The sequence below is a fragment of the Paraburkholderia sp. SECH4 genome, assembly GCF_030511745.1.
GTDB classification, from domain to species: domain Bacteria; phylum Pseudomonadota; class Gammaproteobacteria; order Burkholderiales; family Burkholderiaceae; genus Paraburkholderia; species Paraburkholderia madseniana.
In genome coordinates this window covers 457,836-513,944 of the sequence record NZ_JALOCP010000002.1, presented here as the reverse complement: position 1 = coordinate 513,944, position 56,109 = coordinate 457,836, and the positions used below count along the sequence as shown (strand labels likewise).

Genomic DNA, 56,109 nt, shown 5'->3' with positions numbered 1-56,109 from the left:
ATCGAGACATTCCCTAAGCCTTCCCGGAGTACAGCAATGGCTTTGCAACGTCGTACCACTCTCACGAAGTACCTGATCGAGCAGCAGCGCGAGACCAACAACCTGCCGGCCGACCTGCGCCTCTTGATCGAAGTCGTCGCGCGCGCGTGCAAGGCGATCAGCTACCACGTCAGCAAGGGCGCGCTGGGCGATGCGCTCGGCACCGCGGGCAGCGAGAACGTTCAGGGCGAAGTGCAGAAGAAGCTCGACATCCTGTCGAACGAAATCCTGCTCGAAGCGAATGAATGGGGCGGCAACCTGGCGGGCATGGCGTCCGAGGAAATGGAGCAGTTCTTCCCGATCCCCGCCAACTACCCGAAGGGCGAATACCTGCTGGTGTTCGATCCGCTCGACGGCTCGTCGAACATCGACGTCAACGTGTCGATCGGCACAATCTTCTCGGTGCTGCGCTGCCCGGACGGCCAGCAGCCCACCGAACAGTCGTTCCTGCAACCCGGAACGCAGCAGGTCGCGGCAGGTTATGCGGTGTACGGCCCGCAAACCGTGCTGGTGCTGACCACCGGCAACGGCGTGAACTGCTTCACACTCGACCGCGAACTGGGTTCGTGGGTACTCACGCAAAGCGATATGCGCATTCCGGTTGAAACGCGTGAATATGCGATCAACGCGTCGAACGAGCGTCACTGGTATCCGCCGGTCGAGAAATACATCGGCGAGTTGAAAGACGGCAAGGACGGTTCGCGCCAGAGCGACTTCAACATGCGCTGGATCGCATCGATGGTGGCTGACGTGCACCGTATCCTGAACCGCGGCGGCATCTTCATGTACCCGGCCGACAAGCGCACGCCGGACAAGCCGGGCAAGCTCCGCCTGATGTACGAAGCAAACCCGATGGCGTTCATCGTCGAGCAGGCCGGGGGCGCCGCGACCAACGGCGAGAAGCGGATTCTGGACATCCAGCCGAAAAGTCTGCACGAACGTGTGGCGGTGTTCCTCGGCTCGAAGAACGAAGTCGACCGCGTCACGCGCTACCATCTCGAAACAAAAAAGTGACCGCGAGGGCTTGCCAAGTTCCTGAAGAAGTCCCTATAATCTCGTTTCTCCTGATGCCGGAATAGCTCAGACGGTAGAGCAGCGCATTCGTAATGCGAAGGTCGGGGGTTCGATTCCTCTTTCCGGCACCACAAGATTCAAGCAAAAAGCCCAGTCCTCGTGACTGGGCTTTTTGCTTTCTGGTGCCGGTTTTCAACGCGGCTCCCGCTTCAACCGACCGTCACAACGATCAACGGTAGCGCCCCTTAAGCCGCCAAAATCCAATCGATCGCTTCGCGCGGTCACGCCGAGATTGCGAACGACGACCGCATCTTCAACAATCACGTTCTCAGCCGGCTTCGTGCCATATGCCAACACGGCTTCCTGCGGCGCCGACGAAAACCACAAGGTCCGGCCAGCGCACTCGATACCGACCTGACGTCCTTTCCAGTAGACAGCGTTTTCCATGGCGAACTCTCTGAAGGGCGAAGACAGCCATCTTCCGCGCCGGTGCCGGCGCTTCCGTTATCCACCGCACCCTGTGCCGCAGATAGCCGCTTCAATGATAGTCGGCGGCACGATCGAGGCGAACGACAAACCAACGGCAGTTGCAGACACCACCCGGGGAGAGCCGCACGGCATCCTGTCCGACGCAACGATTCACAGCCTGAAGCTGCAGCAACACGCGAGGTCTATCGGACTTCGCGCTTCTCCCGGAGGAAATCGATCAGCGCGCGCAGCTTGAACGGCATTTGCGCGCGGCTCGCCGTGTACAGATAAAAGCCCGGAAAGCTCGGACACCACCCGTCCAGCACGCGGACCAGGCGGCCGTCTTCGAGTTGCTCGTTCACGTAGTCGTCGATCACGTGGAGGAGGCCCACTCCCTGCTCCGCCGCCCGCACCATCGTGTACAGATCGTTGGTGACGAGACTCCCGCGTGTCTCGACTTCGAACACACGCGACGGATCGTCAGGCTGCGCGAACTCCCATCGATAGATGCCGCCGCTGGTCGAGAAGCGGTAGCGCAGGCAATCGTGAGCGGCGAGATCGGATGGCGTCGCCGGCGCCGGATAGCGCTCGAAATAGGCCGGTGAGCCGGCTACGACAATGCGGATCTCGCCGCCCAAGGGTACCGCCACCATGTCCTGCGCGATCCGTTCGCCGAGCCGGATTCCCGCGTCGAAACCTTCGCCGACCAAGTCAGCGAAACCATCGTCGAGTGTCAGATCAAGACGGATCTGCGGATAGCGACGCGTGAACTCGGCCAGATGCGGCAACACCAGCAGCTCGCTCGCGACTCTCGGCAAATTGATGCGTAGCGTGCCGGCGGGCTGCTCGCGAGTTTCATCGAGCGCCTCGAAGGCCGCCTCCAGTTCACCCAGCGCAGGCAGCACGCGCGCGAGAAACTGCGCGCCAGCTTCCGTCAGGGCAACACGCCGGGTGGTCCGGTTGAACAGGCGCACATTCAGTTGAGTCTCAAGCGAACGAATGCTTTGCGACAACGCCGATGCCGTCACGCCGGTTTCCGCAGCCGCGTGCGTGAAACTGCCGTGGCGCGCCACGCTCGCGAATGCCATCAACGCCGGCAACTGGGCTGGGTCCATCGCGATCTCCATTATTAAGCCAGACTTCACAATCCTTGCAGACGGACGGCATTTTTCCAAGCAAAGAATCGGCGCACGATAACGCCATCGATTCAACGCTTCCCGCCTCACCGCTCAAGGAGACTGATATGACGATGGACCGCTACACCCTGCTCGGCCGCTCGGGCCTTCGCGTGAGCCCGATCGCACTCGGCACGATGACCTTCGGCACCGAATGGGGCTGGGGCGCCGACGAACAAGCGGCGCAACGCCTGTTCGATCTGTACGTGGATGCCGGCGGCAACTTCGTCGACACCGCGGACCTGTACACCGAAGGCACCAGTGAGAAATGGCTCGGCAAATTCGTCGCGGCGCGCGGTCTGCGCGACCGGCTCGTGATCGCCACCAAGTACGGCTACAACGCCGAGACCGGCAATCCGAACGCGGGCGGCAACCATCGCAAGAATCTGCTGCGCGCGCTCGACGGCTCGCTCAAGCGTCTGGGCACCGACTACATCGACCTGTATTACCTGCACACATGGGATCGCGTCACGCCGGTGGACGAAGTAATGCGCGCGATGGACGACGCCGTGCGCGCAGGCAAGATCCGTTACGTCGGCCTGTCGGATACGCCCGCGTGGTTCGCCGGGCGGGCGCAGACGCTTGCCGACTGGCGCGGCTTCGAACCGGTCGCGGCGATGCAACTCGAATACTCGATGATCGAGCGCAACGCCGAAAACGAGTTCGCCGATCTCGCCGCCAATCTGGGCATGGGGCTCGTGCCGTGGAGTCCGCTGGGTATGGGCGTGTTGTCGGGCAAATACCGTCCTTCGCAAGGCGGAGCGGCGAGCGCTGTTTCCGGCGACGGGCGCCTTGCGAGCATGGCCAGCGCGCCGCCGCCGGGATTCGACAAGCTGACCGAGCGCAACTTCCGCATCGTCGCGGAACTGGAGGCCGTCGCGAATCTGGCGGAGCGGCCGATGGCGCAAGTTGCGCTGAACTGGCTGCATCACAAGCGCGGCGTGTCGAGCATCATTGTCGGCGCAACCCGGCCCGAGCAGCTGCAGGAGTCGCTCGGCTCGCTCGATTTCACGCTCGCGCCGGAATTGATCGCGCGTCTCGACGCCGTCTCGGAACCGGCCCGTCCATTCCCGTACTACATGTTTGCCGACGGTCATCAGGCGCGGATTCATGGCCAGGTCGAAGTCGCCGATAAACCTGCGGCCTACTCCGCGCCCGTGACAATTCCGGCGCCGAACGCGTAAAAATCGTCCACAGCGAGCGCCGCGCTTCGTCTGGAGCGCGGCGCTTTTTATTTGCAAAAAATATTCAGGAAAGTATTCCTGTTCGTCAACGAAGTCGCGCAATCGTTCGTTTACAAACAATTAGGGGGCTGAATGAGCGCGCTGAACCAATCGGTAATAAACGAACGTTCGGACTAACGCGGAGAAAATCCTTCCGATGCGGCAGCGCACAAAAATCGCCGCGATTTGTTCATATCAACGGGTACGAACAGGCTGTGCTGTGACGCAACAGAGATAATGCGCGGAAGGCGCATGAGGCAAGGCTGGGAAGGGAATGGCGAAGATATCGGACTGTTTTTGATTGGCTGCTGCAAATTCAGTTCTGCGCAGTCAACCGATAAATTCTATTCAAACATTCCGTTCCAATGTAAGGCTGTACCGTTAAAGCAACACACAACATGTGAGCCGCATCGGACACTGGTGCAAAACGGGGACCGAGGCAGATAATCGGTTTGTAAAGGAGAGAGATCATGGATGCCAAACCACCGAAGATTCCGACCCCGGATAAAGTTTTTAGCCCGGATCCGGAACCCGCTGGCGTCGAGTTTCTGGGTGCCGAACTGCCTGAGCACGTTCGCGCATTTTTCGACGAACAACGTAAGTCGTGCGACTCGAAGTAAGTGTGCGGTGGCGCGATGCAGCATCAGCGTCCGCGCGTCCGGCGCGCGGCGAAAGTTGCTACGTGCCCCTACGATTGTCGTTTGCCGCTTTCGCGACGCGGGTTACGCCTGCTTGATTGTGACGCCCGGCTGATTTCGCCCGGCGCACTGAGAGCGCTCGTCTCTGTCTCTGTCTCTGTCTCTGTCTCTGTCTCTGTCTCTGTCTCTGTCTCTGATAGGCGCCTAGGGCGCCTTTAAATATCCCGGCAGCTTGTTTTCAGTCGTTCAGCGCGCCCGCTTGATCCGCGCATCGTCTATTCTTCTGTTTTTTCTTCCGCGGCCACCGGCCACTCCCGCCTTCCATGAATCGCTCGTATCGCTTTGGAGCGTCATGCGCGCTCGCGTTGTTCACGGCGCTTGCGCTCGCGCCCGCCCCTGCCGTCGCGGATGGCGACGACACCGCTCTCACCAACCTGATTGCACTGGCTTCGCAGCGCCTCGCGCTCGCGGAACCCGTTGCGCGCTGGAAGTGGGCGAACCACCAGGCGATTACGGATACACCGCGCGAGAATGCGTTGCTCGCCGACGTCGAAAAGCGCGCCGTCGCAGCGAACATCGATCCAGCGTTTGCGCGCTCCTTCTTCCAGGATCAGATCGACGCCAGTAAGGAAGTGCAAAACGCGCTGTTTGACACCTGGCGCAGCACGCGGCCGCCCGAAGGCCCTGCGCCCGACCTTGCCACCAGCACGAGGCCGGAGTTGGACCGGCTGACGCAGTCGCTCGTGGCCGGACTCGCACGGGTGCAACCGCTGCGCACAGCGCAGGATTGTCCGTCGCGCGTGGCGCAATCGCTTGCTAACTGGAAATCACTGACGCGCTATGACTCGGCCCATTCGAGCGCGTTGACGCGCGCTCTCGGTCATGTGTGCGAAGCGGGTGGAGTCGGTGCGACGGGATGATCGGTTGGTGCGGTCGAACGGAGTCTGAGACTCCGATCGGTCCAACGCTCTCAGGTGCGGATTGAACCCGCCCTGATGAGCGGGTTGTCGCACGAAACTCGCGTTAAGCCAGACTCGGCACAGGCGTGCCGCTCGAGACGCTCAAGGGCATCACGCGCAAGCCGCGCGCCAGATGGCTTTGCAGAAGACGATAGGTCGACAGTTCGAACGGTCCACCCTCGCTCGAAGCATGCAGCGCGGCCGCCTGGGCGAGCGAAGGCGCATGCCCAAGGTAACGCCACCGGTCGACGACATGAAAGGCACGCGCGTGCGACGCTTCTTCACGCTCCTCAAACACGATCGGACCTTCGAACGGCCACGGCGCATCCACGGGATCGCTCTTCAAGACGCGCGGCACCCGGTTATGGCCGGGACGCAGCGTCGCGATCCATTGCGCCTCCGCGAGCATGGCGCCCAGCTCGCCACCGGTCGCGAGCCACTCGACACGCCGTACTTGTTGCGCGAGCCTCACGTCCTTCGACGACCGCCGCTCCCCCGTCAAGTGAGAACGCAGCCGCTGACGCACACGCACGCTTCGCCCAACATAGAGCGGCAGGTCGCCTTCTCCATAGAACGCGTAGACACCGCATCCGGCTGGCGCCGTGTCGAGCAGATCTTCGGTGATGTCGCCTGCAAGCCGGTAGCGCCGCGTAGTTCGCTCGATCTGCGCCTGCAAAACGTCCGGTGGCACGAGACCGCCATGCAGACGTTGCCAGAACTGCCAGATCAGATCGGCGTCCGCAAGTGCGCGGTGACGATCGGACGGGACGAGACCATGACGCTCCACCAATGCATCGAGCCCATGGCGCTTTTCCGCCGGAAACAACGCGCGTGACAGGCGCACGGTACACAACACATCCGGATCGAACGCTAGTCCGGCCCGGCGAAACTCCCCACGCAGAAAACCGCGATCGAAACTGGCGTTGTGCGCGACGAACAGTTTGCCGTTCAGGCGCTCGAACAATGCCGGCGCAATGACGTCGAAAGTAGGCGCGCCTCGCACCATCGCATTCGTGATGCCGGTGAGCTGCTGAATGAAGGAAGGAATCGGTTGCTGAGGGTCGACCAGGCTGCTCCAACGCGACACGCCGGCCGGTCCTATTTCAACCACGCCGACTTCGGTAATGCGATGCTCACTGGTCGAGCCGCCGGTGGTTTCAAGGTCGACGAAGACGATTGGCACATCTAGGGCCGGTTGCGGCAGAAACTGTTCAGACATGGAAAGGGATACTTTGGACGCGTGGCTTTGCGGCAAGTATGCACCAGTTAGCCGCCGCGCACCCAGCCAGTATTGCTTTGCCCTTGTCGCCGTGCGGCACAAAGACTGGATTCCGGCACGACCTGCGATTCGCTCATAAAGCTGTTAATTATTATATTTCTATGATGTCGATTTTAGATTCCAGGGCTCAATTTTACGCCCCCGATCTTCTCCAGATTAATTCGAACCAGGTAGTTAATCGTTTATGCCGCGATGATAATAACGAATGCCCATAAAAAAGCCTTCGCGTCGTGCGAAGGCTTTCCGGCGATCAGGCTGCCCGGCGACATACGCGGAGCAGCGCGGTGCGGCTTACAGCGGTTGAATGTTCGCCGCTTGCTTGCCCTTCGGGCCGGCCTTGACCTCGAAGGAGACGCGCTGGCTTTCCTTCAACGACTTGAAGCCTTCGGTGCGGATCTCCGAAAAGTGCGCGAACAGGTCTTCGCCACCCGAATCCGATGTAATGAAGCCAAAGCCCTTAGCATCGTTGAACCATTTGACGATACCAGTTTCCATATTCCAGTTTCCCTCGAGGATTTATCAAAATCGGGGCATTGCCCTCAAACTGCATTTCATGGCCATTTCATCTGCGATCGGGCATTTCTGAAGCCTTCGGCACTTTCATATCTGGCAATTGAAATTCAGCTTTGCTGTTATACGGGGAACGAAGAAACAACGTCAAGCGAATTTTTCATATTCACTTAGCATGCGGCGCGATAAGTCAATGCCAAATGAATCGACGAATTCCGACCGCATATTCAGCGAAAACAGAATCGCTTTTCACGTCAATATTACTCACTCGATATCGGGCACAACCGATATCGGAAAAAATTTCGGCATACCCACGAAAACATGTAACAGAAGATGTTTTTAGTAAGTGTTTGTCCGAGTTGTTGCGCCGCACTCATGCCAGCATCATGGAAATCAGTAGCGCGAAGTAATGCGCGTCAGGAGATTGCCATGCTGTTCAATGAATTCCGTCGCTTCATCGCCTGGTTCACCCAATCCCACGCAAAGACAGTTCCCTCGCAATCCGAGCCGGTCGCTCCATCACCCTCGGCCTTCGAGGTCGATCCCATGTGGCATGGGGATCACTGGCAAAATCTGCTCTCGTCCCCCATGGATGCACGCCGCTATGTGATGGAAGACTGGAGCGTCTCGGTGACAACCGACTGGAGTGATGTGGACGGTGCTGCGCCGGCGCACTGACTAACGTCCGCGAATCCGCAACCGGAAGGCAAAAAAAAAGCGCGACTGGGAAGTCGCGCCGACAAAGGTTTGGAGATCTTTTTCGTCAACGAAAAAGTCTGCTTCGGAAAGCAGAGATTTCAGTATAACGGCTTAGTCGAGATCGATTATTCGCATAATCGACAACCATCTATTGCTATAGCGACAACAATCCTTTTTTACGATTTATCGCGTTGTTTTTTTGCATCGATTACTGTAGCGAATGTGCAACGCAATTCAGTTGACTCACCTCTCACGCCCCCCTCAATAGCGCTGCAAGCCTTTATCAGCAAGGCTTAAACGCTATTCGCCTATCGTTTCATATCCAGTAATACTTTATTGTGGAAATCGGAACATCCGCTTTGCGAGCGTCTCTCTACACTCTGCGTAACCGGAAACCGGCGCGCGTGGCGTACAGCGCGCTTCTCATGCGGATTTCGCCTCTCGCAGCGCCCGCGTGATGGTCTCCTTAAGCCTGGGTTCAACGCCCACTCTAGCTCTCGGAGTTACAAGATGAAAAAGACTCTCATGGTCGCGGCCCTCACGGGCGTTTTTGCAACGGCAGCACATGCCCAGAGCAGCGTCACGCTGTATGGCTTGATCGATGCCGGCATCACCTATACCAATAACCAGCACGGCCACAGCAATTGGCAAGAAACCAGCGGTTCAGTGAACGGCAGCCGTTGGGGCTTGCGTGGCTCTGAAGACCTCGGTGGCGGTCTCAAGGCCATCTTCACGTTGGAAAACGGTTTCGGCATCAACAACGGCACGCTGAAGCAAGGTGGCCGTGAATTCGGCCGTCAAGCGTTCGTCGGCCTGTCGAGCGACCAGTTCGGCGCCGTGACCCTCGGTCGTCAATACGACAGCATGGTGGACTACGTCGGCCCGCTGTCCCTGACGGGCACGCAATACGGCGGCACGCAGTTCGCCCACCCGTTCGATAACGACAACCTGAACAACTCGTTCCGCGTCAACAACTCGGTCAAGTACACCAGCGTGAACTACGGCGGCTTCAAGGGCGGCGCCATGTACGGCTTCTCGAACCAGGCTGGCGGATTTGCGAACAACCGCGCATACAGCGTTGGTGGAACGTATAACTGGGGTGGCCTGAACGTCGCAGCTGCGTTCATGCAGTTGAACGGCAGCGGCACGGCGAATACCGGCGGCGCAGTGTCGGACGACTTCACGTTCGGAGCAAAGCGTCAGCAAACCTGGGGGGCAGGCGCGAACTACACGTTCGGCCCGGCAACGGCTGGCCTCCTGTACACGCAAACCAACCTGACCGGCCTGACCAGCATCAGCTCAGCTGCAGGGGGTACCTCGGCTGCCGTCTCCCTGCCGAGCAACAGCGCTCACTTCCAGAACTTCGAAGTGAACGGCCGCTATGCCCTCACGCCGGCAGTGAGCGTGGCGGGTTCGTACACCTACACGCGCGCCAGCCTGAACGGTGTGCGCCCGAACTACAACCAGTTCAACCTGCAAACGGACTACGCGCTGTCGAAGCGCACGGACGTGTACCTGCAGGGTGAGTATCAGCGCGTCAACGAAGGCTCGGGCCTGGTTGCAAACATCAATGGCCTGGGTGCGGCGTCGTCGACGAACAGCCAAGTCGCTGTGACCGCTGGTCTGCGTCACCGCTTCTAAAGCGGCCGGCAACATCCGCAGCATCGAAGGCGCCGTTCGCGGCGCCTTTTTTTATGCTGCACCGCCGCCGGTATCAGGCAGCGGATACTTGACGTCCAGGATGTCGATCGGCTGTGGGCCGGCGGGCGTGTACAAGGTCACCGTATCGCCAATTTTGGCCTTGAGCAGCGCTCGCGCGATCGGCGAGATCCAGCTCACGTGGCCGACATCCAGGTCGACCTCATCGACGCCAACAACCGTCAGCGTATGCACCTCGCCGTCTTCCGTCGCATATTCGACAGTCGCGCCGAAGAACACCTGATCGACGTTTTCCTGTTTGCTGCTGTCGACTATTTCAGCGATGTCGAGGCGCTTGGTCAGAAAGCGGATCCGCCGATCGATTTCTCGCAGACGGCGTTTGCCATAGATGTAGTCGCCGTTTTCCGAGCGGTCGCCGTTCGAGGCCGCCCACGACACCAGTCTGACCACCTCCGGCCGCTCGACATCGATCAGATGCAGCAGTTCGTCGCGCATCCGCCGGTAGCCGGCGGGCGTGATGTAGTTTTTCGTACCCGGGGGGATTTCGGGCTGGGCGACGTCGAGATCGTCGTCATTCTCTTCACTCGACTCTTTGACAAAGGCCTTGTTCATGATGGTCCGTTAACTGCAGCAAGCGACTGCCTATCAAGGGTACACGATCAGGGCAATGAGACAAATCGCAGTTACATGCTTCCCTTTTTGAAAACCTTTGCTATAATCTCGTTTCTGCGTGCGGCTGTAGCTCAGTTGGATAGAGTACTTGGCTACGAACCAAGGGGTCGTGGGTTCGAATCCTGCCAGCCGCACCACTTATTCGAGGGCCTCCCTCCGGGGAGGCCCTTACGTTTTACCGAGCCTCATTGCAGTATCATCGTATTTAGCGTCACCTGTTTAGCGTGCGGCTGTAGCTCAGTTGGATAGAGTACTTGGCTACGAACCAAGGGGTCGTGGGTTCGAATCCTGCCAGCCGCACCACCTATGAAGGGCCTTCCGATCGGAAGGCCCTTTGTTTTTTACGTGACCGGTTCTGCTCAACCGGTCCACTCTGCCAGGGCCCAGGCCTTGGCAGCGTCACCGCAGCTATCGCGGTATCGACTGAATATCACCGATCTGCCCATCGGGACTCGGCACATCCACGAACGAACTTTCCGCCGATTCCTCGCCGATCAGCGCCGCGCGCTCGCCAGTCACAGCCTGCGCCTGCCGCAATACCTCACCCACGCTATCGCCGAAACGGCTTTCAACAAACGCCCGCAGCAGCGCAACCCGTAACGAGTCTCCCCGCCCTTCCACGGTTCGATGGCCGCCCTCGAACTCAGCGATGCAATGTGCCGCGCCATGATCGGTCCGCTCACGCACCTCCAGCCGCTGCGCGCGCTCCAGCACCGCCGCGGCCGCTTCCCATGACGTGGACGGCGTAAAACGGCCATCCCACGGGCGGCCACGGTCATTGCCTCGGATCGAGACGGTTTCGCCGCTGTCGGTAAAGTAGATTTCGCGCACGAAGTCGTGCAGGCTGCGGGCCACCCAATAGTCGAGCGCCACGCCGGTGAGGTCAGCTACGTTCATAAGCGTTCTCCCTGAAGTTCCGGTGAGACTCGCTGGCGGGCAGGTGCGTTCAGATTCAAACGAAAGCCGCCTGAAGCCGCCCGAGGCGACCAGACGTCCAACGTGGTCGAGCAGACCCAGCCAGCCGTCAGATCAGTAATCCGCGCGCTCGCGGTCGATCCGCATCCCGCCGTCGTGACGGTGATGCCCTTCCTCGCTCGGCCGCTCGCGCGCAATACGCATCACGTCCGGATTCGTACGCACGCGGCGCATGACGTTGGCGAGATGGACGCGATCGCTGACCTGGATCACGAAACGCAGCACCGTGGATTCCTGCGACAGGTCTTCGTCCATCGCGATGTGGACGATGTTCGCATCCGCCGATGTGATGTCGGCCGCCACGCGGGCGAATACGCCCTTGGTGTTCTTGACCAGCACCTTCACCGCGACGTCGAACAGACGTCCCGGCTGCGGCGCCCACGCCACATCGATCCAGCGGCCCGGATCGCGCCGGTGGATACGCTGCGCGACGCGGCAGTCCGTGGTGTGGATCGCCATGCCGAGGCCGATGCCGATGTAGCCCATGATGTCGTCGCCCGGAATCGGACGGCAGCACGCGGACAGTTGCACCGACATGCCTTCTGTACCAGTGATCACGACCGGCGGCGCATGCGATGCTGTGCCGTCGCGCGAGCCGTCGTCGTCCGCATCGCGGCCGCTCATCAGCACTTCGATGCGCTTGGCCATGACTGCGGCAACACGGCGGCCAAGACCGATATCCGCGAAGATTTCCTGACGGTTCTTGTTGCCCGTCCACTGCACCAGCTTTTCCCACGCTTCAGGCGTGACGTCCGACAGCGCCAGCCCGTAGCCCTTCAGCGCCTGGTCGACGAGACGCTCGCCGAGCTGCACGGACTCGTTCAGACGCATGGTCTTCAGGTAGTGGCGGATCGCCGAACGCGCCTTGCCGGTGCGCACGAATCCAAGCCAGGCCGGATTCGGCTTCGAATAGGGCGCCGTAATGACTTCGACGATATCGCCGCTCTTCAGCTCGGTGCGCAGCGGCAGGAGTTCATTGTTGATCTTCACTGCGACGCACTGGTTGCCCAGATCGCTGTGGATCGAATACGCGAAATCGAGTGCGGTGGCGCCGCGCGGCAGTGCCATGATCTTCGACTTCGGCGTGAACACGTACACCGCATCCGGGAACAGATCGATCTTGACGTGCTCGAGGAATTCGCTCGAATCGCCCGCTTCGCTCTGAATGTCGAGCAGCGACTTGAGCCACTGGTGCGCGCGCTTTTGCACGTCGTTCAGATCCGCGCCGCCGTTCTTGTACAACCAGTGTGCGGCGACGCCCGCTTCGGCGATCTCGTGCATCTTGCGCGTGCGCACCTGAAACTCGATCGGCGCGCCAAACGGGCCGACCAGCGTGGTGTGCAGCGATTGATAGCCGTTCACCTTCGGGATCGCGATGTAATCCTTGAACTTGCCCGGCACCGGCTTGTAGAGCGCATGCAGCGCGCCGATGCAGGTGTAGCACTCCAGCGCACTTTCGACCACCACGCGGAAGCCGTACACGTCGAGCACCTGCGAGAACGACAACTGCTTGTCGCGCATCTTCTTATAGATACTGAAGATGGTTTTCTCGCGGCCGGTGACTTCGGCGTTGAGCTTCGCGTCGGCAATCGCGCGCTGCACCGACTCCAGAATCTTGCCAACCACTTCACGCCGGTTGCCGCGCGCGGCCTTGACGGCCTTTTCGAGCGTGGCGTAGCGATGCGGGTTGAAGTTCGCGAAGCTCAGGTCCTGCAGCTCGCGATAGGTATTGTTCAGGCCAAGCCGGTGGGCGATCGGCGCGTAGATGTCCAGCGTCTCACGCGCCACGCGGCGGCGCTTTTCATGCGGCACCGCACCCAGCGTGCGCATATTGTGCAGCCGGTCGGCGAGCTTGACCAGAATCACGCGGACGTCGCGCGCCATCGCGAGGAGCATCTTGCGGAAGTTTTCCGCCTGCGCCTCTTCGCGATTGCGAAACTCCATCTTGTCCAACTTCGACAAGCCGTCGACCAGTTCCGCGACCTTCGCGCCGAATCGCTCGGCGAGTTCGGCCTTGGTCACGCCCTGGTCTTCCATCACGTCATGCAGCAGCGCCGCCATGATCGACTGGGCGTCGAGATTCCAGCCGGCGCAGATTTCCGCGACGGCGACAGGATGGGTGATGTAGGGCTCGCCGCTCTGGCGATACTGACCAAGGTGGGCTTCGTCGCTGAAATGGAAAGCTGCCTTGATGTCCTTGATTTCTTCCGGCTGAAGATAGCCGGACAGAACGCCTGTCAGCTTGGCAATCGAAACGACGTCATGCCGGCGCGGTTGCTCCGGTGTGGCGGTCGGCCCGAACAGATGGCGAAACGACTGTTCGAGGACCGCGTCGATGTACTTCCGTGCAGACGAGGGAGAATCGGCGTCGTGTTCCACTTCCGTGGCGGTGGGCGGGGTAGCACTCAATTTCGCCTCCGTAGCGGTTAGGGTTGGACGCCGGTCTGTACGTTGATGCAATTACATGGCAACTGGGCAATCGAAAACGGAAGCGTGCGCCTTAAACAGGCACCTTCTTCAACATTTCGACGCCAACCTGGCCAGCTGCGATTTCGCGCAATGCGACGACCGTGGGCTTGTCGCGGCTTTCGATCTTCGGCGTGTGACCTTGTGCGAGCTGACGCGCGCGATAGGTCGCGGCAAGCGCGAGTTCGAAACGGTTCGGAATCTGTTTGAGGCAGTCTTCGACGGTAATGCGGGCCATGTTGGGTTCCTTCTTTCCAGAAAACGCTGGGCCGCCCCAAGTCTTCTTGTTGCCCTCGGGGGGGCCGGCGCGAAGCGACGGGTCTGGGGGCGTTAATTGATGTTGCTTATTCTACCTTATGTGCTCAATATGCCGCCGCGTTCACGCGTGTGGCAGGTGAATGCCGAGTTGCACGAAAAGCTGCGTGTGACGCGCGTATTGCGAGGCGAAGCGCGAACGCGTCGCCGCCACGAGGCAGCGCAGTTCGCCGAGCGCGCGATCGAAGTTGTCGTTGATCACGACATACTCCGCTTCGGCCGCGTGCGCCATCTCGCTGCCGGCTGCGAGCAGACGGCGCGTGATCACGTTCGGCTCGTCCTGGCCGCGCTTTTTCAAACGCTCTTCGAGCGCATCGAGAGACGGCGGCAAGATGAAAATTTCAACGGCGTTGTGAAACTGTTTCTTTACCTGCTGCGCGCCTTGCCAGTCGATTTCGAGCAGCACGTCATGCCCGCTTTTCATCTGCTCTTCGATCCACACGCGCGAGGTCGCGTAGTAGTTACCGTGCACTTCCGCGCTTTCCAGAAACTCGCCGGCCGCGTGACGCGTCAGGAAATCGTCGACCTTCGTGAAGTGATAGTGCTCGCCGTCCTGTTCCTTCGGACGCGGCGGGCGCGTCGTGTACGAAATCGACAGACGGATCGCTTCGTCGCCGGCGAGCAGCGCGTTCACGAGCGTCGACTTGCCCGCGCCCGAAGGCGCGACCACCATGAACAGGTTGCCGGGATAAGCACCGGCGTAAGGGTTGCGCGGTGCGCTGGTTTCGCGTGTGTGGTCGGTCATGTTATCGAGGCTCCTGCCTTACTCCAGATTCTGTACTTGCTCGCGCATCTGTTCGATGAGCAGCTTCAGGGTCATCGACGAATCGGCCAGTTCCTTCGCCGCCGCCTTCGAGCCGAGCGTGTTCGCTTCGCGATTCAGTTCCTGCATCATGAAGTCGAGCCGCTTGCCGACCTTGCCGCCCTTCTCGATCACGTGACGCGTTTCGTTCAGGTGAGCCGTGAGGCGCGACAGTTCTTCGGCGATGTCGATGCGGATGCCGTACATCGTCACTTCCTGGCGAATCCGTTCGTTGATTTCTTCGCGCGAGACGCTCGTTGCCGTCGTGTCGGGCGCGGCGATACCCAGCGCTTCCTGCAGACGTTCGACGATCTTCTGCTGATGCTTGGCGATCAACTCCGGCACGAGCGGCGTGATCTTCGTGACGATCGTTTCCATTTCAGTGACGTTGGCGAGCAGCACCGTTGCCAGTTGCGCGCCTTCGCGCGCACGCACGTCGATCAGATCGGTAATCGCCTGCTTGCCGCATGCGAGCACCGCATCGCGCAGCACGTCCGGCGCCACGCCGGTTTCGGCCAGCACCCCCGGCCAGCGCAGAATTTCTCCGGTGCGCAGGCGCCCTGCTTCCGGGAACGTCGACAACACCGTGCGCTCGAGCAGCGCGAGTTGCGTCAGCGCATCGCGATTGACCGAGCCCGCGTTAGCCGACTGTTCGCTGCGTTGCAGGTTGATACGGATGTCGACCTTGCCGCGCGAGAGCTTGTTCATCAGCATTTCGCGCAACGTCGGTTCGCAGACGCGCACGTCTTCCGGCATCCGGAAGTTCAGATCGAGAAAGCGCGAGTTCACCGTGCGCAGTTCGACCGATACGCTCACGCCGCCTGTGCCTGAGGCCGGGACGAGTTCGCGCGTGGCGCTCGCATAGCCAGTCATGCTGTAGATCATCGTATTTCTCGCGATTGTGGCCATGCGTTTGACGATGGCCGAAGAGTCGAATCGCCCGGCGTGTACGAGACGCGGGGCGGAGAATCCGCATTATCCCATTTTTACCGACGAGGCCCCTTCGTACGCGGGCGGCAGCCGGGTAACGCGCGCGCCGCCGCGCGCGAAGTGCTACCCCGCGCAAAGCCCCGGCACACGCGGGCGGCCGTGCGATCGACCGGCCGCGCCGCGCCCGACGCGATCGGCGGTAAAATCGCGGTTTCCCTCCTGCTTTTCTTCCAGACCAATCCCAACATGACCGACAACACCCAACGCCCCAGCGGCCGCCAGGCCAATCAGCTACGCGACGTGCGCATCACGCGCCACTACACGAAGCATGCGGAGGGCTCCGTGCTGGTCGAATTCGGCGACACCAAGGTCATCTGCACGGCGAGCATTGCCGAGAGCGTGCCGTCGTTTCTGCGCGACCGCGGCCAGGGCTGGCTGACCGCCGAATACGGCATGCTGCCGCGCGCCACGCATACCCGCAGCGACCGCGAAGCCGCACGCGGCAAGCAAACCGGCCGCACCCAGGAAATCCAGCGCCTGATCGGCCGCGCCCTGCGCTCGGTGTTCGATCTCGAGAAGCTCGGCGCGCGTACGCTGCATATCGATTGCGACGTGATCCAGGCCGACGGCGGCACGCGCACGGCCAGCATCACGGGCGCATTCGTGGCGGCGCATGACGCGGTGGCCAAATTGCTGGCTACGGGCCGCATCGAAAGCTCGCCGATTACCGATTACGTCGCGGCGATTTCGGTCGGCGTGTACGACGGTCTGCCGGTGCTGGATCTCGACTACGACGAAGATTCGCAATGCGACACCGACATGAATGTGGTGATGACGGGCGCGGGCGGCTTCGTCGAAATTCAGGGCACGGCCGAAGGCGTGCCTTTCTCGCGCGACGAAATGAATTCGCTGCTCGATCTGGCAAGCGACGGCATCAACACGCTGATCGCGAAGCAGAAAGCAGCGTTGGAGCAAAAGAGTGAGTGAAGTTCGTCAAGGCAACGGCGCTGTTGCGTCTGACTCGCCGCTGAAGAAAGTCGTGCTGGCGTCGAACAACGCGGGCAAGCTGCGCGAGTTCGCGGCGCTGCTCGGCGCGGCCGGCATCGAGCTGATTCCGCAAGGCGAGTTGAACGTGCCGGAAGCGGAAGAGCCGCATCCGACTTTCGTCGAAAACGCGCTGACCAAGGCGCGTCACGCGGCGAAGCTCACCGGCCTGCCCGCCCTCGCCGACGATTCCGGCTTGTGCGTGCGCGCGCTGCGCGGCGCACCCGGCGTTTATTCGGCGCGCTACGCGCAACTCGCCGGCGGTGAAAAGAGCGATGCAGCGAACAACGCGCAGCTCGTTTCAGCCTTGCAAGGTGAAACCGATCGGCGCGCGTATTACTACTGCGTGCTGGCGCTCGTGCGTCATGCGGACGATCCCGAACCGCTGATCGCCGAAGGCCGCTGGCATGGCGAAATGCTGGATGCACCGCGCGGCGCGCATGGCTTCGGCTATGACCCGTACTTCTTCCTGCCGTCGCTGAATGCGAGCGCCGCGGAACTCGAACCGGCGGTGAAGAACGCCAGCAGCCATCGCGCGATTGCCTTGCGCCACCTGCTCGCGCGTTTGACGGAGGAAGCGTGATTCCGATCAAACCGGCGCCTGCCGATATCGGCAACGGCGTCATCAAGGCCTTCACGTCGCCGGGCAGCATTCGCCTGACGTCGTTGCCGCCCTTGGCGTTGTACGTGCACTTTCCCTGGTGCGTGCGCAAATGCCCGTACTGCGATTTCAACTCGCACGAATGGAAAGGCGACACGTTTCCGGAGACCGAGTATCTCGACGCGCTGCGCGCCGATCTCGAGATGGCGTTGCCGCTCGTGTGGGGGCGCCAGGTGCATACTGTGTTTATCGGCGGCGGCACGCCCAGCTTGCTGTCTGCGGCCGGGCTCGACCGCATGCTGTCCGACGTGCGTGCGCTGCTGCCGCTCGACGCCGACGCGGAAATCACGCTCGAAGCGAACCCAGGTACTTTCGAGGCCGCCAAGTTCGCGCAGTTTCGCGCGAGCGGCGTGAATCGCCTGTCGGTGGGCATCCAGAGTTTCAATGAAGCGCATCTGAAGGCGCTCGGCCGGATTCACGACGCGACGCAGGCGCGCCACGCGGTCGAAGTGGCCGCGAACACGTTCGACAACTTCAACCTCGATCTGATGTTCGCGCTGCCGCAGCAGACGCTCGCGGAGTGTCAGGCTGATGTGGAGACGGCGTTGTCGTTCGCGCCGCCGCATTTGTCGCTGTATCACCTGACGCTGGAACCGAACACGCTGTTTGCGAAATTCCCGCCTGCGCTCCCAGACGACGATGCGTCCGCCGACATGCAGGATTGGATTCACGAACGCACGACAGCCGCAGGTTACGAACGCTACGAGGTGTCCGCGTATGCGCAGCCGCATCGGCAGAGCAAGCACAATCTGAATTACTGGCGCTTTGGCGACTATCTCGGCATCGGCGCGGGCGCGCATACCAAACTGTCGTTTCCGAACCGCGTGCTGCGTCAGGTGCGCTACAAGCATCCGACCACCTTCATCGAGCAGGCATTGGCCGGCACGGCAGTGCAGGAAGAGAACGAGGTCGGGCCGCGCGATCTGCCGTTCGAGTTCATGCTGAACGCGCTGCGGCTGGTGGAAGGGTTTCCTGTGCATCGCTTTATCGAGCGCACAGGGCTCTCGATGACCTCCATCGAACCGGCTTTGCAGGAGGCGGAACGGCGCAAGCTGATTACGCGCGACCACGAAAAGATCGCGCCGACACCGCTTGGCCAGGCCTTCCTGAACGATCTGCAGGCGCTGTTTCTGAAAGATCCGCAGTGATTGCAGCCCCGCCGAGCGCCGCAACGAGGATTTTTCAGGTTACAATTTAGGGCTTGGAGGTGTGGCCGAGCGGTTTAAGGCACCGGTCTTGAAAACCGGCGAAGGAGTGATCCTTCCGTGAGTTCGAATCTCACCGCCTCCGCCAGACAATCAATGAATACGGGCCGATCGGCCCGTTTTTCATTTCTGGCCATCAAAGAATCCGCCCATCGGCGAATGCGCAACGTGTCGAACGGGTAAGCAACTGTAAATAAAGCCCGATTGCACCGAGGCTGCGTAATTTGCTGTCACAAGCCAGGCCGAACGAATGCTGCGCCCGGCTCCTCCAACTCATGAAGAGGGAGGAACCATGCTCAAGTTACTGTTAACGATAGGTTTCGCAGTGGGCCTTACCGGGTGTGTGGTTGCACCACCCTATGGCTACGCACCGGCATACGGATATGCGCCCGGCTACTATGCCGTCCCGAGCGTCAGCGTGGGGGTTGGCGTCGGCGGTTATTACGGCGGCCGCGGGAGGTGGTAATTTCTGGCCAAGCTCGTTCCTGGCCAAGGTCGTATCAGTCAATCTCTCGGCACCACCCGCACTAAGGGGAACCCCTCCCTCAACATCTTGCTCCCATGGTCGATATCAAGACTATCTGTGCGTCAGCACGCCAGGGAGTTGCTCATGAAAGTCAGTACTTTAGCCTGTGCACTAATTTGGGTTGCCGCGAGCGCGGGCGCATCGTCCGCGCTTGCAGGCACGTCAACGGCGCTGTCCGACGACGATAGCGCAGCGGTATTCGGCTCGGCCAGGCTGTCGAATCTGCAGGACGTTGGCGGCAGCGCGAAAGTGGGCGCCTCCGCCGCTACCCTGGGCGCCAATACGCTGAGAGGCGCAAGCGGCAATATCGGCGTGAACGTCTCAGCCGGTGCGCTGAATGCTCAGGCCAACCAGATCATCCTCATCACCACACCGCAAGCAACGATCACCTCACAACAGAATGTGCATGCCGTCGCGCAAGTGACGGGCAGCACCTCCGCCAAACTCGGTGCCGGCTCACTGGCGGCGGTGAGCGGCAATGTCGGCGTGAATATCGCGTCCGGTGTGGGCAATGCCCAATTCAACGGGCTCATCATTCACTGAGTCGCAACGCCTCGACACCACAACGACTTAAACCAGCGCGGTCGCCTCGACCTCGACCTTCAACCCGTAATGCAGGTGTGGAACCGGCACGACGGCCCGCGCCGGCCGTGCCTCACCTGCCCAACGCGCGTAGATCTGATTGAAGCTCGCCCAGTGTTCGACGTCGGCGATATAGACGCGTACCTGCACCAGTTGTGCAATGCTGCTGCCGACACCTTCGAGCGCAGCCTGAACATTCGCCAACACCTGCTCGGCCTGGACCTCGAACGAGGCGTCAGTAAGCTTCTCCCCCTGTGCGTTGATCGGCAACTGTCCCGAGACGAAAACAAAACCATTCGCAATCGCGACGTGACTGTAATGGCCACCCGGTTTTGCCAGGCCAGCGGGATTGTCCATGTGCGGCAAATGCGGGTCGTGCTGGCTAACGGCCATGAATGCAACTCCAAAGTGGATGGCGCCTTCGCGGCGCGTGGCTATGCACAGGACGCTGCATGCCACTCACCGCCCACGTCAGACGCGTCACACGCTAAGCGCATCCAGCTTCTCACGCGCATCGGCGCAACGGCGATTCAGGTCGCGATGCATCAACTGGCTGTCGAGCAGCGCCGATACATCAGACAAACCGTAATCAAAGCGCAAGACGTATTCGATGTCTGTGTAATCGTGATAGGCGCCGCTGTCTGCCAGCTTCTGCGCTTCAGCGAAGGCAGCATGTTGCCGTTCGCCATTCATCAAATCTCTGATCGCCATGATTGCCGCTCCGAGGAACAGTGACGCCATCATAGCAATGCAAATTGAAACGCACGGTCGCGCGCACGCAACACCTGGTGTTTTCCGTAGACACATTGTTCGCGCAGGATGAAGAAGCAAGCATGCCGCGCGTTTCGGCTAAGGAACAATGATCCGCGTTTAGCGAAGAATGCCTGCTCGCGATGCCGTCAAACAGCAGCGACAGGTACCTTCATCCCGTGCCATTTGACTACCAGAATCCGCCCGACGTAACACAGCACGCCCGCGACGCCCACGACGATGCCCATGCCCTTGGGCGAGCCATCCTGCCAGAGTCCGACGGCGAGGCTCGCCAACGCGCCGAGCGCCAACTGCACCGCGCCGAACACGGCGGCCGCGGCGCCGGCATTCAACGGATACCGATGCATAAGATCGGTCGTGCAGTTAGCGGACAACAACCCCACCACGCCGACCACGAAGAACAAACCGAAAACGATCGACCACAACCCGCCCCACCCCGTCAGCGAGACGAGACAAACGAACAGGGACGCGATGCAACTCACAGTCGCGGCGAACGAAATGATCGGCAGTGAACCGAGCCGGCCGACGAGACGCGTATTCATCAAGTTGCCGAACATGATGCCGACGATATTCAGCGCGAACAGAAAGCCATAGTGCTGCGCCGATACATGGAAATATTCGATGTACACGAACGGCGTCGCGGTGATGTACGCAAACATCGACGCGAACGCCATCCCGCCGCACAGCATGTGCCCCCACGCGACCGGATCGCGCAGCAATTTGCCATAGGCGCCGAACGATTTCAGCAGCGCTGAATGCGCACGCTTTTCGGGCGGCCACGTTTCCGGCACCTTGAGGAAAGCGGTCACCGCGCACACCGTACCGAACAGCGTCAGCACGATAAAGACGACGCGCCAGCCGCCGAGCAACAGCAACTGTCCGCCGATCAGCGGCGCGAGCAACGGCCCGATCGACGTGACGATGGCGAGCATCGACAGCACACGCGCGGCATCGGTCGGCCCGTGCGCGTCGCGGGCGATCGCGCGCGCCAGCACCGAGGCCGCGCCCGCGCCGAGCGCCTGCACGAAGCGGAATATCACCAGCGATCCGATCGAAAACGACAGCGCACAGGCCACGCTTGCCAGCGCATACATGATGATGCCGCCGAGCAGCACGGGCCGGCGCCCATAGGTATCCGACAACGGACCATAGAGCAGCATGCCGATCGAAAAGCCGAACATGAAGCTGGTGAGCGTGGTTTGCGCGGCGCCGTTGCTGATGGCGAATGCCTGCGAGATAGTCGGCAGGCTCGGCAAATACATATCGATCGAAATCGGCCCGCATGCGGCAAGCGCACCGAGCAACAGAATCAGCCGGCCATCGGGCCGGCTTCGGGTGACGTGAGACATGGGAATCCAGATGAAGCGCCGCGCCCTCATCGGCAGCGACACGCGGTGAAACAGGGAAAGCAGCAGCTTGACGACCTCGATTGTACGCGACAGCTAAACCGTCCGAGGCGTCCAGGTCCGAATGATAACGGGCCGTTCATGCCCCGCGACAAGCGCGCCGTCGATCGGTTAAGCTGCCGCCAGAACGCTTCGGGGCGTGACACAAACCTGTCCGCTACGCCTTCCACACTGCCCTGTTCCGACCTTGTCATGACTGCCTTCCTGTTGATCTGGAGCCCCAAGAAATGGCCGTGGCCCGAGTTGCCCGACGTGGCGAAACGGGTCGCCGCAGGCGTAGCGGTGGCTGATGTATGGGGTTGCGGATTTGCCCGCAGCATCCTGCCGGGCGACCGCGTGTTCCTGCACCGTGTCGCGCAGGAACCCAAGGGCATTTTCGGCTCGGGCTACGTGACGCGCGCGCCGTACGAAGTCCCCGACCCGGCGACGAAGCGCGGCTACAGGTTGTGCATCGACTTCGTCTACGACTGGGTGGTCGACGCACACGAGGGTGTCGTGATTCCACGCGAGATGTTGCGCACGCATCCGTTTTCGGTGCAAACGTGGGACGCGCAGAGTTCGGGCACCGTGATCAAGCCCATGGCGGAAGGCGCGCTGGAGAAGCGCTGGGCCGAGCTCACGGGCAAGCGCAAGCCGCCAAAGCTCGACACATCCGCCGGCTTGGGCATACCCAAAACCTCTTCACGCTGACTCCGGTACAATTTCTGTACTCATCCCAGCGCCGCGCCAGCCGCCTCCAGGCTACCCGCGCCGCTGCGCAACCCAATTTCCAGCCATCGCCATGTCCAATAATCAGACCCTCTTCGAACGCGCGCAGCGCACCATCCCCGGCGGCGTGAACTCGCCGGTCCGCGCCTTCCGTTCGGTTGGCGGCACGCCGCGCTTCATCGAGCGCGCGCAAGGCCCCTACTTCTGGGACGCGGACGGACAACGCTATACCGACTACATCGGCTCGTGGGGCCCGATGATCCTCGGCCACGTCCACCCGGAAGTGCTGGAAGCGGTCCAGCGCGTGCTGGCCAACGGCTTCTCGTTCGGCGCGCCGACGGAATCCGAAATCGAAATCGCCGAAGAAATCTGCAAACTGGTCCCGTCGATCAAGCAGGTCCGCATGGTCTCGAGCGGGACCGAAGCGACCATGAGCGCGCTGCGTCTCGCGCGCGGCTTCACGAACCGCAGCCGCATCGTCAAGTTCGAAGGCTGCTATCACGGCCACGCGGACAGCCTGCTGGTCAAGGCCGGCTCGGGCCTGCTCACGTTCGGCAATCCGACTTCGGCGGGCGTGCCGGCCGATATCGCCAAACACACCACGGTGCTCGAGTACAACAACGTCGCGGAACTCGAAGAAGCGTTCAAGGCGTTCGGCAACGAGATCGCTTCGGTGATCGTCGAGCCGGTGGCGGGCAACATGAACCTCGTGCGCGCCACGCCTGAATTCCTGCAAGCCTTGCGGCGCCTGTGCACCGAGTACGGTTCGGTCCTGATTTTCGACGAAGTGATGTGCGGTTTCCGCGTCGCCCTGGGTGGCGCGCAAGAGGTCTACGGCATCAAGCCAGACCTGACGTGTCTGGGCAAGGTGATCGGCGGCGGCATGCCGGCCGCGGCCTTCGGCGGCCGGCGCGACATCATGGCTCACCTCGCGCCGCTCGGCGGCGTCTACCAGGCTGGCACGTTGTCGGGCAATCCGATCGCGGTCGCCGCGGGCCTGAAAACGCTGCAACTAATTCAGGCGCCCGGCTTCTACGACACCCTCTCCGCCCGCACCACGCGTCTCGCGCAAGGTCTCGCGAATGTCGCGCGCGAAGCGAAGGTGCCGTTCGCGGCCGATTCGCTTGGCGGCATGTTCGGCCTCTACTTCACCGAGTCGATTCCCACCAGCTTTGCCGAAGTCACGAAGAGCGACGTGCCGCGCTTCAATGCGTTCTTCCACAAGATGCTCGACGCGGGCGTGTACTTCGCGCCGTCGGCCTATGAAGCGGGCTTCGTTTCCATCGCGCACGACGACGCGATCATCGACGCCACGATCGACGCCGCGCGCGGCGCGTTCACCTCGCTCGCGGCCTGAGGCTGGCGAGACACAGAACGAGACGCAGAAACCGCCGAAACCCAGGCCCAACACTACCTAGCCACCGCACCCGATCGGACACCGATGTTTTCGCAAACCGACTTCGTCCATATGGAACGCGCGCTCGCACTAGCCAAGCGCGGCATGTACACGACCGACCCGAATCCGCGCGTCGGTTGCGTGCTCGTCAAGAACGGCGAGGTGATCGGCGAAGGCTTCACGCAACCGGCCGGCCAGGATCACGCGGAAGTGCGCGCGTTGAAGGACGCGCGTTCGCGCGGCCATGATCTGCGCGGCGCCACGGCCTACGTGACGCTCGAACCGTGCAGCCATTTCGGCCGCACGCCGCCGTGCGCGAACGCGCTGATCGAAGCGCAGGTCGAGCGCGTGGTCGCGGCGATGGAAGACCCGAATCCGCAGGTCTCCGGGCGTGGTCTCAAGATGCTGCGCGACGCCGGCATTGAAGTGCGTTGCGGGCTGCTCGCCAACGAAGCGCACGAACTCAACATCGGTTTCGTGTCGCGCATGACGCGCGGCCGCCCATGGGTGCGCATGAAAGTGGCCGCCTCGCTGGATGGCCGCACCGGTTTGCCCTCGGGCGTCAGTCAATGGATTACCGGCGAAGCGGCGCGCGCCGACGGTCACGCGTGGCGCGCCCGCGCGTCGGCGATTCTGACGGGCATCGGCACCGTCCGGGAAGACGACCCGCGCATGACCGTGCGTGCCGTCGACACGCCGCGCCAGCCGCAACGCGTGCTGATCGACAGCCAGCTCGACGTGCCGCCTGACGCGCAGATTCTGGCCGGCGCACCCACGCTGATTTTCTGCGGCAATCTCGACGAACGTCACACTGAACGAGCCGCCGCACTGCGCGATCGCGGCGCGGAGATCGTGCAACTGGCGAACGCGTCCGGCAAGGTCGATTTGCCCGCCATGCTGAAAATACTCGGCGAGCGTAACGTCAACGAACTGCACGTCGAGGCGGGCTACAAGCTGAACGGTTCGCTGCTGCGCGAAGGCTGCGTCGACGAACTGCTGGTCTATCTTGCGCCCAGCCTGCTTGGCGTAGACTCGATGAGCATGTTCAATCTGAACGCGCCGGAGACGCTCGACGGCCGCACGCAACTGAACTTCCACGCAGTCGACCGGATCGGCGACGATCTGCGGATTCTTGCGCGCTTTGTGCCCCGCGCCGTGCCGAATCCTGCACCCGAAGCCGGGACCGAGCCCGCACCCCAACCAACTTCGAATTGATCAAGGACTAGCACGATGTTTACAGGAATCGTCGCGGCGGTGGGCCGCATCGAATCAGTCAAACCCCTCGGCACGGATGGTGACGCGGGCGTGCGCCTGAACGTCGAAGCCGGCGGCCTCGAACTCGAAGACGTCCAGCTCGGCGACAGCATCACGATCCAGGGCGCCTGCATGACGGTCGTGGCAAAGACCGCGCATTCGTTCGAAGTCGACGTGTCGCGCGAAAGCCTGAACTGCACGGCGGGCCTGGGCGAGACCGGCGAGGTCAATCTCGAGAAGGCGCTGCGCGCGCATGACCGGCTCGGCGGTCATATCGTCTCAGGCCACGTGGACGGCCTCGGCACGGTCACGTATTTTGCGCCGGTCGGCGAATCGCACGAACTGCGCGTGCTGGCGCCGCGCGAGATCGGCCGCTATCTGGCTTATAAAGGCTCGATCACCGTCAACGGCGTGAGCCTGACCGTCAACTCGATTAAAGATCGCGACGATGGCTGTGAGTTTTCGATCAATCTGATTCCGCACACGGTGCAGGTGACGTCGCTGAAGAATTTGCGCGAGGGTTCGCCGGTCAATCTGGAGATCGATCTGATTGCGCGGTATGTGGAGCGGATGCTCAGCACGTCTCAGGACGGCCATAACCCATTGAAGTAACTCGATTTTTCGCAAAACAACTGTCTACCGTCGTCTCGTCAAATCCAGCCAGATCTACAGCATTGTGACGGTACATCGGTCAACGATCCATTGGCGGCGTGTGGTTGTCTGCGCGCTGCGATTTGCCAGATTGCTGGTCTGAGGCCGGTGGAGTAGGCGCGACGGGCACGGGTGATCACGGAGTCCAACGATAAACAACGATGCTGGTGCCGTTGTAGTTGTCCTTCGTGACCACGTACTCCCCGCTCGATCGAAGGTACGATCTAAGACCGTACATCGAATCCATGTCATTGCCGACGTACACATTGCTGGGGTTGCTGTTGATGAACGTATTGTCCAAACTGCCCGTCGTCAGGTTGAAGGCATCGATGTTGGGCACGGTGTGGACGTAGCCAACGAACAGGTAGTTGCCAGCAGCAGTGACGGACTTCGGATTCGCGCTGGTGAGCGTGATAACCGGGTTCGGGTTGGTTGTGTTGCCGGCGAGCCACCCGTGGTAGACCTCTACGCGGGTTCCGATGCCGGTCCAGTCAGTGCTGCCCGTGATCCGCTGCCCGAGAATCATCGTGTCGCTTTCGGGCAGGTAGATGATGCGGCTCAGGTCACCGATCGATGCAGGAACCGGCACGGTTACGGGCGCTCCCCATGACGGCTTGCCGTTCGCATCGAACCCGGTCAGCGGCCAGTGCCAGATCCGGTTCGTCTTGTCGAGCCCGGCCCACACGTCGCCCCTGCTGTCGAGGCAGAAGCCGTTGCGAACTAGCGCAGTGGCATTGAATAGCGTGCCCGGCAATACCCCATCCGGGACGGCAGTGTAGCCCTGGGCAGGGTCAAAGTGAAAGAAGTAGAAGCCGTCGGGGTTCTGGTCAGTGGCGACCAGCACCCTGTTCGTTCCTGCGCTCGCAATCATGCCGAAGTGCAGGCCGCGACCCCGGTAAGTCACGTCGAGGCGGCGGTCGGACGGATACGTGAACGGGTCAACGGTGTTGGCGACAAACTTCCAGTCCGCACTACCTGTGCCTGAATAGATGTTCACGCCGGAATAGAACAGGGTTGCGTCAGTCGCCGGATCGGGGGCGGCTATCGCCTCGAAATTCAGTGCACGCAGGTTGTAGAGGAGCTTGCCTGTCGGGCTGTATGCGTAGAGGTCTGTGCCTCCTGTGCGGCCATGGTCCCATGAGCCTCCCCACGGCTGGGAAAGGATGTAGAGGTTGCCGGCCGAGTCTTTGCCGATGCCGTCGATGCGCGCGAAGCGCAGGCTCCCCACCTGCCCTTTTGTACCAGTCGTTGTATCCAGATAGCCACCCGTCACCCCGAACGTGCTTTTCAGTGTCCACGTGCGCGTGTCGTAGATCTTCGCATTCTGGTCCGGTCCTGCGTCGCCGATCCAAAGATACTGCGTGGTTGGGTCGAAGTAGAGCGCATGCGGGACTTCGCCGGTGGGCAGGGTGAGCGTATGCAGGATCGTGCCGGTCTGGCTGACCTGAAGGACGGTGCCCTCTGCCTCCTGGGCGACGAGGATGTTGCCATTGCCGTCGAACGCTAGTGCACCGGGGTCAGTCACGGCAATGTCACGCAGCCAGGTGCCATTGATGTCGTAAAGTCGCATGCGCGCGCACGGGTTGTCGCTCGCCATCCAGAAGTGGGACCAGGTGGCGATACCGGTGATCACATCGGCGCGCCGCTCGGTGGTGTCGCACGAGACCTGGATGCTCTGGTCAAACGCTCCCGTCACCCGGTCGTATCTGATCACGAGGCCGCTCGAGTAGACCCCGTTCACGCGTCCCCACTGGCGCGGTGCCCAGAGCTTGGTGGCATTGCCGGTGATGGCACTGCCTTGTGGTTCACCATGCGCGCCAAGGCTGCCGGCGTTCAAACCACTCTTGTAGATCGCAATGCCGCCCTCGTTCTCGTCCCACATGGAAGCGGTGTAAATGGTGCCTTCTGGCGCAACCCACATCGAACGCGCGGCGTTACCTACGTGAGTGGCGTTAGTCCCAAACGTATTCGCTATCCAGTCAGTCGTGTACTGGCCCTGACATTCTGACGCGATCGTAGCGCTCAGCATTGCCGCAAGGAATGCGGCACAGATTCGTTTCATGACGTACCCCCAATTTGCAACACGTGCAACGGCCGCCATCAGGAAACCGGATGGCTGCAATGAGGTGGCTGGCAAGTAAGGATGCGGTCCGGCGCAATCAAATCGGCGGGCCGTACAGGCCGGCACGTTCCGCGCCGGTTTTGTCAGTCGAGGGACGTGCTTCTGAAAAATAGTGCTCTGGGCGCGAAGCCCGAAGACCAAACCGAGCAGAAGTGTGCGATTGCGTACGTTGGCATTTTCATGGCACCGTCACATTGGCCGGCTGCCGCACCTGGCCATGCGGGTCAACGAACGACCGATCCATCTTTGGAGGCCGCCGTTGAGATCGGCTGGACTCACGGGCCGAAGTGGGTCGACGGCGGGCGGAGTGATAGTGGGTGCAGGCATAGCTCGGATGTAAAGTTGCTTTGGCGCACGAGTTTATCGGTGCGTTGCTTCATTGGTCGGCTCGATCTTCCGCTCGACCTTGACCTGCCTGTCGGCACAAGTTATCGGCAGGCAGCTCTGGCGCCAATATCACACATCCACCCCATGCGCTGCGACTGCTGCAATCACGTTTTGTGAGTTCGCGAGCCGGGGACAACTGTCGACACCTTATGGTTTAAGCAAAGGGGAAATTGCTGCGCCCATGGGTAGGTAGGTACCCCGCAGAGTTTGAATTCTCTATCTCCTGAACACTTACCTAAACAACCCATCGCCTTTGCGACGATGGTTGCTGCTATCAGAAGATCTGCGGCTCCCGATAGCGAGCAACAACGAAGTCGACAAAACTTCGCACGCGCTGCGTTATGTAACGACGCCCCGAATAGAGCATCCACATAGTGCGCTCGTCGCCTTCGAGATCGAAACAGTCAAGCAGCAGCTTGAGCGCGCCCGCACGCAGTTGCGACTCGATCAGCGGCCGCGGCAGGCGCGCAACGCCGAGACCCGCCAATGCTGCCCGTTTTACCGCCATCAGATTGGGCGAAGTGAAGATCGGATGCACGGCGACTCGACGGGGACCGTGAGCATCGCGGAATTCCCAGTGGCGAGTCGCTACGTTCGACGCGAGCAGAACGTTATGGTCGGGAAGGTTCTGCGGGACCTCTGGCGGACCGCGCCGCGCAAGGTACGTTGGCGACGCAACGATCACGTCGCGACACTGCGTGAGCGGGCGGCAGATCAGCGACGAATCTCGCAGCCGGCGTTCGGCACTGAACCACACGTCATGATCGTTGCCGTCAAGATCCTGCGTGCTTGCGAAGACCGTCATTTCGAATCTCACGCCCGGTTCTGCAGCGTGATATGCGGTCAGTAAATCGCTGAGGTAGGTGGCAGCAAAGAACTCCGAAGCCGCTATCTTCAGCGAGCCGACCGACTCCTGCGTCGCGGACGAGACGCTCGCATCCAACATGTTGAGTTGCGTTATCAGTTCCGTGCATCCTTGCAAGTAGGCTTGACCCGCCTCGGTAAGCGATATACGCCGCTTCGTCCGGTTGAGCAGGCGTGTGTTGAGGTGCGCCTCTAGCGTCGCAATGCCTCGTGTGACAACGGCACTGGATACGCCGAGTTGCTTCGCCGCAGCCGCAAAGCTCAGCGATTCGGCGACTTTTGCAAACATACGCATGGCGTCAAGCTGGTTCACGGCGACTACGCATAAGATAGGGGCTCACTTCACTAACTTACCTCCGACAAGCTGACGCAAAGCGAACCGTGCGATTACAGTTTTGATAACTCCGATGTAAAACTGACCCACTCTTCCTCCTGGCGTGAAGGAAAAGTGATTCAGCACACGCGCGCGAAGCAGTTGAAAGCCGGCACGTCCAGAAATCTGGCGCTTCAGAACTTTTCCGGCGATTGACGTGGCCTTCGACCATCCCATTGACGTAGGGCGTCTGCAGTGCAGCGCGAATGGCATCGTAGTCGTGGCCGATCCCTTCCGCGGATCTTCGCATCACGGGTACACCGCTCGCCAGCCTCTTTTTTGTCAATCCTTGATTGCGCCTTTTCGAATAAAGTCCGCTCGGCTTGAACCGATAAACATGCACCTAGATTCGTTTTCGGCTCAATGCCGGCATCCTGAGCCGACGTATGCATGAAGTTTACCTCGCATGCATAGCCGCCTTGGCGGCACAAGATCTCAGTTTCACGTCAAAGAATAAATGGCTAGTACTGGCTGCTTGCCGCAGCAGCGTCCAAGCCTCTATACGGGCGGCAATTTTGCCTGCTCGTGACATGTTCAACGCAAGGGTTGCATAGATATGAAACTGTCTTTTGTCCAGAAGCTTTGGCTGCCACTCATCCTGAGTTTGCTGTGTCTCGCTGGAATATCGATCTATAACGCTTACCAGACGAGAGAAATGCGGCTGGAGGAGCGGAAGGCCGACCTGATACACGCGTCGGAGATCGCCCTGAGTGTTGTCACGACCTCTGGCAAAGACGCGGCCGCTGGCGCCATGCCCGTGGCGGAAGCCCAGAAGCGGGCCATGGACCGCATCCGGAACATGCGGTACGGCGAGGACGGCTATTTCATGATCGTCAATTCGCAGCCGAGGGTCCTGATGCACCCGACGCGAGCGGAGATGAATGACAAGGACGTCGGCGACTACAAGGATCCGAACGGCGTTCACCAATACAGAGATATGGTCGCTGTCATCAAGCGCGACGGCAAGGGCTTTACCGCATATAGCGCTCCGAAGCCGGGAGCCACCGAGGCCTCTCCGAAAATTGCCTACAACGTGACCTACCAGCCGTGGGACTGGATTCTCACGACGGGTCTATATGTCGACGACATCGATGCGGCATTCCGCTCGTCGATGTATCAGAGCCTCGGGATTCTGGTGGTCCTTGCCGGGGCCTTGTCGGCTGTGGTGGTACTGCTCAACCGCGGCATCCTACGCTCACTGGGGGGCGAGCCGTCCTACGCCGCCGAAATTGCCGACCAGATCGCCAGGAGCGATCTGACTGCCGTGGTGAAGACGGCACCGGATGACCGCTCGAGCCTGCTGTTTTCGATGAAGCGCATGCAGGAGCAACTTACGCAAACGATCGGCACGATCAAGATTTCGGCCGACTCGATTGCCACCGCTACTCACCAGATTGCGGCGGGCAACCAGGACCTGTCGCAACGCACCGAAGAGCAGGCCGCCTCGCTCGAGGAAACGGCGTCCAGCATGGAGCAACTGACCTCGACCGTCACCCAGAATGCCGACAATGCCGGTCAGGCCAACCAGCTTGCTGCGCAGGCCGCCCAGGTGGCGGAACAGGGCGGCGCCGTGGTGTCGCGGGTGGTGGAAACCATGGAGGGCATCAACACCAGCTCGGACAAGATTGCCGACATTGTCGGCATCATCGAGGGTATCGCCTTCCAGACCAATATCCTTGCGCTGAATGCTGCTGTCGAAGCAGCGCGGGCGGGTGAGCAGGGACGGGGCTTTGCGGTGGTGGCCTCCGAAGTGCGGTCGCTGGCGCAGCGCTCCTCGGCGGCAGCCAAGGAAATCAAGGAGCTGATCCACGATTCCGTCGAACGGGTGCGGACAGGCGCCAGCCATGTACAGGAAGCCGGAACGAAGATGCACGAGATCACCCGCGAGATCAGGCGCGTGACCGACATCATGGGTGAAATCACCGCTGCATCACAGGAACAGAGCAAGGGCATTGGCCAGGTCAACCAGGCCGTCACGCAGATGGACGAAGTCACACAGCAGAACGCGGCCCTAGTCGAACAGGCGGCCGCCGCCGCCGGTGCGCTCGAGTCGCAGGCGAGCGATCTGAAAGCCGCTGTTTCGATGTTCAGGCTGGACGTTTCGCACGACCCCGGCAGGGGGGCTGGCGCGCAGATGCACACGGCGGCTCCGGCGCGCGCCAGAGCGCCGGCCAAGCCAGCCGTGAAGCGGTCCGCTCCGCAGCCCGTTCTGGTGGCGCAAACCGCCAAGGCTGACGAATGGAACAGTTTTTAGGCAGCCCCTATCACGGCTGACTGGCCGGCAAAGCAAACTGCATCCTTCGGTGCCGGCACCGAAGGATCGCACGCCCCTTTGTCCAACGTTGAAGCCAGAGACGACTCCAGTCATTAGCGCAAGGAACACCATGTTGCGACGGATACCCGAAGATGCGCCCTTCGCAGTGCACGCAACATGCTCGCTCGGCGAACTGGTCGATGTACCGGCTCGCAACCCACAGTGGCCGTGCTCGCTATCAACGAATTCTCCAATGGAAAGACCCTTCCGAGTCCGTAGATTCGCACGAGCGCTCGCCCACACGCTGGCGAAAAAAAGCCGACAGGTCGTGTCGGCTGAAGGATTCTGGCTGTTCCGAAGGCCATGCCAGAACCTGTGCAGCGCAGATTATTGCACTGTCTGGCTCCCATGCGGATGGCATGCTGACACAGGGTTTACCCCGGTCAAAATATAAGAATGGATGCCGTAATACACGTTGACTTCATTCAAACCCTTGCGGCGGGTCGAACATGGAACGGCAAACGTTTGCCCAAAAACTGTGGCTGCCATTGCTCCCAAACCTCGTCTGTTTGACCGCCATCAGGGGATTCGACGTATGGCTGTTGCACCAGGCGCATCGAACGAACAGAGCGTCGATACCCGGGCGCGATCACGCGTTTCAAAGCGGCCAAGACACACACTTCAAGATGCTTCGGGCTGACACCCTTATCTGCCCGCTGAGGAAAGTTCAACATGTTCGACGCCGAAATTGCCGCGACGCTCCTGAACCGATGGGACCGTAAACGCGCAAACCCAGGAGATCAGTCATCGCTGGACCTCTTGCAGGAAGGCAAGCTGCATTTCAGGCATGAAAGCGGCGATGTCCACGCACATGGTACTGACGCAGACCGGCGTCTTCGCGTTGAATGCCTGACGTTCACCGACGGCTCCCGCGCCTTGCGCGTCACCGGCGCAGATGGACAAAGCGGCTGGACGCGTTGGACTGCTGCTGAGCCGTTGTGAAAGCGCGAAATGAGCACACGTACTCACCACCCGGTATCGATGGAGAAAGCCGATGTCGACATGGCCTAATCGCACTCTGGGTTGGCTCTTCGTCCTCACCTACGTCCTGATGGTGATATGGCTGAATTACCTGTAGCGGATGTTGTGTCACATGTAGCGTGTGTCGCGTCCCGGCGGATGCCTGAGCGCCGTCGACGGTCGATCAGGATGATGGAAACAGCCACTGATCTCTTACGAATGAGGTGTCTGCTGCGACCCACGACAGCCCGTGTGACATTCCGGATTTCAGAAGATTGCGGAAGGAGATAAACGTGAACATGGTGAAGACCGAGATTGGACAACTGGAGAAGGCACTGAATGCCCTGGTTTGTCGCCCACGACTTATCCGTCGCGACTACTGGATATCGCAGATCGAGTGCCTGCTGGCACGCCCAGGACTGTCGGTGCAGGACCGGCAACGACTCCGCGCGCTGCTCAACCTGCTCGGCACGCCCGTCGCGGGCTGTAGTGTCTCACTACAGCAGTGACCGGCGTCGTCATGTACGGCGAACGCGTCTATTGAGCTTTCGGAAATCATCATGTTTAACGAGTCGAAATACGTATCGCTAATGTACGAACAGGGCCTGGACCAGTGGACGCGTGCCTGGTACGGCGAAGCCATTGAAGCGGGATTTATCCGCCCGCACTATCATCCCGACCCCGCGACCATGCGGCGTCTTCGCGGCTATTTCGGCGCGGGCCTGTCGCCCTTCGAAGCCGCCCAGGCGTGCTTTGGCCGCAAGCACTAACGTAAGCCGACTATTGCCCCCCATCCGGTAGCCACATCTGCACGAAAGGCAGAAAGCGACCTGAACAGTCCAGCGAATTTCTCATCCACAACACTTGTCACGCCCGCATGAGCGCCACCTCGAACGGCATCTCACAAACACCACTACCCAGTCCAGACTTACACCGGCTGGCTAACATCTCACATCCCGCCCGTTCCTCAAGAGGTTGCACGGCTTCGTCGACAACGGATTTCGCGGCCACACCCCTGGCGGACCTGTCGAGGACATGCCGATGACGCGCACGCAGCCGGGCTGCAGCGAAGGCTGCGTTGTGTTGCCACCAGAAGTCATCACGGCGCTCAAAAACCTCTACATTGTTTCGAGCGCGCTCGCGCAGCGCGGCACTCACGCTCAGGAAATCCGGGATTCCCAATGGCGGGCAATGTTTCAACGGGCTCACGAGGCGAAGACGGCGCTCGACCAGCACGGGGGGAGAACTGAAACGCATGCGATTGTGCTGCTTCGACAGATGACAAAGGCATGCCAGGGTCTCGTTGATCGGCACGCGGCCCGACAGGAGATTCCCTTCGCCGTGTGGCGCGAAGTGGGCAGGCTTGGGCACGATGCTTACGAGTGGGTCAACCTGAACGTACCCCGCCGCCGAGGCACCGACGCATGAATCCCGCACCGTTCAGGTCAGCGTACCGTGCCGGACTTAAAGCGGACCGGGTCACGTGAGGTGCAGAAGATCAGCATCGCGATGACGATGACCTCGGCCATCGTTCTGAAATGACGAGTGTCGATCGGTGAACGAATACGACCCTGCGCGGCAAACCGGACGGGGTCGTGTTCCTGCAGGGGTCGGCGCTCACTCAGTGCGAATTCGGCAAGCCGCTGTCCAACTGGCGCTGCAGTTCTCGCACTTCGCGCTGCTGGGCGCGTAGCTGGTCTTGTGCGGCCGCTTTCTGCTGCGCGAGCACGGTCGCCTCGGCGCGCGTCTGCTGCTGCTGACTGTTGACGATGCTCTGCTGCTGATGCGCCACATCGAGGTCGGCCTGCAGGCGGTTCGCCCGGTCTTGCGACAGCGCGATCATCCGCTCGGTGAACACCTTTTGCGCCTCGAGCCGCGTGCGGCGAATCTCGACATCCGATAGCTGCAACGTCTGGCGCACAAAATCCTTGTAGATCATGTCAGCACGCGTTGCGTCCTGCGTCTTGATGACACGCCAGAAATTCTTCTGCTGGAACAGCGCGACGTAGTACGTCATCTCCTTGCCGTAAAACAGCAGGCTCGCGCCATAGCCGCCGTTGTAGGTCGTGCGCAACTCGCTCAGGTCCGAACCACGGATCATCTGTTGCAGCTCGGCGACGTTGCCGGCGGCGGATTGCTTCGCCTCGTCGGCTGTCAACACACCGGCCTGCCCCTGCTGTTCCTGCGTCGTGGCCGGCAGTGCCGTCGCCGTGCCTGGTTGGGCAATGACGGCAGCGCGCGCGCCACTGTCCGGCAAAGTCTGCGCATCCACACCCTGCGCGGCCCCCACCGCGACGAGTGCGGTCATGGCGAGCTTCTGGGCAAAAGACAGTTTCATATGTTTGCCAACCTCTCATATCGATAGCAACGAGCAGGCAAAATCGCCAACCCCATCTGGTAAAGCGAACACCTGGTTACCTGTTAACGGCGATTGCTCGGGAACGTTGAGGTGACAAACGGGAGATTGACGGGAAAAACAGAAGTGTGTCGGGTTCGACTGGCGAGCGTTCGGGGAGCGTCAATCTCCCACAGTACTTCGCTATCACAACCCAGTTCGCGCCCGCCGTCGACGTCCTGGATGAACGCCTCCTCAAGAATGCGGCCCTCGGGCCGATAAGAACAAGGGAAGAGTCTCCTTTCGCAAGAGTGTTGAGTAAAAAGTTCCAATATGTATTGTTTGCGTGACCGTTCGTGCGTTGTCCTGCGTGTTCTGCACCTTGCGATGCTAGCCAGTGCCTGTGTGGCAGGATGGCCAGCCGACGCACGGCCTGCAACCGAACCCGTTCAGGATGGCAACCCTACGCAGCGTGCAGATGCGGATTTAGCAGCACTCCCGCTCGAAGACCTGATGCAGGTAACGGTCAGCACGGCCAGCCGGCTCGATCAGCCCATCTCCGATGCGCCTGCTGCTGTCGTCGTCTTGACGGCAAAGGACATCCGGGATTTTGGCTGGAGAACGCTCGCCGATGCCTTGGCCTCGCTGCCAGGGCTCTATGTCAGCTATGACCGCGACTACGCCTATCTCGGGGCACGCGGCTTCCAGCGCCCAGGCGACTACAACAGCCGGTTCCTGCTTCTGGTTGACGGCGTGCGGATAAACGACGCCGTGTACGACCAGGCCCCGATCGGTACGGATTTCCCGGTCGACATGGACATGGTCGAGCGTATTGAATACGTGCCAGGCCCGGGGTCAGCGGTATATGGTTCAAACGCGCTGTTTGGCATCGTCAACGTGATTACCAAAACTGGGAAGACCCTTCAGGGGCCTCAGGTGGCGGTTGCCGCAGGCAGCTTCGGCGAGAAACGGGCGCGGGCAAGCTATGGCTGGCATGGCAGTAACGACGCAGACGTTGTGCTTTCGGCGAGCTCCTACGTCCGGAGCGGACAGGACCTCTACTACCCGGAATTCGACACAGCAGATCAGAATCATGGTGTCGCGCAAGGTTTGGACTACGACCGGGCCCAGGACTTCCTTGCAAAGTTTGCGTACGGGGATTTCGGGTTGAGCATGGCCTACGGGAACCGGACGAAGGGCGTGCCGAACGCCCCGTACGGAGCGATTTTCGACACGCCTTATAGCACCACCGATACCCACAGCTTTATCAACGGCTCGTTCCACCACGCTGTGAACGATGGGTTACAGGTTGCGGCCGAAGTCTATTGGGGGCGTTACGACTACCGTAGCCCGAGCCTTTACGCACCCGGGCCGGTGGAGAACGTCGACGGTGATCACGCGATTTGGTACGGTGGCGACGTGCACGCGACCCTTACATCGATTCCGAAGAACAAAATGGTCTTTGGGGTGGACTACACACGCGACGCTCAGCGTGACCAGTACAACTACAACGTAGACCCGTATTCGCTACTTCTGAACGACCAGCGCAGCAGCAATCGGGAGGGCGTCTATGCCGAAGATGAATTGCAGTTACCGGCGAATTTTTCGCTGAATGCGGGGCTTCGCTATGACCAGGAAACCGTCTCGGGCCGGAATGTCAGCCCGCGACTGGCTCTTGAGTACAAGGCGTCCCCGAGAGACACGTTCAAGCTTGTCTATGGGCAAGCCTACCGGGCGCCCAACGCCTACGAGCTTTACTACGCGGTTCCGGGCGCCGGCGGACAGATGGCGAATCCCTCGCTAAAGGCTGAGCACATCACAACCAATGAATTCATATACGAACGACAGATCGGAAAATCCGGCCGCGCAACCCTTTCGTTGTTCCACTATGACATTCGCGACCTGATTTCAGAGACGACCGCGCCATCCGGGCTCTACATCTTCGAAAACGTGAATCGCGCGAACGCGAACGGCGCAGAACTGACCTATGAACAAAGATTCGCTGGTGATGCGAGGATACGCGCCAGTTACTCATGGCAGATCGCTCGCGACAGCAACTCCGGGGCAGTCCTGCAGAACTCACCCAGAAACCTGGCGAAGCTGAACCTCGTGCTGCCCGTCTTCGAAAACATTGCGCGGATTGGCACGGAGATTCAGTGCGTATCGAGTCGACTCGCGGAACAGGGGCATGCGGCTGGCTATTGCCTGGGAAATGTGACCGTCGGAAGCTCGCGTCTGATCACCCATGCAGACGTCTCTTTCTCTGTCTACAACGTCGCCAACGCGCGATATGCGGACCCCGCCGGCCCAGGCTTCACGCAGGACGTCATAGCGCAGCAAAGCCGGGAATTCCTGGTCAAGCTGGTGTACGGGTTCTGAAATGTCGTTCGCCCGCACCTTTTTCTATGCAAGCGCATGCACCTTCGTTATCTGGGCGCTTATAGCGGGATCGGTTCACGCGCAGGTGGATGAGTCGGCATTGAAGGCAGCTTATATATTCAACTTTACCCAGTTCACCACGTGGCCCGTAGGAAGTCTGTCTGACACCACTCTCTTTGTCTGTGCGAACAGGGACAGCGATCTTGGCACCGCGCTCTCGAAACTCGACGGGCGATCTGTTGGCGGCCATGCGTGGTCCGTAATTCCCATGCCGTCCAGGAGCGGCCAGGACAGATGCAATGTCATCGTGCTCGAAGGCGAGGAGCAAATGTCTCATGCGGTGAAAGACGTTGTCTCGTCGGATCAGCCGATTTTGGTCATCAGCAACTTTGACACCGGCGACCACACTGCGGTCATCCGTCTGTTCACTGAGGAAAATCATCTCCGTTTCGACATAGAGAATCAGCAGGCGCTGCGCCGACATCTGTCGCTCAGTTCCAAGCTGCTCCGCCTTGCAAGGAATGTCTTATGACGTCTCATGAGGAACAGACACCAAGTCTGACGCGCGCCCTGGGGCGCGTGAATATCGTTGGTATCGCAATCGCCCTGCTGATTTCCAGCGCAGGGCTGCTGGCCTACCAGGCGCTGTCGTTACGCGCCGCTCTCCTGGCGGACGCACGTTTGCAGGCAGCTATGGTCTCAGCAAATATCACCGCGTCGCTGATGTTTCACGACGATCAGACAACCCGCGAGATACTTCGACCACTTAGCAACGTGCCGTATGTGGAGAGCGTCGCGGTGTTTAACGCGCAAGGCAGTGTCCACGCGCGGTACGCCAGAGCGGGAATCTCGGCACCCGAGGCGAACGAAGCGACGCTCGCAAGCAATTTCGCGCCGGAACACTTTTCCCTGAAAGATATTTTTGTCGCCTATCCGGTCATCCAGGGCGGGGAAGTCCTTGGTACCGTCGTGCTTGTCGCGAGCACTGAAGGCATGGTTCGAGAGCTTTGGCAATATGCCGGCTTTCTCCTGGCAGCTTGCATCTGCGCGCTCTGCGTATCGTCCATCGTCACGTCGCGCATGAAAGCGCGCGTCGTAAAGGCAGAGAGGGAACTCGAATACCTCGCGCGTACAGACCCTCTCACGGACTTGCCAAACCGCCGGGCATTCTACGACGAACTGGCGGCCCGCCTGCTACCGTGGGGCGGTGGCTGGACGCACGTGACGCTGGTGTTGGTTGACCTCGATAACTTCAAGACTGTTAACGACACCCTGGGGCATGGCGCGGGAGACGAACTGCTGCGTTCCGTCGCTTCCGCTCTACGCGACGCCGTGCGCCCGACAGACGTTGTCAGCCGCATTGGAGGTGACGAATTTGCAGTGCTTGCTGTCGACGACGCCGACCGCGCCGGTAGCCGTAGCACGGCCGAGTGCATAACCAACGTCCTGGCTCGGCCGTTCGAGCTGCATGGCGGCAGCGTTCCGGTGACGGCAAGTGTCGGATTCAGCCGGTTCCCCGACGATGCGACCGACGTTGCATCACTCGTCAGCAGCGCAGACCTTGCTTTGTACGCTGCAAAAAGCGGGGGGAAGAACGTCGCTGTCGAGTTCAGGCCGCAGATGACGAAGGAGGCTCAGCGACGCGCCTGGCTTGAGCGCGAACTGCGGGGAGCGATTGAATGCGAGGCGCTTGAGTTGGCCTACCAACCTCAATTCAATTGCCAGACAGGACAACTTGTTGGCGTAGAGGCGCTTGCGCGATGGACCCATTCATCGGAAGGCAGCATTTCGCCGGCAGAATTTATCCCGATCGCGGAGAACAGTGATCTCATCGTTACACTGGGGAGATGGGTTATGCGGCGCGCCTGTCACGATGCCGCACAATGGAATGCCAACGCGAGCAATGCCGCAAGTGTCTCGGTGAACGTATCTGCAAGGCAACTTCGACAGCCTGGATTTCAGCACGATGTTCTTGAGGCGCTAAAAGATAGTGGTCTACCCCCCGGCATGCTGGAACTTGAGCTTACCGAAAGCCTGCTCATGGCCAACATGTCAGTCGCGGTGAACGTGATGAGGCAACTGCGCGCCCATGGTATCCGCCTGTCCATCGACGATTTTGGGACCGGTTATTCTTCCCTGTCCTATCTGCAGTCATTTCCGCTCAACCAGATCAAGATAGACCGCGGCTTCGTCAAGGCACTGCCACACGCAGGACAGCCGATCGTTACCGCCATTATCTCGATGGCACACAGCTTTGGCCTCACGGTCGTCGCCGAAGGAGTTGAATACCCTGCGCAGCTCGCCTGGTTGTCAGAGGCGGGATGTGACGTTGTTCAGGGCTTTCTGACTGGCCGTCCGATGTCGTTCGCGGGAATAGCGGAGGCCATGCGCGAAAGTGATGGGGCCGCCGTCGTTTCCGAAAGCGGCTGACACTTCTCCTGACTAAGCGGGGTGATCCGGGCGCGCTCCCGGCAAGAGACTATTGCGTCCTCAATACGACTCACCGAACGTCGCCCGGCCTCGCGCTCCCTGCATCAGCCAGCCGGTCAGTTAAGCTTCAACTACGCCTCACTTGCGCTTCAATTGCGAGAGGTCCCGCACGGCGCCACGGTCCGCAGAGGTCGCCAACGCCGCATAGGCTTGCAACGCCTGCGACACCACGCGTTCACGATCCACCGGCATCCACGCCTTGTCACCACGAGCCTCCATAGCCTCGCGGCGGCGCGCCAATTCCTCGCCTGACACCACCAGGTGCATCTTGCGCCTGGGAATGTCGATCTCGATCACATCGCCATCTTCCACCAGACCGATCGTGCCGCCTTCGGCTGCTTCCGGCGACGCATGCCCGATCACGAGCCCTGACGAACCGCCGGAGAAACGGCCGTCGGTGAAGAGCGCACAGGTCTTGCCCAGGCCTTTGGACTTCAGATACGACGTGGGGTACAGCATTTCCTGCATGCCAGGACCGCCCTTGGGGCCTTCGTAACGGATCACGACCACGTCACCCGCCACCACCTTGTCGCCCAGAATGGCGTCGACGGCGTCGTCCTGACTCTCGAAGACGCGCGCGCGTCCGGAGAAAATCCATTGCGATTCGTCGACACCTGCAGTCTTGACGATGCAGCCCTTCTCCGCGAGGTTGCCGTAGAGGACAGCGAGGCCGCCGTCTTTCGAATACGCGTCCTGCTTGCTGCGGATACAGCCGGTCTTGCGGTCGGTATCCAGCGACGCGAACGTGGCTTCCTGGCTGAACGCGACAGTGGTCGGAATGCCGCCCGGGGCCGCACGGAAGAACTTCTGCGCTTCTTCACCCGCGCCACCGGCGACGTCCCATTTGGCGATGGCATTGCCCAGCGTGCCGCTATGCACGTTGCCGCACGACAGGTCCAGCAGATCCGCACGGGCCAGTTCACCGAGAATGCCGAGGATGCCGCCGGCACGGTGCACGTCTTCGATATGGTATTTATCGGTGGCGGGCGCCGCTTTGCACAGGCACGGCACTTTGCGCGAGATACGGTCGATGTCGGACATCGTGAAATCGACGCCGGCTTCCTGCGCCGCCGCCAGCAGGTGCAGCACAGTATTGGTCGAACCGCCCATGGCCACGTCGAGCGCCATGGCGTTCTCGAATGCCTGCTTGCTGGCGATGCTGCGCGGCAGGACCGACACGTCTTCTTCCTGATAGTAGCGGCGGCACAGGTCCACCACGAGGCGCCCGGCCTGTTCGAACAGGCCCTTGCGCCATGCATGCGTGGCGACGATCGTGCCGTTGCCCGGCAACGCCAGACCGATCGCCTCGGTCAGGCAATTCATCGAGTTCGCGGTGAACATGCCCGAGCAGGAACCGCACGTCGGGCAGGCGCTGCGCTCGACTTCGGCCACTTCAGCGTCGCTGATCTTGGGGTCGGCCGCCTTGATCATCGCGTCGATCAGATCGATCTTGGCGATCACCTGGCCGTCCGTCGGCGATTTGACCTTGCCCGCTTCCATCGGACCGCCGGACACGAATACGACCGGAATGTTCAGGCGCATGGCGGCCATCAGCATGCCCGGGGTGATCTTGTCGCAATTGGAGATACAGACCATGGCGTCGGCGCAGTGCGCGTTGACCATGTATTCCACCGAGTCGGCGATCAGTTCGCGCGAGGGCAGCGAATACAGCATGCCGCCGTGGCCCATGGCAATGCCGTCGTCCACCGCGATGGTGTTGAATTCCTTGGCCACACCGCCAGCCGCTTCGATTTCCTTCGCGACCAGCGCGCCGAGGTCGCGAAGATGCACATGACCCGGCACGAACTGGGTGAACGAGTTCACCACCGCGATGATCGGCTTGCCGAAATCGTCGTCTTTCATTCCGGTGGCGCGCCACAGGGCGCGGGCGCCGGCCATGTTGCGGCCATGAGTCGATGTGCGTGAGCGATAGTGCGGCATGATCTTTCTCGAACGGGTTTAGCGGGGAGGTTGTTTTCTGGAGGCGGCCTTCGCGGGCGCGACGAATTATAGCAACGCCGCCCTGTCAAACCGCCGCCAGACAGCCCTAAGTGCCTCGCCAAACGGCCTATGCCATTCGGCCCAGGCGACGTGGGGGCGCGCGTGGCGTAAAATACGCGCTTTCTTCGAAAAATTCCGCCAACATGACGCTCGCCTCCACTCAAGAGATCATTGCCGAACTGAAAGCAGGCCGGATGGTGATCCTCGTCGACGAAGAAGATCGCGAAAACGAGGGCGACCTCGTGATCGCCGCCGAATTCGTCACGCCGGAAGCGATCAACTTCATGGCCCGCTACGGCCGCGGCCTGATTTGTCTGACGCTCACGCAGGAACGCTGCAAACTGCTGAACCTGCCGCTCATGACCTATCGCAACGGCACGCAGTACGGCACGGCGTTCACCGTCAGCATCGAAGCAGCCGAAGGCGTGACCACAGGCATCTCGGCGGCCGACCGCGCCCGCACGATCGCCGTGGCGGTCGCACCGGACACCAAGGCCGAGCACATCGTGCAGCCGGGACACGTGTTCCCGATCATGGCGCAGCCCGGCGGCGTGCTGGTGCGCGCCGGCCATACCGAGGCCGGCTGCGACTTCACCGCGCTGGCAGGCCTCACGCCGGCCGCGGTGATCTGCGAAGTCATCAAGGACGACGGCACGATGGCGCGCCTGCCGGACCTGATGGAATTCGCCAAAGAGCACGATCTGAAGATCGGCACGATCGCGGATCTGATTCACTACCGCAGCCGCACGGAATCGATCGTCGAGCGCATTTGCGAACGCACCATGCAAACCGCGCACGGCGCGTTTCGCGCGGTGATGTATCTCGACCAGCCGAGCGGCCAGCCGCATATCGCGCTGGTGCGCGGCACGCCGAACCCGGAACACGACACCCCGGTGCGCGTGCACGAGCCGCTGTCCATGCTGGATCTGCTCGAAGTCGGCAAATCGACTCACTCATGGACGCTGGATGCGGCGATGAAAGAGATCGCCCAGCGCGACCTCGGTGTGATCGTGCTCCTGAACTGCGGCGATTCGAAGGAACATCTGGTCGACGTTTTCAAGGCGTTCGACTCGAAGGAAAAAGCCGAGGCGCTCAAACGCCGGCCGGTCGACTTCAAGACATATGGCATCGGTGCGCAGATCCTGCGTGAGCTGGGTGTCGGCAAGATGCAGGTGCTGTCGAACCCGCGCAAGCTGGGCAGCATGTCGGGCTACGGCCTCGAAGTCACCGGCTTCGTACCCATGCCGGGCAGCACCGCACAGGCTCCGCAACAAGGCTGATCCGACCATTCACGCGCTTTAGCGCCAACTCAAAACACTACGGAATTCACATGGAAATCGGACAATACCAACCGAATCTCGACGGCGACGGACTGCGTATCGGCATCGTCCAGGCGCGTTTTAACGAACCCGTCTGCAACGGTCTCGCGGATTCGTGCATCGAAGAACTCGAACGCCTCGGCGTGACCGGCGAAGACGTGCTGCTGGTCACCGTGCCGGGCGCGCTGGAAATCCCGCTGGCGCTGCAAAAGCTTGCCGAAAGCGCGCAATTCGACGCACTGATCGCGCTGGGCGCGGTGATTCGCGGCGAGACGTACCACTTCGAACTGGTGTCGAACGAAAGCGGCGCGGGCATCACCCGCATCGGCCTCGACTTCGGCATCCCGGTCGCGAACGCTGTGCTGACCACCGAAAACGACGAACAAGCCGTCGCGCGCATGACCGAGAAGGGTCGTGACGCAGCGCGCGTGGCCGTCGAAATGGCGAACCTCTCGGTCGCGCTCGAACAGCTCGGCGGTGACGACGAGGAAGAAGACGAAGAAGAGGAAGAGGCATGAAGAGCGCACGCCGACGCTCCCGCGAACTAGCCACGCAGGGGCTTTACCAGTGGCTGCTGTCGGGTTCGCCCGGCGGTGAAATCGACGCGCAGTTGCGCGGCGCACAGGGCTTCGACAAGGCCGACCACGAACATCTGGACGCCATCCTGCACGGCGTGATCCGCGATTCGGAAGCGCTCTCCGCCGACATCGCACCGTGCCTCGACCGCCCGATCGACCAGCTTTCGCCGGTCGAACGCGCCGTGCTGCTGGTCGCTGCGTTCGAGTTGAAGAATCACGTCGATATCCCCTATCGCGTGGTCATCAATGAAGCCGTCGAACTCGCCAAGACGTTTGGCGGCGCGGACGGCTATAAGTACGTGAACGGCGTGCTGGACAAGCTGTCGGCGCAATTGCGCGCTGCCGAAACGCAGGCAGCCCGCAAGCATTGAGCGTGAGGCGCGTGACCTTGTCATGCGCCTGCTACCATGCCGCAGCCCCATACCGCTGGGCGCTTGCAAGGACGCCGCAGCGCACATGAACCCATGTGCCATGCGTCGTCCCGCTTTTGCTTCTGAACTGGATTTGATCGTATGAACTCCGTGACCGAACCCTTGGTGCGGCTTGCTGCCCGCGTCGACGCCATCCAGCCTTTCTATGTGATGGAACTGGCCAAGGAAGCCGCGCTGCTCGAGCGCGAAGGGCGCGACATCATCCACATGGGAATCGGCGAACCCGATTTCACCGCGCCCGAGCCGGTCATCGAAGCGGCCGCGAGCGCCCTGCGCCGCGGCGTCACGCAATACACGAACGCACTTGGCCTGCACGCGCTGCGCGAAGCGATCTCGGCGCATTACGCTGAGTTCTACGGCGTCAGCGTCGATCCTGCGCGGATCGTCGTCACCGCCGGCGCGTCTGCCGCGCTGCTGCTCGCTTGCGCGGCGCTAGTCGATCGCGACGATGAAATACTGATGCCCGACCCGTGCTACCCGTGCAACCGCCACTTCGTGATCGCAGCGGAAGGCAAACCGGTGATGGTGCCGAGCGGGCCGGCCGAACGCTTCCAGCTAACCGCCGCCGACGTCGAGCGCCTGTGGAACGAGCACACCCGCGGCGTGCTGCTGGCGTCGCCGTCTAATCCGACGGGCACGTCGATCGAGCCCGCTGAGCTCGAACGCATTGTCAAGACCGTGCGGGCGCGTGGCGGCTTTACGATCGTCGACGAGATCTACCAGGGCCTGAGCTACGACGCGAAGCCCGTCTCGGCGCTCTCGTTCGGTGACGACGTCATCACCGTCAACAGCTTCTCGAAGTACTTCAACATGACCGGCTGGCGTTTGGGCTGGCTGGTAGTGCCGCCTGGCATGGTCGGCGCGTTCGAAAAGCTCGCGCAAAACCTGTTCATCTGCGCGTCGGCGCTCGCGCAGCATGCGGCGCTGGCCTGCTTCGAACCGGAAACGATCGCCATCTACGAAGCGCGTCGCCTCGAATTCAAGCGCCGCCGCGACTTCATTGTGCCGGCGCTCGAATCGCTGGGTTTCTCGGTGCCGGTAATGCCTGACGGCGCCTTCTACGTGTACGCCGATTGCCGAACGGTCGCGCATCCGGCGGCCGGAGACAGCGCGGCGCTCACCAAAGCGATGCTGCATGACGCGGGCGTGGTGTTGGTGCCGGGCATGGACTTCGGCACGCACGCGCCGAAAGACTACATCCGGCTATCGTATGCAACCGCCCTGCCGAAGTTGGAAGAAGCGGTCGAGCGGCTGGCGAAGCTTTTCGGACGGCACTGACTGGATAGAGGCGCCACAGAGCCGCTCTGCGGCTTTGAGTGCCTGAAGGGCTGCTCGGCGAGGCCGGGTTGCACAATGCCTGTGACACACGCCTCACGGCCGCGCACGTCACTACAGACGAAAACCACAAAAGAAAAAGGACACTCTCTCGGGTGTCCTTTTTTGTATCGGCCGCTCCCGGGCCAGGCGAACCGGGTTAAGTCAACCTCAAGCGCCCAACTCCGAAGCCGATGCCACATGCTTGGTCGCATTGGAACTAGCGTCGTCCTGCTCGGACACCGGCGTCTTCACCGGCGCCGCCGCGCTCAGCGGATGACCGGCATCGAGCGTCATCTGCACGCGCTTGCCGCTAGTCGATGCCGCCGCAGCCGTAGTCGTGTTCGACGCCGTCAAAACCGGCGCCTGCGGTGCGTTGATCGGCACCTTGCGGCCGCGCGCCACATCGCGCAGGCGGCCACGCTCGGCCATCACCTTGGCGCCGTAGCCGCCGTCGTCCTGCGAAGTGGAGCCGACGTAGAGACGCAGACCGCCCGGCAGCGAACCGCCGCGTGCGATGCAATCCTTCAGCACCAGCGCGCCCACCTTGATGTTCGCAACCGGTTCAAGCGCCGCGCTCTGGCCGCCGAAATACTGGAACTTGTCCGAGTGAACCTTGGACATCACCTGCATCAGGCCTTGCGCGCCCACGCCGCTCTCGGCGTACGGGTTGAAGCCCGATTCGATTGCCATCACGGACAGCAGGAGAAGCGGGTCGAGATCGACTTCGCGGCCGGTGTCGAACGCGGCCTTCACGAGCTCGCTAACGGGTCCCTGAGCGACGCGATAACGCCGCGCCAGGTACGACGAGACCAGATCCTGCTCGCGGGTCGAAACCAGCACACGATCGTCGCGTGCATCGGCCGTGACGCGCTGCGCCGGGATCAGCCGTGCCAGCGCGGAAACGCTCTGCATGGTGCGCGGGTCGAGGCCGTTCAGTGCAGCCACGCCCATACCGGACGTGCCGGTGCCGTCGAAGGCGCCGTCGTAGCTGGTATTGCTGGCGGTGACGCCATTGTTGCCGTTGTTCGCACCGCTCGCGGCGTCGCTACCGGTCGAATTCGCGGACAGCGAATCGTCAGAGGACGCGCCAGGGGGCCCGAAAGCCGGCAGCGGGTGGCCCTGCAGCAGACGGGCGGGACCGGCCTGCACAGCGGCGGAAATGACCGGCATCAGCTTGGCGGCAAGGGTGCCGCGCAAAGCTGGCATCAGCCACAGCGTAACGGCCAGCACGACGGCGATACCACCGACGATGCTGAACAGGTGATGACTCATTCGCGTCCCGCGACGCAACGCACCACGCACAACTTGCGCGATACGCTCATCGGGACGCCACGATAACCAGGCGTTCATTCAGATCTCCCATGTTGCATGATCCGCGAACTCCGCCAGTTGAACAGGCGGTAACACACATTCGCAGAGTCAAGACATCGCGCGCTCTGTCTGGTTAGGGCAGCAGCGACGTCGGGAAAACGGTACATACCGTTTGTGGGGAGCCCTCTTGAAAAGAGGTCCGCGGCATGCCAAAAAGCATGCGGGCGGTGGCTCCCACGCGAAAAACCAGCGTCAGTTGGCGCTGGCGAGGACTTCAGTAAGGCCGTCAGATACCGTGCAGGGGGTCGGTAAACGGTGACGCGTTGCGTCAAAAGGGACCGGGGGCAGTGGTAAAAAGGTTCACGCCCTGCAACCAATGTGGACGGATTCTATGCAGGGTTTTATAGATCGTCAACACTATAGATAGGCAAATGTATAACTAATTGTAATAATGAACAGTGTTCAGTCCGTTAAGAACCGCGCGGTGCGCGCTTCTTGAGCTATCTCAATTAGTCCTTCCGAAGTCGGCCGTTTGGCCAATCTACGTGCGCCTGCCAACACAGGTAAAATCGACAATCGTTCTGGCACCGTGAGCTCTGCGGCGCCCTACCTTTTTGCCGCTTGCGCGGCTCTCTACCGCACCAGATGAAATACAAAGACCTGCGCGATTTCGTCGGCCGTCTCGAAACGATCGGCGAACTGCGCCGTATCTCGCAAAACGTCTCGCCTGTCCTGGAAATGACCGAACTGTGCGACCGCGTACTGCGCGCCGGCGGTCCGGCGATACTGTTTGAGAGCCAGCAGCAGCACGCGTTTCCGGTCCTCGGTAACCTGTTCGGCACGCCGCGCCGCGTCGCGCTTGGCATGGGTATCGACGCGCAATCAGGTGAAGGCGATGGCGCCGCGCTGGAGTCGCTGCGCGACGTCGGCCGCCTGCTCTCCGCACTGAAGGAACCGGAGCCGCCGAAGGGCCTCAAGGACGCCGGCAAACTGTTCTCGCTCGCGAAGGCGGTGTGGGACATGGCGCCCAAAACAGTGAGCGCGCCGCCCTGCCAGGAAATCGTCTGGGAAGGCAACGACGTCGACCTCGGAAAGCTGCCGATTCAGACCTGCTGGCCGGGCGATGCGGGGCCGCTGATCACATGGGGCCTGACTGTCACAAAAGGCCCGAATAAGAGCCGACAAAATTTAGGCATATATCGCCAGCAACTGATCGGGCGTAACAAACTCATCATGCGCTGGCTCGCGCATCGCGGCGGCGCACTCGATTTCCGCGAGTTCGCGCTGCAGAATCCGGGCAAGCCGTATCCCGTGGCCGTAGTGCTGGGCGCCGATCCGGCTACCATCCTCGGTGCGGTTACGCCGGTGCCCGACACGCTCTCCGAATACCAGTTCGCCGGGCTGCTGCGCGGCGGCCGCACCGAACTCGCGAAGTGCATCACGCCGGGCGTCGACGGTTTGCAGGTGCCCGCGCGGGCGGAAATCGTTCTGGAAGGCTTCATCTATCCGCAGGAGGGCACGCCCTCACCTGCTCCCGCGGGCGCGCCGCCGCGCCCGGCCAAGGGCGCGTCCGCCGCTTACGAACACGCGCTGGAAGGCCCCTACGGCGACCACACCGGCTACTACAACGAGCAGGAGTGGTTTCCCGTCTTCACGGTCGAGCGCATCACCATGCGGCGCGACGCGATCTATCACTCCACCTATACCGGCAAACCGCCCGATGAGCCCGCCGTGCTCGGCGTCGCGCTCAACGAGGTGTTCGTGCCGCTGTTGCAGAAGCAGTTCACCGAGATTACCGATTTCTATCTGCCGCCCGAAGGATGCAGCTACCGGATGGCGATCGTGCAGATGAAGAAGAGCTACCCGGGTCACGCCAAGCGCGTGATGTTCGGCGTGTGGAGCTTCCTGCGGCAATTCATGTATACGAAGTTCATCGTCGTGGTCGACGAGGACGTGAATATCCGCGACTGGAAGGAAGTGATCTGGGCCATCACCACGCGTATCGATCCGGCGCGCGACACCGTGCTGGTCGATCGCACGCCGATCGACTATCTGGATTTCGCCTCGCCGGTGGCGGGTCTCGGATCGAAGATGGGACTCGACGCGACCAACAAATGGCCCGGCGAAACCGATCGCGAATGGGGCCGCCCGATCGAGATGGACCGTGCGGTCAAACAGCGCATCGACACCTTGTGGAATGAGTTGGGACTGTAAAAACAGGCCTCGAATCACACCACTGAATATCGGAATTCTGTCGGCATCGAAGCGATCCGTTCACCGGCCGGATCGCTCGCGCTTGAACAAGTCTGAAGAACAAAACTGATGGAGCAGTTGCGCGGATGCATGCCTTTTCAATGATGTCGGACGGTTTTTTTCTGTCGTTGTCGTTGTGTCTGGATATCGGTCTCGTCAACGTCGCGATGATTTCGCTGGCGCTGTCGCACGGCTTCAAACCGGGCTTCTGGCTGGGCCTGGGTTCCTGTTTCGGCGATCTCGTTTACGCGGCGCTCGCGCTCGCGGGAATGGCTGCGCTGCTGCAGTTCGAATCGGTACGCTGGGTCGTGTGGATCGGCGGCGCGGCGGTCCTGCTGTTTCTCACGTGGAAGATGGCGCGTGAAGCGCTGTTCCCGGCGTCGGCGCCCGCAGTTGCCGGCGAAGCGGATGCCAAAGCGCCGCATCTTTCCCCGTGGCGCAGTTTCTTGCGCGGCGCGTTGCTGGCCATGTCGTCGCCGTCAGCGATTCTGTGGTTTGCCGCAGTCGGCGGTGCGTTGATCGCGAAGGCCGGCGCCACTAGCGTGACGACTGCACCGGTATTCCTCGGCGGCTTCTTCCTGGGCGGCTTGTGCTGGACGATCTTTATCTGCGGACTCGGCAGCCATGGACGCAAACGCGCCGGCACCGGTTTGCTGCGCGCGTGCCATGTGTTGTCGGCGCTGCTGTTCGCCTACTTCTCGTATAGCGTGATCGTGAACGGGTATCGCGATCTGATCGTGCAGACCGCACAGGTGGCAAGCTAGAAAAAACGGCTCGCCAAGGCGAGCCGTCTTCCCTCAATTTCAACGTGCGTAGCCGGACGCAAGAACGATCACGCAGCCTATCAGGCGAGATACTGCGCCAGCTTCGCCAGATCGACGTTGCCACCGCTCACCACCACTCCCACACGCTTGCCCTTCACCGGCACGACGCCGTTGAGCACGGCAGCCGCGGCGAGGCAACCCGTCGGCTCGACCACGATCTTCATGCGCTGCGCGAAAAAACGCATGGTCTCGATCAACTGTTCGTCGCTGACCGTTTCGATCTTCGCGACCAGCTTCTGAATAATCGCGAACGTGTAGTCGCCGAGATGCGTGGAAGCAGCACCGTCGGCAATCGTGCGCGGCGCGTCGATATGCACGATCTCGCCGCGCGCGAGCGATTGCTGACCGTCGTTGCCCGCTTCGGGTTCTATGCCGATGACGGTGCACGCCGGGCTCAATGCCGCCGCCGACAATGCGCTGCCGCCGATCAGTCCGCCGCCGCCGAGGCAAACGAACAGCATGTCGAGCGGGCCGGTTTCGTCGATCAACTCCTTCACCGCCGTGCCCTGCCCGGCGATCACGTGCGGATGGTCGTACGGCGGAATCAGCGTCATGCCGCGCTCTTCGGCGAGCCGCCGGCCGATCTCTTCGCGACTTTCGGTGTAGCGGTCGTAGCTGATCACTTCGCCGCCATAGCCCTTGGTCGCCGCGACTTTGGCTGCGGGCGCGTCGTGCGGCATGATGATCGTGGCGTGAATCCCGGCAAGACGCGCCGATAGCGCGATCGCTTGCGCGTGATTGCCCGACGAGTACGTCAACACACCCGCTTTACGTTGCTCCGCGTCGAAATGCGAAATCGCGTTGTAGGCGCCGCGAAACTTGAAAGCGCCCATGCGCTGAAAATTTTCGCACTTGAAGAACACCGACGCGCCCGTGCGCTCGTTGAACGTGCTCGAGGTTAGAACGGGGGTGCGATGGGCGACGCCTTCGAGACGCGCAGCGGCGTCGAGTACGTCGTCGAAAGTGGGAGCGGGAAGCGCTTGCATTGACGAAACTCTCCAGAGCATTGGCGAAACAGCCATTCTCCCAGCTTCGACAGTGCTTTGGTATGTCGCTTGGTATGCCGCAGTAGAAACACAAACGGCGCAACCCGGCGATCAAGCCGGCGTTACGCCGTCAATACATCTCTGCGCGCTTCTTGCGATTAGCGGCGATAGTAGCCGTGGCCGTAGTAGCCACGGCCGTAGTAGCCATGGTGATAATAAGGACGGCCATAGCCACCGTAATAGCCACCGACTACGACCGGCGCTCCGTAATAGACCGGCGGCGGCGCGTAATAGACTGGCGGCGGTGCGTAGTAGACCGACGGCGGCGCGGCAAAAACCGGGTACGCCGGCGCGATCGGAATACCAATACCGATACCGACGGAAACATGCGCCTCAGCAGCAGTCGCGAACCCCACGCCGAGTGCGGCGGCAACGACAAACGGAACGATCTTTTTCACTTTTGTTCTCCTGGCGCGGCCCACTAAGGTCGCCGACTTCGCATGCTTTGCATGCTATGAAATCAATGTATCGAAAAAGACCACGCATAGATGTTCGCATTTGTTGCAAATTGCAATTGGCGGCAATGGCTCGGAATGTGCGCCGGCGCGCCACCGCCGGGACACGCTGTGTAACGGACTGAGAACTAAGGGTTTGCCAGCGGTCGAGCGAGCGCGAACCCACTGCTTTGCGGGTCTTGCGGCTTCAGGCTCTCGCTTGCCAGTAATCTTTGATTACAAATTAGCTTCAATCCTGACGGCCCAAATGAAAAATGCCCGATGCAATCGCACCGGGCATTTCTTACCCATCAGCAGACGGTATTTTCAGCCTACCTTTACATAGGCGAATTCTCGGGAGACGTTGGGCGGGACATACGCGCCACTGATGCGCACGCGTGGCGTCAGGCGCTTTTTCTGATCCCACCAGCGACGGCGCTGCGAGTGCGTCAAGAACCGCAAGTGCTTTCGGTAAGAAAAAATATTCATCGTTACCTCCCGAATCTGACTGCGAGACGAAAAACCCAGAACAGCAACTGCCAAACCAGCTCATGAAGGAAATTGTGAGCAGTTTTCGGACCCGCGGGGCGTCTGTGGCCGGATGACCGACCGGACACGCCATATCGCGCGCGAACTGATCAGAGGAATACCCACACCGGGACACACTACTGCCGGACGGATGCGCGATACTGCTGCATTCCCGTTCAAGTATCCCGTCTGGAGCAGGTAACCATGTCCCAGCCCTCTCTGCCGCGCCTCGGTTTCATCGGTGCGGGGCGGCTCGCGCGCTGTCTCGCGCTGAGCTTTTCACGCGCCGGCTATCCCGTCACGGCGGTAGCGAGCCGCTCGGCGGCCTCGGCCGGCCGGCTCGCCAGTCAAATCCAACATTGCGCGGCATTCGACGATCCACAACAGGTTGTCGACGCCGCCGACATCGTCTTTTTAGCCGTTCCCGATGACAGCATCGGTACGACAGCGCACACACTGCGGTTCGCGACCGACGCGGCAAGCGCCCCATACGGCAAGGCGCTCGTGCATTGCAGCGGCGCCTCCCCGGTGGAGTTGCTGACTCCGGCGCGCGACCAGGGTGCCTCGATCGGCGGCTTTCACCCACTGTACCTCTTTAGCGGCGATCTCGCCGACCTCGACCGGATCGCCGGCTGCTCAGTGACGATCGAGGCCGACGGCGCCCTCATGGACGCGCTGACGGCGCTGGCCGTCGCCCTGCGCTGCCATCCGCTGTCGATTCCAGCAGGCGGCCGCATGCTGTATCACGCTGCCGCGCATTACGCCGCCAGCTTCGCGCTGTGCAGCCTCGCTGAATGCGTCGCGTTGTGGCGCACGCTGGGCTTTGCCGAAGACGACGCGCTGCGCGCGCTGCTGCCGATGCTCTCCGGCACGATCGAAACCGCCCGCGACAAGGGTCTGCCGAACGCGCTCGCCGGCCCCGTGTCGCGCGGCGATACGGGCGTCGTGGAAAAGCAGTTGGCGTTGCTCGAAGGCCTTGGCGGCGATCATGCCGCGCTGTACGGTTTGCTGACGCGGCGCGCGGTCGGACTGGCCGAACGCCGTGCGAAACCGCCCGCCGCGATCGAGACGATTGCCGAGGCGGTGGAAGAATCGCTCAACCGGTCGCTGAATCAGGCCGCAGCAGGTGCAAGCGTCAAGTAAGCCGTGATAATGTGACGACCGGCGCCGCGCGCAATCCGCCAGCGCCGCGCTTCGGGACCAACAGACGAGAACGCACAATGATCAAGGTCAGCATCCTTTATCCGTATCGGGAAAACGGCCACTTCGACGTGGACTATTACTGCGTCACGCACATGCCGCTCGCGGCCAGGCTGTTCGGGCCGTCGCTGAGAGGCTGGTCGGTCGACGTCGGCATCAATGCCGGGCCGCCGGGAACGCCGCCGCCGTATGTCGCCGCGGGCCACTTCCTGTTCGATAGCGCGGACGACTTCTACAAAGTCTTCAAGTCGGCCTCGGAGCAGTTGGTTGCCGACATTCCGAATTACACCGACGGCGGCAACGGCACGATTCTGATCAGCGAAATCAAGATTTCTGTGTGATATCCCGTGGTAGGTGTGGCCTGGCGGCACGCAGTTCGCCGACTGGCCTGACTCGAACATCTGGAAATTGAACCACCGCGTCCCCATTTGTGACGCGTAACGCGCCCTCTCCCGGGAACGGCGCAGGCAATCCAAATGAACCCGCCGGCGTACCGATCGGTCAGCGCCGGCACCCTGCGGCCGATCGACGGCCGCCTTCCGAAGGATAAGGACACGAGATGTTTGGCGATATCGCCCGTTTTCTGCTCAATACCGTCTTTACGCTGTTCGGCGCCGCGTTGCTGCTGCGCGCATGGCTGCAGGTCGTGCGCATGCCGCCGTACAACCCCGTCACGAACGCCGTCATGCAAGCCACCAACTGGATCGTGCTGCCTTTGCGGCACATTCTGCACAGCACCCGCAACATCGACTGGGCGAGTCTTGTCGCAGCCCTGATTGCGGCGATCGTTTATGTGGTGCTGATGGTGGTGCTCACGGGCGCCGATCCGCTCACGCTCGTGCCGACGCTGCTGATCGTTGCCGTGCTGACCGTTATCAAGTGGGCGCTGAACCTGATCATCTGGATGACGATCCTGATGGCGCTGCTGTCGTGGCTCAATCCGCGCTCGCCGGCCATGCCGATTCTGTACCAACTGACCGCGCCGTTCCTGAATCCGCTGCGCCGCGTGGTGCCGCAACTCGGCGGCATCGACCTCTCGCCGATCCTGCTGTTCGTGATCGTGCAGGTGCTGCTGATGGTGGTCACGCGTGCGGCCGTTCAGTTGACCTACTTCGTGATCTGAACGGCGTTCGGTGCGCCTTGTGGACAAGGGTGGCGGCAGCGCGATTTGCGCTAACCGCCTCTTCCCGAGTAGAATCATGCGCTCTGCGGGCGTCGTATAATGGTAATACCCTAGCTTCCCAAGCTAGAGCCGTGGGTTCGATTCCCATCGCCCGCTCCAGATTCTTTTCAGCCCGCGTGGCGATTGACCAGGCGGCTTCGCGAAAGGATCTGAATCTGCAGCACATTGCCGCATTTCCCACCCGCTACGCCTTCCCCGTCTGTCATTCGAGAAGTCGCACAAACGCAAGATGAGCCCGCGTCGTGTCAACGCGCCATTGCGCAAGCCGGCGTTAGTTCTTCGCAGCCTTCTCGACCGCCTTGACCAGCTTGAATTCGTCTTTATCCAACGCATAGTAGTACGTCCCGCTACCCGCTTCATTCCTGCTGCCGTGAACCACCAACAGGCGGCTGTCGCGCCGGAACTCGATCGGCTCCTGCACATCCACGTCCCAGCAGCACACCGTAAAAGGCAGCCACGTGACGCGGCCGGTCTTCGCGTCGATCGCCACAGTGGACACGCACGACGCCCCACAGCCCCAGCTTGCCAGCACGTAGTGCCCGGCGAAGTTCGGCTTCTGCCGGCTGGCTTCGCGGATACGCGTCGCATATTCCTTGTCGTCCGCGGATACGAGCCGCACTTTCGCCGCTTTGCCCGCAAAGGTGTCGCTCACCGCGAAATCTTCAAAACGCGGCACGCCGGCATCAGCAGCTTGCGCCACGCACATCCAGCACATGGCCGAAACGAAGCCCATCAATAGAAACTTTTTCATTGCTCAATACCAGTGGTGTTTTTCCCAGAACAGCCGCGCTGATGCCGCAGTGTGATATCGCCCGAGAATATAGCGAATCCTGCCCTGACATTCTTCAACCGCATTACCGAAAGATTTTTCGCCATTCGGATTCAATTCATATTGAGGCCGCAGCAACTGATAAAGCCCGCGTGCGGACGACTTCCCATTGCGCACGTCAACCACACCGCTCGATTCCTGCGCCATGAGCCACAGCAAATCGTTGAATTGCGTGAGGGGCACGCCTTCAATGGCCATTGCCTTGCGAAGCGCATTCTGGGAAGTAGTCGGAACCGCAGTTGGATCGATAGCGACCCAACCCGTTTTGGCGGCTTTTGCCTGACGATGATTGTGTGCGTGTTTGCCCATGTTGGATTTTCGCTTTGATAATCGTTGCAACGAGATAGCTGACGAGCGCGATTAAATCATACGAATGGCTGTCACGGTTATGAAACCGTAATCTTCATGCCGATTTCCGCGCCCCTTCAACCCTGCCACCGTCTGGACGCACCCTTTTCGGGTGTGCTACCTTACGCGCACTTGCAACGTCCGCTCCACCTTCCTGCTGAAGCCTTCAGCAGAATCCAGCACGAGCCGCCTCCCATGAAGGCGGCTTTTTTGTAGTGGCAGCGGCCCGGCATAGCGATTCGAGCGAACCGCGCCT

The 56,109-nt window shown here is 61.2% G+C and carries 52 protein-coding genes, 5 tRNA genes and 1 pseudogene; 35 read left to right on the top strand and 23 right to left on the bottom strand.

Translation table 11 applies throughout. The annotated features are described in order from the left end of the window. The first annotated feature begins 36 nt into the window (after positions 1-36). Together M0D67_RS05280 and M0D67_RS05275 are read left to right on the top strand one after the other, a co-directional pair. On the top strand, positions 37-1,053 hold the full coding sequence (locus M0D67_RS05280) for a class 1 fructose-bisphosphatase (protein WP_054037301.1): 1,017 nt from the start codon (positions 37-39) through the stop codon (positions 1,051-1,053). A 55-nt stretch (positions 1,054-1,108) separates the two neighbouring features. After that, positions 1,109-1,184: transfer RNA gene (locus M0D67_RS05275), tRNA-Thr, on the top strand. Positions 1,185-1,724: 540 nt separating this feature from the next. Here M0D67_RS05275 and M0D67_RS05270 read toward each other — a convergent pair. After that, a complete protein-coding gene (locus M0D67_RS05270) occupies positions 1,725-2,636 on the bottom strand; it encodes a LysR family transcriptional regulator (protein WP_199203024.1) in 912 nt (303 codons plus the stop codon). Between the two features lie 128 nt (positions 2,637-2,764). Between M0D67_RS05270 and M0D67_RS05265 the strand changes: the two genes are divergently transcribed. The 3 genes from M0D67_RS05265 to M0D67_RS05255 all read left to right on the top strand — a co-directional run bounded on the left by M0D67_RS05265 (position 2,765) and on the right by M0D67_RS05255 (position 5,477). Next, positions 2,765-3,880: an aldo/keto reductase gene (locus M0D67_RS05265; protein WP_171927770.1), complete on the top strand. Its 1,116-nt coding sequence runs from the start codon at positions 2,765-2,767 to the stop codon at positions 3,878-3,880. Positions 3,881-4,389: 509 nt separating this feature from the next. Next, the gene (locus M0D67_RS05260; protein ID WP_028200145.1) at positions 4,390-4,539 is read left to right on the top strand and encodes a hypothetical protein; all 150 of its coding nucleotides are present in this window, start codon (positions 4,390-4,392) and stop codon (positions 4,537-4,539) included. A 341-nt stretch (positions 4,540-4,880) separates the two neighbouring features. Further along, complete coding sequence (locus M0D67_RS05255; RefSeq protein WP_266237613.1) at positions 4,881-5,477, top strand: chorismate mutase; 597 nt, start codon at positions 4,881-4,883, stop codon at positions 5,475-5,477. Between the two features lie 103 nt (positions 5,478-5,580). Here the strand turns inward: M0D67_RS05255 and M0D67_RS05250 are convergent, their stop codons facing one another. Continuing rightward, the gene (locus M0D67_RS05250; protein ID WP_154559933.1) at positions 5,581-6,735 is read right to left on the bottom strand and encodes an exonuclease domain-containing protein; all 1,155 of its coding nucleotides are present in this window, start codon (positions 6,733-6,735) and stop codon (positions 5,581-5,583) included. A 351-nt stretch (positions 6,736-7,086) separates the two neighbouring features. Next, the gene (locus M0D67_RS05245) at positions 7,087-7,290 is read right to left on the bottom strand and encodes a cold-shock protein (protein WP_054037310.1); all 204 of its coding nucleotides are present in this window, start codon (positions 7,288-7,290) and stop codon (positions 7,087-7,089) included. A 444-nt stretch (positions 7,291-7,734) separates the two neighbouring features. Here M0D67_RS05245 and M0D67_RS05240 point away from each other — a divergent pair, with 444 nt between their 5' ends. Both M0D67_RS05240 and M0D67_RS05235 read left to right on the top strand, forming a co-directional pair. After that, on the top strand, positions 7,735-7,983 hold the full coding sequence (locus tag M0D67_RS05240) for a hypothetical protein (RefSeq protein ID WP_154559932.1): 249 nt from the start codon (positions 7,735-7,737) through the stop codon (positions 7,981-7,983). Positions 7,984-8,514: 531 nt separating this feature from the next. Then, positions 8,515-9,645 carry a porin gene (locus tag M0D67_RS05235; protein ID WP_154559931.1) on the top strand — a complete coding sequence of 377 codons (1,131 nt, stop codon included), beginning with the start codon at positions 8,515-8,517 and terminating at the stop codon, positions 9,643-9,645. Positions 9,646-9,696: 51 nt separating this feature from the next. Here the strand turns inward: M0D67_RS05235 and greB are convergent, their stop codons facing one another. Then, on the bottom strand, positions 9,697-10,275 hold the full coding sequence (greB, locus tag M0D67_RS05230) for a transcription elongation factor GreB (RefSeq protein ID WP_154559930.1): 579 nt from the start codon (positions 10,273-10,275) through the stop codon (positions 9,697-9,699). Positions 10,276-10,395: 120 nt separating this feature from the next. On the opposite strand from greB, the gene M0D67_RS05225 reads away from it, so the two are divergent. Next, positions 10,396-10,472: transfer RNA gene (locus M0D67_RS05225), tRNA-Arg, on the top strand. Between the two features lie 89 nt (positions 10,473-10,561). After that, positions 10,562-10,638: transfer RNA gene (locus M0D67_RS05220), tRNA-Arg, on the top strand. Positions 10,639-10,743: 105 nt separating this feature from the next. On the opposite strand, the gene M0D67_RS05215 is transcribed toward M0D67_RS05220, so the two are convergent. From M0D67_RS05215 to M0D67_RS05195, 5 genes are all read right to left on the bottom strand, one after another. After that, entirely contained in the window at positions 10,744-11,232 is a 489-nt protein-coding gene (locus M0D67_RS05215) for a phage protein NinX family protein (RefSeq protein ID WP_154559929.1), read from the bottom strand. A gap of 132 nt (positions 11,233-11,364) precedes the next feature. Then, entirely contained in the window at positions 11,365-13,719 is a 2,355-nt protein-coding gene (locus M0D67_RS05210) for a bifunctional (p)ppGpp synthetase/guanosine-3',5'-bis(diphosphate) 3'-pyrophosphohydrolase (protein WP_154559928.1), read from the bottom strand. A gap of 91 nt (positions 13,720-13,810) precedes the next feature. Next, positions 13,811-14,014 (bottom strand): DNA-directed RNA polymerase subunit omega, encoded by a 204-nt coding sequence (gene rpoZ / locus M0D67_RS05205; RefSeq protein ID WP_006025620.1) that lies wholly within the window; start codon positions 14,012-14,014, stop codon positions 13,811-13,813. 141 nt (positions 14,015-14,155) lie between these two features. Further along, entirely contained in the window at positions 14,156-14,836 is a 681-nt protein-coding gene (gmk, locus tag M0D67_RS05200; protein ID WP_154559927.1) for a guanylate kinase, read from the bottom strand. Positions 14,837-14,854: 18 nt separating this feature from the next. After that, on the bottom strand, positions 14,855-15,778 hold the full coding sequence (locus M0D67_RS05195; protein WP_154559926.1) for a YicC/YloC family endoribonuclease: 924 nt from the start codon (positions 15,776-15,778) through the stop codon (positions 14,855-14,857). Between the two features lie 291 nt (positions 15,779-16,069). Here M0D67_RS05195 and rph point away from each other — a divergent pair, with 291 nt between their 5' ends. The 5 genes from rph to M0D67_RS05170 all read left to right on the top strand — a co-directional run bounded on the left by rph (position 16,070) and on the right by M0D67_RS05170 (position 19,802). Continuing rightward, a complete protein-coding gene (gene rph, locus M0D67_RS05190) occupies positions 16,070-16,810 on the top strand; it encodes a ribonuclease PH (protein ID WP_054037414.1) in 741 nt (246 codons plus the stop codon). Next, on the top strand, positions 16,803-17,450 hold the full coding sequence (gene rdgB / locus M0D67_RS05185; RefSeq protein ID WP_168435658.1) for an RdgB/HAM1 family non-canonical purine NTP pyrophosphatase: 648 nt from the start codon (positions 16,803-16,805) through the stop codon (positions 17,448-17,450). Before rph ends, rdgB begins: the two co-directional genes overlap by 8 nt. After that, positions 17,447-18,676: a radical SAM family heme chaperone HemW gene (hemW, locus tag M0D67_RS05180; protein ID WP_168435657.1), complete on the top strand. Its 1,230-nt coding sequence runs from the start codon at positions 17,447-17,449 to the stop codon at positions 18,674-18,676. The genes rdgB and hemW overlap by 4 nt, the downstream gene beginning before the upstream one ends. Before the next feature lie 55 nt (positions 18,677-18,731). After that, positions 18,732-18,821 (top strand) — tRNA-Ser (locus tag M0D67_RS05175). Between the two features lie 522 nt (positions 18,822-19,343). Beyond that, positions 19,344-19,802 carry a hypothetical protein gene (locus M0D67_RS05170; protein WP_154559925.1) on the top strand — a complete coding sequence of 153 codons (459 nt, stop codon included), beginning with the start codon at positions 19,344-19,346 and terminating at the stop codon, positions 19,800-19,802. Between the two features lie 27 nt (positions 19,803-19,829). Here M0D67_RS05170 and M0D67_RS05165 read toward each other — a convergent pair whose 3' ends face one another. The 3 genes from M0D67_RS05165 to M0D67_RS05155 all read right to left on the bottom strand — a co-directional run bounded on the left by M0D67_RS05165 (position 19,830) and on the right by M0D67_RS05155 (position 21,961). Then, on the bottom strand, positions 19,830-20,234 hold the full coding sequence (locus tag M0D67_RS05165) for a RidA family protein (RefSeq protein WP_154559924.1): 405 nt from the start codon (positions 20,232-20,234) through the stop codon (positions 19,830-19,832). Positions 20,235-20,321: 87 nt separating this feature from the next. Then, the gene (locus tag M0D67_RS05160) at positions 20,322-20,552 is read right to left on the bottom strand and encodes a hypothetical protein (RefSeq protein ID WP_054037416.1); all 231 of its coding nucleotides are present in this window, start codon (positions 20,550-20,552) and stop codon (positions 20,322-20,324) included. A 188-nt stretch (positions 20,553-20,740) separates the two neighbouring features. Continuing rightward, positions 20,741-21,961 carry a Bcr/CflA family multidrug efflux MFS transporter gene (locus M0D67_RS05155; protein ID WP_154559923.1) on the bottom strand — a complete coding sequence of 407 codons (1,221 nt, stop codon included), beginning with the start codon at positions 21,959-21,961 and terminating at the stop codon, positions 20,741-20,743. A 249-nt stretch (positions 21,962-22,210) separates the two neighbouring features. Between M0D67_RS05155 and M0D67_RS05150 the strand changes: the two genes are divergently transcribed. From M0D67_RS05150 to M0D67_RS05135, 4 genes are all read left to right on the top strand, one after another. Continuing rightward, positions 22,211-22,708: a hypothetical protein gene (locus M0D67_RS05150; protein WP_154559922.1), complete on the top strand. Its 498-nt coding sequence runs from the start codon at positions 22,211-22,213 to the stop codon at positions 22,706-22,708. A gap of 91 nt (positions 22,709-22,799) precedes the next feature. Beyond that, positions 22,800-24,083 carry a glutamate-1-semialdehyde 2,1-aminomutase gene (gene hemL, locus M0D67_RS05145; protein ID WP_266237605.1) on the top strand — a complete coding sequence of 428 codons (1,284 nt, stop codon included), beginning with the start codon at positions 22,800-22,802 and terminating at the stop codon, positions 24,081-24,083. Between the two features lie 84 nt (positions 24,084-24,167). Continuing rightward, positions 24,168-25,337, top strand: a complete 1,170-nt coding sequence (gene ribD / locus M0D67_RS05140; RefSeq protein ID WP_154559920.1) for a bifunctional diaminohydroxyphosphoribosylaminopyrimidine deaminase/5-amino-6-(5-phosphoribosylamino)uracil reductase RibD — start codon at positions 24,168-24,170, stop codon at positions 25,335-25,337. Between the two features lie 15 nt (positions 25,338-25,352). Further along, positions 25,353-25,988, top strand: coding sequence for a riboflavin synthase (locus tag M0D67_RS05135; RefSeq protein WP_154559919.1), 636 nt, complete (start codon positions 25,353-25,355; stop codon positions 25,986-25,988). A gap of 175 nt (positions 25,989-26,163) precedes the next feature. Here the strand turns inward: M0D67_RS05135 and M0D67_RS05130 are convergent, their stop codons facing one another. The 3 genes and pseudogenes from M0D67_RS05130 to M0D67_RS05120 all read right to left on the bottom strand — a co-directional run. Further along, a complete protein-coding gene (locus tag M0D67_RS05130; protein ID WP_171927798.1) occupies positions 26,164-28,089 on the bottom strand; it encodes a YncE family protein in 1,926 nt (641 codons plus the stop codon). Between the two features lie 721 nt (positions 28,090-28,810). Continuing rightward, positions 28,811-29,695 carry a LysR family transcriptional regulator gene (locus M0D67_RS05125; RefSeq protein WP_171927799.1) on the bottom strand — a complete coding sequence of 295 codons (885 nt, stop codon included), beginning with the start codon at positions 29,693-29,695 and terminating at the stop codon, positions 28,811-28,813. A 153-nt stretch (positions 29,696-29,848) separates the two neighbouring features. Further along, positions 29,849-30,011, bottom strand: a pseudogene (locus tag M0D67_RS05120) (ISL3 family transposase); the annotation flags it as partial. A 318-nt stretch (positions 30,012-30,329) separates the two neighbouring features. Here M0D67_RS05120 and M0D67_RS05115 point away from each other — a divergent pair. The 4 genes from M0D67_RS05115 to M0D67_RS05100 all read left to right on the top strand — a co-directional run bounded on the left by M0D67_RS05115 (position 30,330) and on the right by M0D67_RS05100 (position 33,817). Continuing rightward, the gene (locus M0D67_RS05115) at positions 30,330-32,027 is read left to right on the top strand and encodes a methyl-accepting chemotaxis protein (RefSeq protein WP_154566945.1); all 1,698 of its coding nucleotides are present in this window, start codon (positions 30,330-30,332) and stop codon (positions 32,025-32,027) included. Positions 32,028-32,759: 732 nt separating this feature from the next. Next, the gene (locus M0D67_RS05110) at positions 32,760-33,029 is read left to right on the top strand and encodes a hypothetical protein (RefSeq protein WP_154566946.1); all 270 of its coding nucleotides are present in this window, start codon (positions 32,760-32,762) and stop codon (positions 33,027-33,029) included. Positions 33,030-33,346: 317 nt separating this feature from the next. Continuing rightward, positions 33,347-33,556, top strand: coding sequence for a hypothetical protein (locus tag M0D67_RS05105; RefSeq protein WP_154566951.1), 210 nt, complete (start codon positions 33,347-33,349; stop codon positions 33,554-33,556). A gap of 51 nt (positions 33,557-33,607) precedes the next feature. Continuing rightward, positions 33,608-33,817, top strand: a complete 210-nt coding sequence (locus tag M0D67_RS05100; RefSeq protein ID WP_233465180.1) for a hypothetical protein — start codon at positions 33,608-33,610, stop codon at positions 33,815-33,817. A 97-nt stretch (positions 33,818-33,914) separates the two neighbouring features. Here M0D67_RS05100 and M0D67_RS05095 read toward each other — a convergent pair whose 3' ends face one another. Beyond that, complete coding sequence (locus tag M0D67_RS05095) at positions 33,915-34,418, bottom strand: hypothetical protein (RefSeq protein ID WP_154566947.1); 504 nt, start codon at positions 34,416-34,418, stop codon at positions 33,915-33,917. 250 nt (positions 34,419-34,668) lie between these two features. Beyond that, positions 34,669-35,385: a DUF2968 domain-containing protein gene (locus tag M0D67_RS05090; RefSeq protein WP_154566948.1), complete on the bottom strand. Its 717-nt coding sequence runs from the start codon at positions 35,383-35,385 to the stop codon at positions 34,669-34,671. Positions 35,386-35,895: 510 nt separating this feature from the next. Here M0D67_RS05090 and M0D67_RS05085 point away from each other — a divergent pair. The 3 genes from M0D67_RS05085 to M0D67_RS05075 are packed head-to-tail and all read left to right on the top strand — an operon-like array spanning position 35,896 to position 40,191. Then, positions 35,896-37,761: a TonB-dependent siderophore receptor gene (locus M0D67_RS05085; protein WP_233468792.1), complete on the top strand. Its 1,866-nt coding sequence runs from the start codon at positions 35,896-35,898 to the stop codon at positions 37,759-37,761. 1 nt (position 37,762) lies between these two features. Then, complete coding sequence (locus tag M0D67_RS05080; RefSeq protein WP_154560914.1) at positions 37,763-38,293, top strand: YfiR family protein; 531 nt, start codon at positions 37,763-37,765, stop codon at positions 38,291-38,293. After that, entirely contained in the window at positions 38,290-40,191 is a 1,902-nt protein-coding gene (locus M0D67_RS05075; RefSeq protein ID WP_154560912.1) for an EAL domain-containing protein, read from the top strand. The genes M0D67_RS05080 and M0D67_RS05075 overlap by 4 nt, the downstream gene beginning before the upstream one ends. Positions 40,192-40,329: 138 nt before the next feature. On the opposite strand, the gene ilvD is transcribed toward M0D67_RS05075, so the two are convergent. Next, complete coding sequence (gene ilvD / locus M0D67_RS05070; protein WP_154560910.1) at positions 40,330-42,192, bottom strand: dihydroxy-acid dehydratase; 1,863 nt, start codon at positions 42,190-42,192, stop codon at positions 40,330-40,332. 203 nt (positions 42,193-42,395) lie between these two features. Here ilvD and ribBA point away from each other — a divergent pair, with 203 nt between their 5' ends. The 4 genes from ribBA (at position 42,396) to M0D67_RS05050 (ending at position 45,858) form a co-directional block, all read left to right on the top strand. After that, positions 42,396-43,532: a bifunctional 3,4-dihydroxy-2-butanone-4-phosphate synthase/GTP cyclohydrolase II gene (gene ribBA / locus M0D67_RS05065; RefSeq protein WP_154560908.1), complete on the top strand. Its 1,137-nt coding sequence runs from the start codon at positions 42,396-42,398 to the stop codon at positions 43,530-43,532. A 50-nt stretch (positions 43,533-43,582) separates the two neighbouring features. Further along, positions 43,583-44,089, top strand: coding sequence for a 6,7-dimethyl-8-ribityllumazine synthase (ribH, locus tag M0D67_RS05060; protein ID WP_054037335.1), 507 nt, complete (start codon positions 43,583-43,585; stop codon positions 44,087-44,089). Further along, entirely contained in the window at positions 44,086-44,520 is a 435-nt protein-coding gene (gene nusB, locus M0D67_RS05055; protein WP_054037337.1) for a transcription antitermination factor NusB, read from the top strand. The genes ribH and nusB overlap by 4 nt, the downstream gene beginning before the upstream one ends. A 141-nt stretch (positions 44,521-44,661) precedes the next feature. After that, the gene (locus M0D67_RS05050; RefSeq protein WP_171926132.1) at positions 44,662-45,858 is read left to right on the top strand and encodes a pyridoxal phosphate-dependent aminotransferase; all 1,197 of its coding nucleotides are present in this window, start codon (positions 44,662-44,664) and stop codon (positions 45,856-45,858) included. 207 nt (positions 45,859-46,065) lie between these two features. On the opposite strand, the gene M0D67_RS05045 is transcribed toward M0D67_RS05050, so the two are convergent. After that, positions 46,066-47,247 (bottom strand): lytic transglycosylase domain-containing protein, encoded by a 1,182-nt coding sequence (locus tag M0D67_RS05045; protein WP_154560904.1) that lies wholly within the window; start codon positions 47,245-47,247, stop codon positions 46,066-46,068. Positions 47,248-47,853: 606 nt separating this feature from the next. On the opposite strand from M0D67_RS05045, the gene M0D67_RS05040 reads away from it, so the two are divergent. Next, the gene (locus M0D67_RS05040; RefSeq protein WP_154560902.1) at positions 47,854-49,422 is read left to right on the top strand and encodes a UbiD family decarboxylase; all 1,569 of its coding nucleotides are present in this window, start codon (positions 47,854-47,856) and stop codon (positions 49,420-49,422) included. Positions 49,423-49,547: 125 nt separating this feature from the next. Next, the gene (locus tag M0D67_RS05035) at positions 49,548-50,225 is read left to right on the top strand and encodes a LysE family translocator (protein ID WP_154560900.1); all 678 of its coding nucleotides are present in this window, start codon (positions 49,548-49,550) and stop codon (positions 50,223-50,225) included. 80 nt (positions 50,226-50,305) lie between these two features. Here the strand turns inward: M0D67_RS05035 and M0D67_RS05030 are convergent, their stop codons facing one another. Both M0D67_RS05030 and M0D67_RS05025 read right to left on the bottom strand, forming a co-directional pair. Further along, complete coding sequence (locus tag M0D67_RS05030; protein WP_171926130.1) at positions 50,306-51,271, bottom strand: threo-3-hydroxy-L-aspartate ammonia-lyase; 966 nt, start codon at positions 51,269-51,271, stop codon at positions 50,306-50,308. 158 nt (positions 51,272-51,429) lie between these two features. Beyond that, complete coding sequence (locus tag M0D67_RS05025; protein ID WP_266237587.1) at positions 51,430-51,729, bottom strand: hypothetical protein; 300 nt, start codon at positions 51,727-51,729, stop codon at positions 51,430-51,432. A gap of 768 nt (positions 51,730-52,497) precedes the next feature. On the opposite strand from M0D67_RS05025, the gene M0D67_RS05020 reads away from it, so the two are divergent. From M0D67_RS05020 to M0D67_RS05005, 4 genes are all read left to right on the top strand, one after another. Then, positions 52,498-53,436, top strand: coding sequence for a Rossmann-like and DUF2520 domain-containing protein (locus M0D67_RS05020; RefSeq protein ID WP_154560898.1), 939 nt, complete (start codon positions 52,498-52,500; stop codon positions 53,434-53,436). Between the two features lie 77 nt (positions 53,437-53,513). Beyond that, positions 53,514-53,834, top strand: a complete 321-nt coding sequence (locus M0D67_RS05015; RefSeq protein ID WP_154560896.1) for an EthD family reductase — start codon at positions 53,514-53,516, stop codon at positions 53,832-53,834. 218 nt (positions 53,835-54,052) lie between these two features. Next, positions 54,053-54,616: a YggT family protein gene (locus M0D67_RS05010; RefSeq protein WP_054037352.1), complete on the top strand. Its 564-nt coding sequence runs from the start codon at positions 54,053-54,055 to the stop codon at positions 54,614-54,616. An 85-nt stretch (positions 54,617-54,701) separates the two neighbouring features. Next, positions 54,702-54,775 (top strand) — tRNA-Gly (locus tag M0D67_RS05005). A gap of 172 nt (positions 54,776-54,947) precedes the next feature. Here M0D67_RS05005 and M0D67_RS05000 read toward each other — a convergent pair. Further along, positions 54,948-55,427, bottom strand: coding sequence for a hypothetical protein (locus tag M0D67_RS05000; RefSeq protein WP_154560894.1), 480 nt, complete (start codon positions 55,425-55,427; stop codon positions 54,948-54,950). Between the two features lie 3 nt (positions 55,428-55,430). Then, on the bottom strand, positions 55,431-55,814 hold the full coding sequence (locus tag M0D67_RS04995; protein WP_266237582.1) for a hypothetical protein: 384 nt from the start codon (positions 55,812-55,814) through the stop codon (positions 55,431-55,433). Positions 55,815-56,109: the final 295 nt, after the last annotated feature.

Bases quoted from the DNA above. Each gene is read 5' to 3' on its own strand.
- M0D67_RS05080 (WP_154560914.1), top strand. From the start codon at position 37,763: ATGTCGTTCGCCCGCACCTTTTTCTATGCAAGCGCATGCACCTTCGTT.
- M0D67_RS05105 (WP_154566951.1), top strand. From the start codon at position 33,347: ATGGTGAAGACCGAGATTGGACAACTGGAGAAGGCACTGAATGCCCTG.
- M0D67_RS05000 (WP_154560894.1), bottom strand. From the start codon at position 55,427: ATGAAAAAGTTTCTATTGATGGGCTTCGTTTCGGCCATGTGCTGGATG.
- M0D67_RS05280 (WP_054037301.1), top strand. From the start codon at position 37: ATGGCTTTGCAACGTCGTACCACTCTCACGAAGTACCTGATCGAGCAG.
- ribBA (WP_154560908.1), top strand. From the start codon at position 42,396: ATGACGCTCGCCTCCACTCAAGAGATCATTGCCGAACTGAAAGCAGGC.
- M0D67_RS05150 (WP_154559922.1), top strand. From the start codon at position 22,211: ATGACTGCCTTCCTGTTGATCTGGAGCCCCAAGAAATGGCCGTGGCCC.
- M0D67_RS05265 (WP_171927770.1), top strand. From the start codon at position 2,765: ATGACGATGGACCGCTACACCCTGCTCGGCCGCTCGGGCCTTCGCGTG.
- M0D67_RS05020 (WP_154560898.1), top strand. From the start codon at position 52,498: ATGTCCCAGCCCTCTCTGCCGCGCCTCGGTTTCATCGGTGCGGGGCGG.
- rpoZ (WP_006025620.1), bottom strand. From the start codon at position 14,014: ATGGCCCGCATTACCGTCGAAGACTGCCTCAAACAGATTCCGAACCGT.
- M0D67_RS05260 (WP_028200145.1), top strand. From the start codon at position 4,390: ATGGATGCCAAACCACCGAAGATTCCGACCCCGGATAAAGTTTTTAGC.
- M0D67_RS05075 (WP_154560912.1), top strand. From the start codon at position 38,290: ATGACGTCTCATGAGGAACAGACACCAAGTCTGACGCGCGCCCTGGGG.
- M0D67_RS05245 (WP_054037310.1), bottom strand. From the start codon at position 7,290: ATGGAAACTGGTATCGTCAAATGGTTCAACGATGCTAAGGGCTTTGGC.
- M0D67_RS05090 (WP_154566948.1), bottom strand. From the start codon at position 35,385: ATGAAACTGTCTTTTGCCCAGAAGCTCGCCATGACCGCACTCGTCGCG.
- M0D67_RS05270 (WP_199203024.1), bottom strand. From the start codon at position 2,636: ATGGACCCAGCCCAGTTGCCGGCGTTGATGGCATTCGCGAGCGTGGCG.
- M0D67_RS05135 (WP_154559919.1), top strand. From the start codon at position 25,353: ATGTTTACAGGAATCGTCGCGGCGGTGGGCCGCATCGAATCAGTCAAA.
- M0D67_RS05110 (WP_154566946.1), top strand. From the start codon at position 32,760: ATGTTCGACGCCGAAATTGCCGCGACGCTCCTGAACCGATGGGACCGT.
- M0D67_RS05215 (WP_154559929.1), bottom strand. From the start codon at position 11,232: ATGAACGTAGCTGACCTCACCGGCGTGGCGCTCGACTATTGGGTGGCC.
- M0D67_RS05235 (WP_154559931.1), top strand. From the start codon at position 8,515: ATGAAAAAGACTCTCATGGTCGCGGCCCTCACGGGCGTTTTTGCAACG.
- ilvD (WP_154560910.1), bottom strand. From the start codon at position 42,192: ATGCCGCACTATCGCTCACGCACATCGACTCATGGCCGCAACATGGCC.
- M0D67_RS05160 (WP_054037416.1), bottom strand. From the start codon at position 20,552: ATGGCGATCAGAGATTTGATGAATGGCGAACGGCAACATGCTGCCTTC.
- M0D67_RS05125 (WP_171927799.1), bottom strand. From the start codon at position 29,695: ATGCGTATGTTTGCAAAAGTCGCCGAATCGCTGAGCTTTGCGGCTGCG.
- gmk (WP_154559927.1), bottom strand. From the start codon at position 14,836: ATGACCGACCACACACGCGAAACCAGCGCACCGCGCAACCCTTACGCC.
- nusB (WP_054037337.1), top strand. From the start codon at position 44,086: ATGAAGAGCGCACGCCGACGCTCCCGCGAACTAGCCACGCAGGGGCTT.
- M0D67_RS05195 (WP_154559926.1), bottom strand. From the start codon at position 15,778: ATGATCTACAGCATGACTGGCTATGCGAGCGCCACGCGCGAACTCGTC.
- M0D67_RS05040 (WP_154560902.1), top strand. From the start codon at position 47,854: ATGAAATACAAAGACCTGCGCGATTTCGTCGGCCGTCTCGAAACGATC.
- M0D67_RS05100 (WP_233465180.1), top strand. From the start codon at position 33,608: ATGTTTAACGAGTCGAAATACGTATCGCTAATGTACGAACAGGGCCTG.
- ribH (WP_054037335.1), top strand. From the start codon at position 43,583: ATGGAAATCGGACAATACCAACCGAATCTCGACGGCGACGGACTGCGT.
- M0D67_RS05045 (WP_154560904.1), bottom strand. From the start codon at position 47,247: ATGAACGCCTGGTTATCGTGGCGTCCCGATGAGCGTATCGCGCAAGTT.
- M0D67_RS05015 (WP_154560896.1), top strand. From the start codon at position 53,514: ATGATCAAGGTCAGCATCCTTTATCCGTATCGGGAAAACGGCCACTTC.
- M0D67_RS05030 (WP_171926130.1), bottom strand. From the start codon at position 51,271: ATGCAAGCGCTTCCCGCTCCCACTTTCGACGACGTACTCGACGCCGCT.
- M0D67_RS05155 (WP_154559923.1), bottom strand. From the start codon at position 21,961: ATGTCTCACGTCACCCGAAGCCGGCCCGATGGCCGGCTGATTCTGTTG.
- M0D67_RS05240 (WP_154559932.1), top strand. From the start codon at position 7,735: ATGCTGTTCAATGAATTCCGTCGCTTCATCGCCTGGTTCACCCAATCC.
- M0D67_RS05115 (WP_154566945.1), top strand. From the start codon at position 30,330: ATGAAACTGTCTTTTGTCCAGAAGCTTTGGCTGCCACTCATCCTGAGT.
- M0D67_RS05035 (WP_154560900.1), top strand. From the start codon at position 49,548: ATGCATGCCTTTTCAATGATGTCGGACGGTTTTTTTCTGTCGTTGTCG.
- rph (WP_054037414.1), top strand. From the start codon at position 16,070: ATGACCGACAACACCCAACGCCCCAGCGGCCGCCAGGCCAATCAGCTA.
- M0D67_RS05170 (WP_154559925.1), top strand. From the start codon at position 19,344: ATGAAAGTCAGTACTTTAGCCTGTGCACTAATTTGGGTTGCCGCGAGC.
- M0D67_RS05250 (WP_154559933.1), bottom strand. From the start codon at position 6,735: ATGTCTGAACAGTTTCTGCCGCAACCGGCCCTAGATGTGCCAATCGTC.
- hemL (WP_266237605.1), top strand. From the start codon at position 22,800: ATGTCCAATAATCAGACCCTCTTCGAACGCGCGCAGCGCACCATCCCC.
- M0D67_RS04995 (WP_266237582.1), bottom strand. From the start codon at position 55,814: ATGGGCAAACACGCACACAATCATCGTCAGGCAAAAGCCGCCAAAACG.
- M0D67_RS05165 (WP_154559924.1), bottom strand. From the start codon at position 20,234: ATGGCCGTTAGCCAGCACGACCCGCATTTGCCGCACATGGACAATCCC.
- M0D67_RS05255 (WP_266237613.1), top strand. From the start codon at position 4,881: ATGAATCGCTCGTATCGCTTTGGAGCGTCATGCGCGCTCGCGTTGTTC.
- M0D67_RS05085 (WP_233468792.1), top strand. From the start codon at position 35,896: ATGCAGGTAACGGTCAGCACGGCCAGCCGGCTCGATCAGCCCATCTCC.
- M0D67_RS05010 (WP_054037352.1), top strand. From the start codon at position 54,053: ATGTTTGGCGATATCGCCCGTTTTCTGCTCAATACCGTCTTTACGCTG.
- ribD (WP_154559920.1), top strand. From the start codon at position 24,168: ATGTTTTCGCAAACCGACTTCGTCCATATGGAACGCGCGCTCGCACTA.
- greB (WP_154559930.1), bottom strand. From the start codon at position 10,275: ATGAACAAGGCCTTTGTCAAAGAGTCGAGTGAAGAGAATGACGACGAT.
- M0D67_RS05130 (WP_171927798.1), bottom strand. From the start codon at position 28,089: ATGAAACGAATCTGTGCCGCATTCCTTGCGGCAATGCTGAGCGCTACG.
- M0D67_RS05050 (WP_171926132.1), top strand. From the start codon at position 44,662: ATGAACTCCGTGACCGAACCCTTGGTGCGGCTTGCTGCCCGCGTCGAC.